Annotated in this window: 52 protein-coding genes and 1 tRNA gene; 37 read left to right on the top strand and 16 right to left on the bottom strand. The window is 58.2% G+C overall.

Features of this window, described 5'->3' with window-relative positions; genetic code table 11:
• Positions 1-600: 600 nt before the first annotated feature.
• The 4 genes from RBB47_RS15495 to RBB47_RS15510 all read right to left on the bottom strand — a co-directional run bounded on the left by RBB47_RS15495 (position 601) and on the right by RBB47_RS15510 (position 5,293).
• A complete protein-coding gene (locus RBB47_RS15495) occupies positions 601-1,332 on the bottom strand; it encodes a response regulator transcription factor (RefSeq protein ID WP_305986740.1) in 732 nt (243 codons plus the stop codon).
• Positions 1,333-1,355: 23 nt separating this feature from the next.
• The gene (locus tag RBB47_RS15500) at positions 1,356-3,308 is read right to left on the bottom strand and encodes a PAS-domain containing protein (protein WP_305986741.1); all 1,953 of its coding nucleotides are present in this window, start codon (positions 3,306-3,308) and stop codon (positions 1,356-1,358) included.
• A gap of 79 nt (positions 3,309-3,387) precedes the next feature.
• A complete protein-coding gene (locus RBB47_RS15505) occupies positions 3,388-4,110 on the bottom strand; it encodes an EF-hand domain-containing protein (RefSeq protein WP_305986742.1) in 723 nt (240 codons plus the stop codon).
• A 154-nt stretch (positions 4,111-4,264) separates the two neighbouring features.
• The gene (locus RBB47_RS15510; RefSeq protein WP_305986743.1) at positions 4,265-5,293 is read right to left on the bottom strand and encodes a hypothetical protein; all 1,029 of its coding nucleotides are present in this window, start codon (positions 5,291-5,293) and stop codon (positions 4,265-4,267) included.
• A 171-nt stretch (positions 5,294-5,464) separates the two neighbouring features.
• On the opposite strand from RBB47_RS15510, the gene RBB47_RS15515 reads away from it, so the two are divergent.
• From RBB47_RS15515 to RBB47_RS15605, 19 genes are all read left to right on the top strand, one after another.
• A complete protein-coding gene (locus RBB47_RS15515; RefSeq protein ID WP_305986744.1) occupies positions 5,465-5,842 on the top strand; it encodes an iron chaperone in 378 nt (125 codons plus the stop codon).
• Between the two features lie 198 nt (positions 5,843-6,040).
• The gene (locus tag RBB47_RS15520) at positions 6,041-6,424 is read left to right on the top strand and encodes an antibiotic biosynthesis monooxygenase (RefSeq protein WP_305986745.1); all 384 of its coding nucleotides are present in this window, start codon (positions 6,041-6,043) and stop codon (positions 6,422-6,424) included.
• A gap of 302 nt (positions 6,425-6,726) precedes the next feature.
• Positions 6,727-7,518 carry a transporter substrate-binding domain-containing protein gene (locus RBB47_RS15525; protein ID WP_305986746.1) on the top strand — a complete coding sequence of 264 codons (792 nt, stop codon included), beginning with the start codon at positions 6,727-6,729 and terminating at the stop codon, positions 7,516-7,518.
• A 14-nt stretch (positions 7,519-7,532) separates the two neighbouring features.
• Positions 7,533-8,207 carry an amino acid ABC transporter permease gene (locus RBB47_RS15530; protein WP_305986747.1) on the top strand — a complete coding sequence of 225 codons (675 nt, stop codon included), beginning with the start codon at positions 7,533-7,535 and terminating at the stop codon, positions 8,205-8,207.
• Complete coding sequence (locus RBB47_RS15535) at positions 8,204-8,869, top strand: amino acid ABC transporter permease (RefSeq protein ID WP_305986748.1); 666 nt, start codon at positions 8,204-8,206, stop codon at positions 8,867-8,869. Before RBB47_RS15530 ends, RBB47_RS15535 begins: the two co-directional genes overlap by 4 nt.
• Positions 8,870-8,871: 2 nt before the next feature.
• The gene (locus RBB47_RS15540; protein ID WP_305986749.1) at positions 8,872-9,645 is read left to right on the top strand and encodes an amino acid ABC transporter ATP-binding protein; all 774 of its coding nucleotides are present in this window, start codon (positions 8,872-8,874) and stop codon (positions 9,643-9,645) included.
• A 16-nt stretch (positions 9,646-9,661) separates the two neighbouring features.
• On the top strand, positions 9,662-10,570 hold the full coding sequence (locus tag RBB47_RS15545) for an aminotransferase class IV (protein ID WP_305986750.1): 909 nt from the start codon (positions 9,662-9,664) through the stop codon (positions 10,568-10,570).
• A 69-nt stretch (positions 10,571-10,639) separates the two neighbouring features.
• Entirely contained in the window at positions 10,640-11,320 is a 681-nt protein-coding gene (locus RBB47_RS15550; RefSeq protein ID WP_305986751.1) for a GntR family transcriptional regulator, read from the top strand.
• A gap of 173 nt (positions 11,321-11,493) precedes the next feature.
• Entirely contained in the window at positions 11,494-12,522 is a 1,029-nt protein-coding gene (locus RBB47_RS15555; RefSeq protein WP_305986752.1) for a LacI family DNA-binding transcriptional regulator, read from the top strand.
• 369 nt (positions 12,523-12,891) lie between these two features.
• Positions 12,892-14,877 carry an AMP-binding protein gene (locus RBB47_RS15560; protein ID WP_305986753.1) on the top strand — a complete coding sequence of 662 codons (1,986 nt, stop codon included), beginning with the start codon at positions 12,892-12,894 and terminating at the stop codon, positions 14,875-14,877.
• Between the two features lie 17 nt (positions 14,878-14,894).
• Complete coding sequence (locus RBB47_RS15565) at positions 14,895-15,701, top strand: ABC transporter ATP-binding protein (protein WP_371932800.1); 807 nt, start codon at positions 14,895-14,897, stop codon at positions 15,699-15,701.
• A gap of 11 nt (positions 15,702-15,712) precedes the next feature.
• Entirely contained in the window at positions 15,713-16,666 is a 954-nt protein-coding gene (locus tag RBB47_RS15570) for a branched-chain amino acid ABC transporter permease (protein WP_305986755.1), read from the top strand.
• 20 nt (positions 16,667-16,686) lie between these two features.
• The gene (locus RBB47_RS15575; protein WP_305986756.1) at positions 16,687-17,763 is read left to right on the top strand and encodes a branched-chain amino acid ABC transporter permease; all 1,077 of its coding nucleotides are present in this window, start codon (positions 16,687-16,689) and stop codon (positions 17,761-17,763) included.
• A 71-nt stretch (positions 17,764-17,834) separates the two neighbouring features.
• Complete coding sequence (locus RBB47_RS15580) at positions 17,835-19,148, top strand: ABC transporter substrate-binding protein (RefSeq protein ID WP_305986758.1); 1,314 nt, start codon at positions 17,835-17,837, stop codon at positions 19,146-19,148.
• A 70-nt stretch (positions 19,149-19,218) separates the two neighbouring features.
• On the top strand, positions 19,219-20,064 hold the full coding sequence (locus RBB47_RS15585) for an ABC transporter ATP-binding protein (RefSeq protein ID WP_305986759.1): 846 nt from the start codon (positions 19,219-19,221) through the stop codon (positions 20,062-20,064).
• Positions 20,065-20,104: 40 nt separating this feature from the next.
• On the top strand, positions 20,105-21,343 hold the full coding sequence (locus RBB47_RS15590) for a phenylacetate--CoA ligase family protein (protein WP_305986760.1): 1,239 nt from the start codon (positions 20,105-20,107) through the stop codon (positions 21,341-21,343).
• A 268-nt stretch (positions 21,344-21,611) separates the two neighbouring features.
• Entirely contained in the window at positions 21,612-22,691 is a 1,080-nt protein-coding gene (hemH, locus tag RBB47_RS15595) for a ferrochelatase (protein WP_305986761.1), read from the top strand.
• Positions 22,692-22,972: 281 nt separating this feature from the next.
• The gene (locus tag RBB47_RS15600) at positions 22,973-23,953 is read left to right on the top strand and encodes an SPFH domain-containing protein (protein WP_371932801.1); all 981 of its coding nucleotides are present in this window, start codon (positions 22,973-22,975) and stop codon (positions 23,951-23,953) included.
• The gene (locus RBB47_RS15605) at positions 23,950-24,393 is read left to right on the top strand and encodes an NfeD family protein (RefSeq protein WP_305986763.1); all 444 of its coding nucleotides are present in this window, start codon (positions 23,950-23,952) and stop codon (positions 24,391-24,393) included. The genes RBB47_RS15600 and RBB47_RS15605 overlap by 4 nt, the downstream gene beginning before the upstream one ends.
• A gap of 179 nt (positions 24,394-24,572) precedes the next feature.
• On the opposite strand, the gene RBB47_RS15610 is transcribed toward RBB47_RS15605, so the two are convergent.
• From RBB47_RS15610 to RBB47_RS15620, 3 genes are all read right to left on the bottom strand, one after another.
• Entirely contained in the window at positions 24,573-25,427 is an 855-nt protein-coding gene (locus RBB47_RS15610; protein WP_305986764.1) for a flagellar motor protein MotB, read from the bottom strand.
• Positions 25,428-25,454: 27 nt separating this feature from the next.
• On the bottom strand, positions 25,455-26,222 hold the full coding sequence (locus RBB47_RS15615; RefSeq protein ID WP_305986765.1) for a motility protein A: 768 nt from the start codon (positions 26,220-26,222) through the stop codon (positions 25,455-25,457).
• Between the two features lie 169 nt (positions 26,223-26,391).
• Positions 26,392-27,405: an SIS domain-containing protein gene (locus RBB47_RS15620; protein WP_305986766.1), complete on the bottom strand. Its 1,014-nt coding sequence runs from the start codon at positions 27,403-27,405 to the stop codon at positions 26,392-26,394.
• 352 nt (positions 27,406-27,757) lie between these two features.
• Here RBB47_RS15620 and RBB47_RS15625 point away from each other — a divergent pair, with 352 nt between their 5' ends.
• The 3 genes from RBB47_RS15625 (at position 27,758) to RBB47_RS15635 (ending at position 31,800) form a co-directional block, all read left to right on the top strand.
• Positions 27,758-29,224, top strand: coding sequence for an outer membrane beta-barrel protein (locus RBB47_RS15625; RefSeq protein ID WP_305986767.1), 1,467 nt, complete (start codon positions 27,758-27,760; stop codon positions 29,222-29,224).
• Between the two features lie 191 nt (positions 29,225-29,415).
• A complete protein-coding gene (locus RBB47_RS15630) occupies positions 29,416-30,573 on the top strand; it encodes a lytic murein transglycosylase (RefSeq protein WP_371932802.1) in 1,158 nt (385 codons plus the stop codon).
• A gap of 33 nt (positions 30,574-30,606) precedes the next feature.
• On the top strand, positions 30,607-31,800 hold the full coding sequence (locus tag RBB47_RS15635) for a DUF459 domain-containing protein (protein ID WP_305986769.1): 1,194 nt from the start codon (positions 30,607-30,609) through the stop codon (positions 31,798-31,800).
• Positions 31,801-31,898: 98 nt separating this feature from the next.
• On the opposite strand, the gene RBB47_RS15640 is transcribed toward RBB47_RS15635, so the two are convergent.
• Together RBB47_RS15640 and gltB are read right to left on the bottom strand one after the other, a co-directional pair.
• Positions 31,899-33,329 carry a glutamate synthase subunit beta gene (locus tag RBB47_RS15640; protein WP_305986770.1) on the bottom strand — a complete coding sequence of 477 codons (1,431 nt, stop codon included), beginning with the start codon at positions 33,327-33,329 and terminating at the stop codon, positions 31,899-31,901.
• Positions 33,330-33,416: 87 nt separating this feature from the next.
• Entirely contained in the window at positions 33,417-38,147 is a 4,731-nt protein-coding gene (gene gltB / locus RBB47_RS15645; protein WP_305986771.1) for a glutamate synthase large subunit, read from the bottom strand.
• 605 nt (positions 38,148-38,752) lie between these two features.
• Here gltB and RBB47_RS15650 point away from each other — a divergent pair.
• The 5 genes from RBB47_RS15650 (at position 38,753) to RBB47_RS15670 (ending at position 42,561) form a co-directional block, all read left to right on the top strand.
• Positions 38,753-39,052 carry a DUF2282 domain-containing protein gene (locus RBB47_RS15650; protein WP_305986772.1) on the top strand — a complete coding sequence of 100 codons (300 nt, stop codon included), beginning with the start codon at positions 38,753-38,755 and terminating at the stop codon, positions 39,050-39,052.
• A gap of 96 nt (positions 39,053-39,148) precedes the next feature.
• Positions 39,149-40,039 carry a DUF692 domain-containing protein gene (locus tag RBB47_RS15655; RefSeq protein WP_305986773.1) on the top strand — a complete coding sequence of 297 codons (891 nt, stop codon included), beginning with the start codon at positions 39,149-39,151 and terminating at the stop codon, positions 40,037-40,039.
• A 1-nt stretch (position 40,040) separates the two neighbouring features.
• Positions 40,041-40,823 carry a DUF2063 domain-containing protein gene (locus RBB47_RS15660; RefSeq protein ID WP_305986774.1) on the top strand — a complete coding sequence of 261 codons (783 nt, stop codon included), beginning with the start codon at positions 40,041-40,043 and terminating at the stop codon, positions 40,821-40,823.
• Between the two features lie 49 nt (positions 40,824-40,872).
• Entirely contained in the window at positions 40,873-41,457 is a 585-nt protein-coding gene (locus RBB47_RS15665; protein ID WP_305986775.1) for a DoxX family protein, read from the top strand.
• Positions 41,458-41,502: 45 nt separating this feature from the next.
• Entirely contained in the window at positions 41,503-42,561 is a 1,059-nt protein-coding gene (locus RBB47_RS15670; protein ID WP_305986776.1) for a low specificity L-threonine aldolase, read from the top strand.
• An 80-nt stretch (positions 42,562-42,641) separates the two neighbouring features.
• Here RBB47_RS15670 and RBB47_RS15675 read toward each other — a convergent pair whose 3' ends face one another.
• Positions 42,642-43,088 carry an Hsp20 family protein gene (locus RBB47_RS15675; protein ID WP_305986777.1) on the bottom strand — a complete coding sequence of 149 codons (447 nt, stop codon included), beginning with the start codon at positions 43,086-43,088 and terminating at the stop codon, positions 42,642-42,644.
• 262 nt (positions 43,089-43,350) lie between these two features.
• Here RBB47_RS15675 and RBB47_RS15680 point away from each other — a divergent pair, with 262 nt between their 5' ends.
• Both RBB47_RS15680 and RBB47_RS15685 read left to right on the top strand, forming a co-directional pair.
• Positions 43,351-43,782, top strand: coding sequence for a hypothetical protein (locus RBB47_RS15680; protein ID WP_305986779.1), 432 nt, complete (start codon positions 43,351-43,353; stop codon positions 43,780-43,782).
• Positions 43,783-43,877: 95 nt separating this feature from the next.
• Entirely contained in the window at positions 43,878-44,951 is a 1,074-nt protein-coding gene (locus tag RBB47_RS15685; protein WP_305986780.1) for an alpha/beta fold hydrolase, read from the top strand.
• 41 nt (positions 44,952-44,992) lie between these two features.
• Here RBB47_RS15685 and hisN read toward each other — a convergent pair whose 3' ends face one another.
• Together hisN and RBB47_RS15695 are read right to left on the bottom strand one after the other, a co-directional pair.
• On the bottom strand, positions 44,993-45,793 hold the full coding sequence (hisN, locus tag RBB47_RS15690; RefSeq protein WP_305986782.1) for a histidinol-phosphatase: 801 nt from the start codon (positions 45,791-45,793) through the stop codon (positions 44,993-44,995).
• 271 nt (positions 45,794-46,064) lie between these two features.
• Positions 46,065-46,910 (bottom strand): N-formylglutamate amidohydrolase, encoded by an 846-nt coding sequence (locus RBB47_RS15695; RefSeq protein WP_305986973.1) that lies wholly within the window; start codon positions 46,908-46,910, stop codon positions 46,065-46,067.
• A gap of 301 nt (positions 46,911-47,211) precedes the next feature.
• Between RBB47_RS15695 and cpdR the strand changes: the two genes are divergently transcribed.
• The 5 genes from cpdR to RBB47_RS15720 all read left to right on the top strand — a co-directional run bounded on the left by cpdR (position 47,212) and on the right by RBB47_RS15720 (position 49,938).
• Positions 47,212-47,571, top strand: a complete 360-nt coding sequence (gene cpdR, locus RBB47_RS15700; protein WP_305986783.1) for a cell cycle two-component system response regulator CpdR — start codon at positions 47,212-47,214, stop codon at positions 47,569-47,571.
• A 135-nt stretch (positions 47,572-47,706) separates the two neighbouring features.
• Positions 47,707-47,781, top strand: a tRNA-Val gene (locus tag RBB47_RS15705).
• A gap of 151 nt (positions 47,782-47,932) precedes the next feature.
• The gene (gene ykgO / locus RBB47_RS15710) at positions 47,933-48,058 is read left to right on the top strand and encodes a type B 50S ribosomal protein L36 (RefSeq protein ID WP_006932207.1); all 126 of its coding nucleotides are present in this window, start codon (positions 47,933-47,935) and stop codon (positions 48,056-48,058) included.
• A gap of 161 nt (positions 48,059-48,219) precedes the next feature.
• Positions 48,220-48,882 (top strand): tetratricopeptide repeat protein, encoded by a 663-nt coding sequence (locus RBB47_RS15715; RefSeq protein ID WP_305986786.1) that lies wholly within the window; start codon positions 48,220-48,222, stop codon positions 48,880-48,882.
• A gap of 51 nt (positions 48,883-48,933) precedes the next feature.
• Positions 48,934-49,938 carry an alpha/beta fold hydrolase gene (locus RBB47_RS15720; protein ID WP_305986787.1) on the top strand — a complete coding sequence of 335 codons (1,005 nt, stop codon included), beginning with the start codon at positions 48,934-48,936 and terminating at the stop codon, positions 49,936-49,938.
• 41 nt (positions 49,939-49,979) lie between these two features.
• On the opposite strand, the gene pyk is transcribed toward RBB47_RS15720, so the two are convergent.
• Together pyk and RBB47_RS15730 are read right to left on the bottom strand one after the other, a co-directional pair.
• Positions 49,980-51,416: a pyruvate kinase gene (pyk, locus tag RBB47_RS15725; protein ID WP_305986789.1), complete on the bottom strand. Its 1,437-nt coding sequence runs from the start codon at positions 51,414-51,416 to the stop codon at positions 49,980-49,982.
• Positions 51,413-51,844, bottom strand: coding sequence for a DUF1036 domain-containing protein (locus tag RBB47_RS15730; protein ID WP_305986790.1), 432 nt, complete (start codon positions 51,842-51,844; stop codon positions 51,413-51,415). The genes pyk and RBB47_RS15730 overlap by 4 nt, the downstream gene beginning before the upstream one ends.
• A 483-nt stretch (positions 51,845-52,327) precedes the next feature.
• On the opposite strand from RBB47_RS15730, the gene RBB47_RS15735 reads away from it, so the two are divergent.
• The 3 genes from RBB47_RS15735 to RBB47_RS15745 all read left to right on the top strand — a co-directional run bounded on the left by RBB47_RS15735 (position 52,328) and on the right by RBB47_RS15745 (position 53,877).
• Positions 52,328-53,137: an N-formylglutamate amidohydrolase gene (locus tag RBB47_RS15735; RefSeq protein WP_305986791.1), complete on the top strand. Its 810-nt coding sequence runs from the start codon at positions 52,328-52,330 to the stop codon at positions 53,135-53,137.
• 35 nt (positions 53,138-53,172) lie between these two features.
• The gene (locus RBB47_RS15740; RefSeq protein ID WP_305986793.1) at positions 53,173-53,469 is read left to right on the top strand and encodes a DUF1244 domain-containing protein; all 297 of its coding nucleotides are present in this window, start codon (positions 53,173-53,175) and stop codon (positions 53,467-53,469) included.
• 141 nt (positions 53,470-53,610) lie between these two features.
• Positions 53,611-53,877 (top strand): DUF2312 domain-containing protein, encoded by a 267-nt coding sequence (locus RBB47_RS15745; RefSeq protein ID WP_305986794.1) that lies wholly within the window; start codon positions 53,611-53,613, stop codon positions 53,875-53,877.
• A gap of 79 nt (positions 53,878-53,956) precedes the next feature.
• Here the strand turns inward: RBB47_RS15745 and RBB47_RS15750 are convergent, their stop codons facing one another.
• A complete protein-coding gene (locus RBB47_RS15750; protein ID WP_305986796.1) occupies positions 53,957-55,750 on the bottom strand; it encodes a DUF882 domain-containing protein in 1,794 nt (597 codons plus the stop codon).
• Between the two features lie 235 nt (positions 55,751-55,985).
• A complete protein-coding gene (locus tag RBB47_RS15755; RefSeq protein ID WP_305986798.1) occupies positions 55,986-57,527 on the bottom strand; it encodes a sigma-54 dependent transcriptional regulator in 1,542 nt (513 codons plus the stop codon).
• Between the last annotated feature and the right edge of the window lie 144 nt (positions 57,528-57,671).

Consider the following 57,671-nt stretch of genomic DNA (forward strand, 5'->3'; position numbering starts at 1 on the left):
GGTTGGAATTATTGTCGCAAGACGCGCTCTGGAAGTGAGTGGGCCCCGGGTCTCACGGTGTTCGCCCGGGGTGACAAGAGTTAGTCATTGCCATTGCAAAGCTTCAGGTCAGTTTCAACACCGTTCAAATGCCCTCTCCCTTACGGGAAAAGCGTCGCCAAGTGTCGGTGTCACCCCGGCCAAACGCAGCGCCGAGCCGGGGCTAACTCTCAGATCATCTTGCTTCAATTCTGACGATTTGAGGTTGGAATTATTGTCGCAAGACGCGCTCTGGAAGTGAGTGGGCCCCGGGTCTCACGGTGTTCGCCCGGGGTGACAAAAGTAATTCTTTGCCTGCAAAGCTTCAGGTCTGTTTCAACACCGTTCAAATGCGCTCTCCCTTGCGGGAAAAGCGTCGTCAAGTGTCGGTGTCACCCCGGCCAAGCGCAGCGCCGAGCCGGGGCCTACTCTCAGATTATCTTGCTTCAATTCTCCAGAATTAGCGCATGAAGTATTTTCGCAACGCACGTTCTGGAAGTGAGTAGGCCCCGGGTCTCACATTGTTCGCCCGGGGTGACAAAAATACGCTAATCAACGGCGGCAGGACGCTCCGCCGAAACCTCAACTCCACTTCACATCGCAGGTGAGCATGTAGCCCGAGCCGTAGATGGTCCGGATGTGCGCAGGGCCGTCCTTGCGGTTCAGCTTCTTCCGGATCCTTGAAATGCGGACATCGATCGAACGGTCGAGGCTCTCATCGCGGCCGCCATGTTCCAGGAGATAGTCCCGCGTCAGCACCCTTTTCGGAGCGCGTAACAATGCCTCGAGAAGCGTGGCCTCGCCGGTCGACAGAAAGGTCTCCTCTCCTTCCGGCGAGATCAGGCCGTGGGAAGACGGCTGATAGGTCCAGCCCTCGAACCGGGCGGTCTCGATCATGCTTTTGGACGGTGCCTGATCGGTTGCACGGCGCAGGATCGATCTTATGCGCGCGACGACTTCACGCGGGTCGAACGGTTTGACCACGTAGTCGTCGGCGCCCAACTCCAACCCCAAGACCCGGTCCGTTGAATGGCCGCGCGCGGACAGGACGATGATCGGGACGGAAGATTTCCGGCGGATTTCGTTGATCAAGGCCATGCCTTCCATGTCGGGCAGGCCCAGATCGACAATACAGGCGTCCGGGGTTTGATTGGCGAGCGCTGCAAGCACGGATTTGGCCGTTGAAAACACCTCTCCCTGCATGTCGAACTGGGACATGGCGTCCTGCAGAAGCTGACCGATCTCCGGCTCGTCATCGACGATGAAAACCGTCAGTTTTGCCGCTTGTGCGGAGCGTGTCTGCAAATCACTCACTCGCGTCTTGTGGGGCCGACCCCTCAGGAGAGAATTTTCCGGATCGTGTCAGCCAGTTGATCATCTGCGAAGGGTTTCGCCAAGACCGGAAACTCGCATTCCCTGTCCTGGCCGGCAAGACCGGACCAATCCGCATAGCCGGACATGAGCGCGATACCAAGATCGCGCCGTTCACGCCTGATTTCCCTTGCAAGCGCAAGGCCGTTGGTTTGCCCCGGCATGATGATGTCACTGAGGACAGCCTTGAGTTCGGGCAAGTCAAGCGCCAGGCTTCGCGCGTCTTCCGCGCTTTCCGCGCGCAAGACAGCATAGCCGAGGTTTTGCAACTGGTCGGTCACCGCATTCGCAACATCCGGATCATCTTCCACCAGCAGCAATAGTTCCCCTTGACCGCGCTTTACATCTTCGTCGCACTGCCCGGACGTATCCTCAAAACCCGACAAGGCAATCTTGTGATAGGGGAGATAGAGCGTCAGGCTGGTTCCCTTGCCGTTTGCGCTGTCGACAGTGATCGCGCCGCCGGACTGATGAATGAAACCATAGACCATGGACAGGCCGAGGCCGCTGCCAGTACCGAATGTTTTCGTGGTGAAGAACGGTTCGAATATCTTCAGCCGGGTCTCTTCGTCCATGCCGGTGCCCGTGTCGGCGACCGAGATGCGGGCATAATGTCCCGGCGGTACGCCGAGTTCGTCGGCTTCGCGTTGCTCAAGACTTGTTTCGCTCAGGGAAATCCGTAAAGTGCCGCCTTCCGGCATGGCATCGCGTGCATTGAAAGCCAGATTGATCAGCGCCGTTTCCATCTGGGTCGGGTCGATCCGCGCACCGATGCTGCGATCGGCAACATCCGTTTCTAGAACGATCGAAGACGGCAGTGATCCTTCCAGAAGGCCACCGGCATTGGCAACAAGCTTTGCCAGCGAAACTGTTTGAGGGTCGATCGCTTTGCCCCGGCTGAACGCCAGAAGGCGCTGGATCAGATCCGTCCCGCGCTTTGTTGCGTCCAGCATGGGCGTCAGTTTCCGGTCCAGTTCGCCTTTGTCGAGCGGGCTCTCCATGCGGCTGACGCTCAAAAGGTTGCCCATGAGGATTGCGAGCAGATTGTTGAAGTCGTGGGCAAGGCCGCCGGTCAGTTTGCCGACTGCGTCCATGCGCTGGGATTGCACGAGCGTTGCCTCGGCCTGCTTCTGATCGGTCGCGTCCAACGACAGCACGAAGATACCGAGCGTGCGGCCATCGGCGGTCATGTCGGGGATCAGCGTGGAACGCATATAGGCGCGCGTCCCGTCCGGCCGGTCACGCTGGTATTCATAGCTGACCGCGTTGCCCTTGAAGGCGTGATTGATGTGCGGTTCCAGCTCGGCAAAGAGGTCGGCACCGACGACATCCGCGGCAGAACGGCCGGCAATGGACGCGACGGACTGTCCGAACCAGTCCGCATAGCGCCTGTTGGCAAAGCGGAACACCGGACCAGGCGACAGATAGGCGATCAGGGCCGGGATGTTGTCGGTGACAAGACGCAGCCAGTCTTCACTCTGCTGCAGGGCGCGCGTGCGCTCTTCGACGGTGCGCTCAAGCTTTTCCTGCCGGCGCCGTTCTTCCGTGACATCGGAATAAATGGTGACAAAACCGCCCTGGGGCAGCGGTGTGCCGGAAACGGCGATGATCTGCCCGTTGGGGCGGACCCGCTCGAAAAAGTGCGGCTCGAACAGCTTGGCCCGTTCAATCCGGCGGGCGATCTTGCCTTCGATGTCGCCAGGGCCGTATTCGCCGCGTTCCGCATTCACCCGGATGAACGCTTCCAGATGAGACCCGCGCCGGATGATGTCCTCGGGCATGTCGAGCATGTCGGACAGGCCCCGGTTCCACGCGACCAGTTTGAGGTCGCTGTCGAACACGGTGAAGCCCTGATTGATGTGGTCGAGCGCGGCCTGCATCAGATCAAGCTGCGCTTTCAGGTGTTTGGTCTCCTCCATGGAGGGGAGATTAGACCAAAACACCTAGAGACTGAACCAGGGACACATAGTTCAAAAAGGGAGGGGGATGGCGGCGGCGCTAGTGGTCGACGAACTCACGCAAACTAACGAGCTCATCTCCGTCTCGATCGAGATAAGCGACGATCTCCGGTGCTTTGGCGGCACCTTGCATATCTATGGCTGCGCGACATTCAGCACTGATGTTGACCTCGTCCTTACGGTAGGCCTCCGCCAATTCGGAGACCGTTACGTATCCGTTGGAATCAACGTCCGCCCCGACAAAGTCTGCAGCCCGTTTGCGTTCCACCGCGGCAATGACCTCCTGAAGCGTTAGCCGGCCGTCCGCATTCCCATCTGCAAACTCGATCTCGCCGTCCGCAAGAATTTCCGGTGAAAATGTCCACTTACGGGCCAGCTCCGTCCCGTCGCAAACGTCCGGCAAATCCACTTGCGCCGCGCGCTTTGTCATGACGGCTATCATTTCCTGCCGGTCAACGAAGCCGTCGCCGTTTGCGTCTTTTGCCTGGAAATTGCCTTTAAAATCCACTCGTGCCTCAGCATCCACAAGGGACATGGCCGCAGCAAGTGCTGCAATGGCGGCAACCGGGGCAATCATAAGCGTGACTTTCTTCCACATAGAGACCTCTTTTGGTTTCGAACGCTGCATCGCGTAGTCGGCAATCATCCGGCGCAATGCTGCGCTCATGCTTTCGCCACGCTCAGCTGAACGGCTCGCGAAGGCTGTCTTTTCCCTGTGGCTCAAGCGAACTTCCAGGGTCTCGGACTTCTTTTCTTTGTGCATGTTGTCGAACTGATTGGTGATGCAATGCCCGGCCAGTTGGCCTCGAGTGGCACGAAACAACTATCATTTTTAGATCCGGACGCGAGGAAATTCGTGTCCGGACATTGATTTCATTCGATAATTCCGATGAGGAAAAGGGTCGAAACTGCGCGACTCAACCTTTTTTCAAATGCTCTTCGACAATGACGGCGCAGTTCCAGCCGAGCGCGTTGCCCCAGAAGCCGATCTGTTCTTCGCAATAATCGAGAATGAAGGCCTTTCGGAAGGTCTTGAAAAAGCGGTCGCCGAGACCCCAGTAAAAATCGAGTTCGTTGAATTCCACGTCCTTGACCTTGTAGTCCTCAATGTTGAACTTCCCTTTGTCGCAGAATGAGCCATCCGCGATCTTCTGATCGAAATGACGCATACAGTCGGTCTGCAGCTCCGGCGTTTCTTCACGCAGGCATGACTGGTAATAGGCCTGAAGATTGCGCCGGTGACGCAGCCGGCACTCCGTGTAGTCGTGTTCCCGGTAATTGTAGATCCGCCTGTGCATCGAAGCGAAGACGCTGTGCACGGAATGGTTTGAGGATTTTGTCAGGAAAAAAGTCGGGCAGAAGCGGCCTTCCTTCAGGAACTTTTCGCGGGCCTTTTCGGCCTTGCCGGGCTTTGCCGTCAGATAGGGGTTGAAGCCTTCAAGGCCGAGAAAAAGATCGAAATGCGGGCCGATCGCCTGTGCACGTTCATCCGTTGCTTCTCGCGGATAGCGCGCCTCACACTTGGTCGTGTCCAGAATTTTCCGCGCCATTGCGTCATGGTGGTTGTTCCAGTCCGACAAGGCGGCGCTGTAGAGCGAATAATTCTCGGTAAAGGCGGAGACGCTGTCATCGGCGATATACTTGATGATTTTCTGTGTCTGCCGCCGTCTTTCGCGAAGTCTCGTGTCGTAGACGGCGCGCGCTGCGAAAAAGGCTTCGTCGCCCGCCTGGGGACTGGCGATGAACGCTGCGTGCTCGGCATTGTAATTCTGGATGTTCTTCTTCACGATCAGATCGCCGAAGACTGCTCCGATCAGGATCGTGATCACGGATGTGATGATCAGGTTCTTGTAGGGAATGCCGGACGCCTTTGGGGACTTGCTTGGCTGCTTTTTTCTGCGCCCCGACCGGGAGATCCTGTTGCGCATGGTCCTTGCGCCGGTCATCTGGCGAACTCCTGGCAATCCATGATTTATGTGAGGGTAGAGACCCTTCGGACTATTACCATCGCGTTGAAACCTGCGGACTAGGTGCTAGAAGTTGCAGGCGGGTTGAAACTGAGGTGAAGGCGAGCGAAGTCCGGAAATGAGCTAAAGTTGGTACCAGGGAGACTTGGCATGCAGTATGAAGCGGCATCACCGGAAGAGTATCTGGCGCAACTTGAAACAGACTGGCGCCGCGACAGCCTCATGCAGATCCGGGAGATCATTCTGTCCGCTGCGCCGGATATGGAAGAGTGCATCCATTACAAGATGCTCGGGTATACGCTCGACGGCTCCTATGTCTTTCATCTCAATGCGCAGCGAAATTACGTCAGCCTCTACGTCGGCGATGCATCACGGATCGATCCGAAGAGCGAGCTTCTGAAGGGACTGAGCGTCGGCAAGGGATGCATTCGTTTTTCCAAGACCAAGTCCGTTGCCGAAAGCAGGATCGGCGACTTCATCGGGCGCGCCGTTGAGCTGGCACGGCAAGGTGTCGACATCGACTGCTAGGACCAACCACAAAAATTGCGGGAAATGTTGAACGGCTTTATTGCTTCAGCAAGACCGGTCCGACGTTCGCGAACGGTTTCAGGTCGCTGTCAGACAGGCGTGGCTTCGTTGGTTCAACTACTCTCCCGGCCAGGATATGGGTGGCACGACCGTGCCCTGACCCTCCGCAGGACCCCAGAAGACAGCGAGGAACGCGTCATGATCATCTGCATTTTTGGCGTGACATACCGCGAAGACTATGACCGGGAGCTGCACAAGCAACTCAATGCGGACATGGTGGAGGCCGTCTGTTCGATGCCGGGTTTCATCTCGCTCAAATTCTACACGGCAGATGACGGCGAGCAGATCGGCATCATTCGCTTCAAAACGCGCAAAGACCTTAAGACCTGGCGCAACGACATTGCGCATCGCGGAGCCTGGGGACACGCGCCGAAGCTCTACCACGAGTTCTGGGTCCAGAACTGCGAAACATTTGACGACTATGCGTGGGTCGACGGTGAGCACCTCGACCGCGATCAATCCGACCGATTCCAGATGAGCCGGGAGGAGGTTCTCGCAGCGATGGAAACGGACCGTTCCTGAAACTGGTCGCACCAACATTGAAAATGGCGCTGTCTTTCCTGGCGGTGCAACGACTCTGACTGACTGACGGCTCATTCTGGCAAGCCGGTCTGGCAATGGTTGATGGGGCGATCGTTGATGGGATGGCTGCCGACAGTCAGACAGGATGGAAAAGTGCACGATGGTAAATTGTTGACAATCGACAATAAGAGCGTTTTGATAAAGATGACATGAGCGCTGCCAACACCGCGCCGCCAGAAGAGAAGGGGAACCAAGAGATGAAATTCAGCCGTCGTACCGTTTTGTCTTTAACCGGGGCCACAGTGGCTTCTTCGCTAATCGCAGGTGGAATCCCGGCCCTAGCGGCAGGTTCGCTGGAAGATATCAAGGAACGGGGAAAGTTGCGGGTAGGTGTCACCCAGGCGCCACCCTGGTATTCCAAGGACCCGGCGACCGGGGAATGGGCGTCCGGTGTCGGCGTATCCGCAGGCAAGGCCATGGCGGAGGCGCTTGGCGTCGAGTTCGAACCCGTTGAAGTCACCTGGGGAACTGCGGTCGCGGCGCTCCAAAGCAACAAGATCGACGTGATGTTCGTGCTGGACGCAACGGATGAGCGGAAGAAGGCTGCGAGCTTTCCCGATAATCCGCTGCTCTATTACTCGCTCGCCGTGCTTGCCAAGGACGACCTTCCCGTGACGTCCTGGGAAGACCTCAACAAGCCCGAGATCAAAATTGCCGTGCCCCAGGCGACCAGCATGGACAAATTCCTGACCGAAAATGTCGGTTCGGCCGACATTCAGCGCTTTCCGGGCAACACGGAAGCGATCGCGGCATTCCAGTCAGGGCGCGTTGATGCCGTCTGCCTGTTCCATCCGCCGTTGATTGCCGCCCGCCAGAAACTTGGCCGCGGGCAGATCGTGGTGCCGACACCGGTCAAGTCGAACCCGACCAGTGCAGCTGTGCGCAAGGACGACACGGAATTCGTCGCCTTTGTCAACGAGCAACTCACGGACTACTACCAGTCCGGCAAGATTCAGACATGGTACGAGGAGTTCCTGACAGGGTTCGGCCTTGATCCGAAATCTGCTCCGCCGATCATCAAAGAACTTCTCTAAGGTTCGGATCGGACATGTACGAGTGGGACTTCTCACCGGTTCTTGCGGAAGGCGGCTTTTTGCTGGTCGGCTTTCGCAACACCCTCATTCTCACCGGCACAGCCCTGTCCGGAGGCCTGGTGGTGGGGCTGCTGCTGGCATTCGCCAGGCTGTCGGAAAAGCGCTGGCTGAATGTTCCGGCCGGCGTCGTGATCGAGGTCTTTCGAACGACGCCGCCACTCGTGCAGTTGTTCTGGTTCTATTTCGGCCTGCCGATTGTTCTCAATGTCGAAATGACGCCGTTTCTTGCCGCGTCGCTGACCTTCATGATCCAGAGCGGTGCGTTCTTTGCCGAAATCTTCCGCGCCGGCATTGTCTCCATCGAACGGGGGCAATGGGAAGCCGCGCACGCCATCGGCATGACCTACAATCAATGCATGCGCCGCATAGTGCTGCCGCAGGCGGTCAAGCGCATGTTTCCGTCAATGATGGAACGATCGATCGAACTCATGAAGACAACGACGCTCGTTGCGACGGTCTCCTATGCCGACCTGTTGTTCCAGGCCAATGAACTTGCCCAGAAAACCTTCCGGCCGCTGGAAGTCTTCACCGTGGTCGCGCTGATCTACTTCGTGTCGATTTCCTTCATCAGTTTCATCGCCTCGCGCATGGAGCGCCGCTTCGCCAAAAGCGGTGAGTTCACGCCATGAACTACATCTGGAATTTCGAGGACGTATTCAACAACTGGTATGCGCTTGCCATCGGCGCAGCCGGAACAGTCCGCCTTTTCGTCGTCTGCCTTGTGCTGGGGATGGGGCTCGGCCTGATCATTGCGCTTGGCAAGAGGTCGCGAAACCGGCCGATCCGCTGGCTGTCGACAGCCTTCGTGGAGTTTTTCAGAAACACGCCCGTGCTCGTGCAGATCCTCTGGTTCTATTACGCGTTGCCGATCATCGTGCCGATAGAAATCGATCCGTTCCTGGCAGCCATCCTGGGCATTTCGCTGAACTCGGCGGCCTATTCAGCAGAGATCTTTCGCGGCGGCATCCAGTCGATCGAACCGGGCCAATGGGAGGCCGCGCGGGCGATCGGCATGAACAGCGTTCAGACCCTTTACCGCGTGATCCTGCCCCAGGCCATCCGTCGCATCGTTCCAGCGCTTACCAACCGGGGTGTCGAAATCTTCAAGATGACCACGCTGGCCTCAGTGGTTGCCTATGTGGAGCTGCTGCAACAGGGCAAGCTGATCGCGTCTTTGAGCTTCAATCCTCTCGAGGTTTACACCGTCATCGCGGCGATCTTCCTCATCATTCTTTACCCGATCGTGCGTCTGACCTACGCGCTCGAGCGGCATCTTGCACGGAGTGACTGAACGTGACTGATCCTGTTCTCAGACTGTCCGGCTTCGGGAAACACTTCGGATCCTTGCAGGTGTTCTCCGAGGTTGATCTCGACGTCATGCCGGGCGACCGCATCGCCATTTTGGGGGCGTCGGGCTCCGGCAAGAGCACGCTGCTGCGCTGTATCAACGTGCTGGAAACGCCCAATGAAGGTCGGATGGAGCTGGATGGCGATCTTGTCGGGCAACAAGGGCGAAATGGAGAGCTAAAGTTTTCAGAACGCGAATTGTGCAAGCTCCGCCAGCGCGTCGGCATGGTGTTCCAGCAATTCAATCTGTTTCCGCACATGACTGTTGCCGGAAACGTCGCCGAAGGATTGAAAACGGTTCTGGGCGTCCCCTCTGGAAGGGCACACGAACGCGCCGTGCGCGAACTTAAACGTGTCGGTCTCGCCGACAAGGCCGATACTTATCCATCGCGCCTGTCGGGTGGTCAAAAGCAACGTGTCGCAATCGCGCGCGCTCTCGCCATGGACCCTGAAATCCTTCTGTTCGATGAACCGACGTCGGCGCTCGACCCTGCCCTGGTCGGCGAGGTGCTGGGCGTGATCGAGCAGTTGGCCGCCGAGGGCCGCACGATGCTTCTCGTCACCCACGAAATCGGCTTTGCGTACCATTTCGCCACGCGGATCCTCTACCTGGCCGAAGGCGGAATTTATGAAAGCGGCACGCCGGACGAAGTGCTGAAAAATCCGAAGCGGCCCCTGACCCAGCAGTTTCTCGCCGAGCACCGGCGATTTCAGTTTTAGCGGAGACCAGTGACCAATGAACAACGCAGCAAGTGCACAAGGTTACGTTGCCGATCCGCGGAATGAGAATGTGCTGGTTTACGTCGATGGCCAGCTCGTGCCTCGCAGCAAAGCCGTCGTCTCTGTCTTCGACAGCGGGTTCGTCCTGGGCGACGGTGTTTGGGAGGGGCTGCGCGTCATCGGTGGGAAAATCCTGCAGCTCGATGCTCATCTGACCAGAATGTTCGAAGGCGCAAACTCCATCGCGCTCGATATCGGCCGCAGCCGCGAAGATCTCAAACAGGCTATTCGCGAGACACTGGACGCAAACGCCATGGAGGACGGCGTTCATATCCGGCTCATGGTTTCGCGCGGCATGAAAAGCACACCGAACCAGGACCCGCGCTTTGTCGTTGGCAAGGCGACCGTGGTTATTGTCGCCGAATACAAAACACCGCGGCCGGAAGCCAAGTCGAAAGGCCTTTCCCTGTTCACGTCGACCTTCAGAACCAGCGGTCCCGATGTGTTTGATCTCAGATTGAACTCGCACAGCCGGCTGAACCTGATTCAGGCGCTGATCCAGGCAATCAATGCAGGTGCCGATGAAGCGCTGATGCTTGATCCGCGCGGCTTCGTTGCCAGCTGCAATTCGACAAACTTCTTTATCGTCAGGGACCGTGAACTCTGGACGTCGACCGGGTCTTTCTCCTTCAAGGGATTGACGCAAAAGGCGGTGATCGATAGTTGGCGGCATCGTGGCGGAACGGTTCACGAAAAGGACTTCACCCTGGCGGAGGCCTATGCCGCTGATGAGGCCTTCATCACAGGAACGCTCGGTGGCGTGACGCCGGTGGTCCGCATCGACGGACGCATCATCGGCAACGGCATGCCGGGAGCTGCAACGGCAGAAGCCGAAGAAACGTACAAGCAATGGGTTTTGCGGTAATCCTATGAAGAAGCTGTCTCACAGAGGCAAACTGAACCTCATCGAAATTGTGCAAACGACGAAAACGAAATGCAATTGATGTCGCAAAACCGGGTCAAGCCCATCAAACGCGAGACCTTCAGCAACCAGATCGCCGGCAATCTGCGCCGTGCGATCATTAGCGGCGAAATCGAATCTGGCAGCCAGATCACGGAAGCAGACCTTGCGGCTCGATTCGGGGTAAGCCGGGGGCCGCTGCGTGAAGCCATGGGACAGATCGCGGCAGAAGGCTTGATCGAGACAATACCCTACACGGGAACGCGGGTTCTTCAGCTTTCTCCCGAGGACGTCAGGGAAATCTATTCGCTCAGGACGGCTCTTGAGACATTGGCCTTTCGCGAGGTCTGGGAGCGACGCGATGAGACCTTCGCCCGCGAGCTGGAGGCGCGTCACAAGGCGCTGCTGTCAACGCTGGAGCTTGACGACCATGTTGCATCAAGTGAGGCAGAGGTGCGGTTCCATTCTCTGGTCTATGAAACGAGCGATCACAAGCTTCTTCTGGAAAGCTGGCATCGCATCGCGGGGCGGATGCAGCTTTACCTTGCCGAACACCAGCGTGCACATGGCCGGAAAGCACCGATTGAGGACGCGCATGAACGCTATCTTCAGCTCGCGCTTGGCGACAGTCTCGACCTTATGCTGAAGGAAATCGAGGCGCACATGAAGCGCGGCATTGAGCAGATGGAGCAGTATCTGGGCGTTGCAGACTGACCGATCGTCTCTGAAAATTCACTTTCTTTCGCTGTGCGTCCTGCCTGTTCCAGGATGAATGATTGACGTAGCGACACGTTTTATGATGATCCGGTTGCGGCATGATTGTATTTTCGTCGTAATCTAGAAGAATGAATAGCGAAATCAGTTCGTTATCGGTTAAACTTCGGGGAATGACCGAGTCGGAAGCCAAAAAACCAAATCCAACCGTTCAGGACGTTGCGCGTGCGGCGAAGGTTTCAACGGCGACCGTCAGCCGTGCCCTGTCGACGCCTGAACAGGTCTCGAAGAAAATGCGCGACAAGGTCGCAAAGGCTGTCGAAGAGACCGGTTACGTTCTCAATCATGCTGCCCGGAACTTGCGCCGACGAGATACGGGAACCATCGTGGCGCTGGTGCCCGATATCGGCAATTCGCATTTTTCCAACGTTTTGCAGGGCATCGAGACAGTGTGCGCTCAAAAGAACCTGAAGGTTCTGATCGCCGATACACGGAAACCGACCATGTCTCGGGCGAAATTGAACGAATACTTCAGCAAGAACAATTGCGACGGCATCGTGATCCTCGATGGGCATCTGTCGATATCCGAAATGCAGGCCGCAAATCCAGCGTTGCCGTCGATCGTCCTGGCGGGCGAGTGGAGCAGCGACCCTGCGGTTCCGATGGCCTATGTCGACAACAAGCTTGGTGGCGAACTCGCGATATCCCACTTCCTTCAGCTTGGTCATCGCACCATCGGCCACATCACCGGACAGCTTTCGCACAAGTCAGGCAGGGACCGGCTCGAGGGGTTCAAAACAACATTGTCGAGGGCGGGATCTGATCCAGATAAGGCCTGGATCTTCGAGGGTGACTACACATTGACTGCCGGAAAGAAGGCAGCTGAGGCATGGCTCAAGTTGGCTGACCGGCCAACGGCGGTTTTCTGTGGCTCCGACAGGACGGCTTTCGGTTTCATTTCAGCCTTGAACGAGGCAGGCGTGCGCGTTCCGCAGGATGTGTCGGTTGTCGGGTTCGACGATATCGATATTGCCGGCCACTTCGTGCCCCCATTGACTACCATTCATCAGCCGCGACGCGCCGTCGGCGAGCAAGCGGCAAGATTGCTGCTCGAACAGATCGAGGGCGGGAAACCGGACCCAGGAAATGTTCAGCTTGAACCCTGGCTGGTGGAGCGGAAAAGCACGGCTGAAATCGAGTGAAATCCGGTCCGGCGCAGCTGGAATAGGTCGTTCGAGTGGGTTCCCTACTCCGACTGGTTTTCGATCTCTTCGCACCCGCAGTGTAATTGCAACAATTCGAAATGATTGACACATATTGCTGCAAATCGGCCGGTCTAGCTTCACTCTCAGCGGTCCGGGACACGATCCGGTGCGGCTTTCGACAAATTACCTGTTGAAGGTTGCAGCTCCAGATAGTTTCATATCCGCTGAAAGAATGACCCCGGAATCGGGGCGCCTTCCAGATCGGTGCCGTTCCCAAAGCAAACGCACCGGTTGAACGATAAAGGGAGCATCTGTTTCACGTTCCGCCGAACCTGAGAAAGATACTCCAAGGGGAAGAAACGAATAATGGTAGGGTCGGCCAGCGCTTCGCCGCGCGGGGAGGACACCTTTCCGAAGATCCTCTTGCACAATGCAAAGGCTTTCGGAACCCGGACAGCGTTCCGGGAAAAGGACTACGGGATCTGGCAGAGCTGGACCTGGTCCGAGGTGTTGGAAGAAATCCGCGCTTTTTCAATTGGACTGAAATCCCTCGGGCTTGAAACCGGTGACAAGGTCGCAATTGTGGGCGCAAACCGCCCGCGGCTCTACTGGTCAATGGTGGCGGCGCAGGCTGCCGGCGCCGTGCCGGTTCCCGTTTATTCCGACTCCGTTGCGGAGGAAATGGCCTACGTTCTCGGTCACGCGGAGGTCAAGTTTGCCGTAGTCGAAGACCAGGAGCAGGTCGACAAGCTGTTGTCGATGTCAGATGAAGTTCCGTCGCTCCGCGACATCATCTACGATGAAGAGCGGGGTCTGCGCGACTACGATCACACCCATCTTCATGCCTATGCGTCGGTTCAGGACAAGGGCCGGGAGCTGCTGAAGCAGGACAGCTCGCTTGCCGGCAATTGGGAACAGGGATTTTCCGGCGGCAAGGGCGAAGACATCGCCGTGATGCTCTACACGTCCGGCACCACCGGCCGTCCCAAGGGCGTGATGCTGTCCTTCGACAACCTGGTGATTTCCGCGCGCAATGCCAACGTGTTCGACCACCTCGACGAAACCGAAGAGGTGCTTGCCTATCTGCCGATGGCCTGGATCGGTGACCACGTGTTTTCGCTCGCCCAGGCATTTACGGCCGGATACTGCGTCAACTGCCCGGAAGGCATGGATACGATTGACGTCGACCGTCGGGAGATCGCGCCGACCTATTTCTTCGCTCCGCCGCGCGTCTTTGAAAACCTGCTGACGCAAATCATGGTGCGCATGGAAGACGCGGGCAGAACCAAGCGGGCCATGTTCGACTATTTCATGGGCGTCGCGAACAAAGTCGGGGAAAGGATTCTCAACGGCGAGGAGGTCGGTCTGAAGGACAAGATGCTCTACAGCCTCGGCGAGATTCTGGTCTACGGTCCGCTCAAGAACCGCATGGGTCTGACTCGCATGAAGGTCGGCTATACGGCGGGTGAGGCGATCGGTCCGGAGATCTTCCAGTTCTACCGCTCGCTCGGGCTCAATCTCAAACAGCTTTACGGACAGACCGAAGCCAGCGTCTACATCACGCTGCAGCCGGACGGGGAAATCTTCGGCGATACGGTCGGCAAACCGGCGCCAGATGTTGAGCTCAAAATTGCCGACAACGGTGAGGTCATGTACCGCTCGCCGGGGGTCTTTGTCGGCTATTTCAAGAACGACGAAGCCACCGAAAAGACAAAGACGACAGATGGCTGGGTGCATACCGGTGATGCCGGTATCATTGCTGAAAACGGTCACCTGAAGATCATCGACCGGGCCAAGGATGTCGGCAAGCTCACCGACGGCGCGCTGTTCGCGCCGAAATACATCGAGAACAAGCTGAAGTTCTTCCCCAACATCAAGGAAGCAGTCGCGTTCGGGCATGAACGCGACGTGGTTGCGGTGTTCCTGAATATCGATTTGACGGCGGTCGGGTCCTGGGCAGAACGCAACAACGTCAACTATGCCTCCTACCAGGAACTGGCTGCTCATCCGGACGTTTATTCGATGGTCGAAAGTCACGTCGATCAGGTCAACAAGGATCTGTCGCAGGAGCCGATGATGGCTGGTGCCCAGATCAAGCGCTTCCTGATCCTGCACAAGGAACTGGACGCCGATGACGGTGAGCTGACGCGGACGCAGAAGGTCAGGCGGACCTTTATCGCCGAGCGTTACGATCCCCTGATCGAAGCGCTTTACGACGGGTCGACCTCCAAGCACGTGCGCACCGAAGTCACGTTCGAAGATGGCCGCAAGGGTGCGATCGAAGCGACTGTCGAAATTCGCGACATGACCACACATGATGCTGGTAAAGGGCTTCAGGAGGCCGCCGAATGAACGCCCTTGCAACAGATATGGCGACAGAGCCCGACGCTGCTGCGGAGACCGCCAGCCGCGAAGAACTGCTGAGGGTCGACAACGTGTCGCTTTCCTTTGGCGGGGTGAAGGCGATCACCGACATCTCCTTCGATATCCTGAAGGGCGAGATCCGGGCGATCATCGGGCCGAACGGCGCCGGCAAGACGTCGATGCTGAACGTCATCAACGGCTTTTACCACCCGCAACAGGGAACGATCACCTGGCAGGGCAAGGAACGACGCAAGATCAAGCCGCACGAAGCCGTTTCGCAGGGCATCGCTCGAACATTCCAGAACGTCGCGCTTTTCAAGGGCATGTCCACGCTGGACAACATTATGGCCGGCCGCGCGACCGCGATGAAAGCGAACATTTTCTTTCAGATGTTCTGGTACGGACCCGCCATGCGCGAGGAAATCGAGCACCGCAAGAAGGTCGAGGACATCATTGACTTCCTGGAAATCCAGGCCATTCGCAGAACGCCGGTCGGCAAGCTGCCATACGGTCTTCAAAAGCGGGTCGAACTTGCGCGCGCGCTCGCCATGGAACCCGACCTGCTGCTGCTCGATGAACCGATGGCCGGCATGAACCTCGAAGAAAAAGAAGACATGAGCCGGTTCATCCTCGACGTGAACCAGGAATTCGGCACAACGATCGCGCTGATCGAACATGACATGGGAGTGGTCATGGACTTGTCCGACCGGGTGGTCGTGCTCGACTACGGCAAGAAGATTGCTGACGGCACACCTGAAGAAGTTCAGGGAAATCAAGATGTTATTGACGCATATCTTGGCGTTGCGCATTAAGGGGAACGAAGATGCTCTATGATGTATTGATTGACCCGTTCGTTCAGATGGTCGCGGTCCCCGACTTTTTCCTGCAGGTGATCTGGGAAGGGTTCGTGTCGGGCGTGCTATACGCACTCATCGCGCTCGGTTTCGTCCTGATTTACAAGTCCTCGCGCATCTTCAACTTCGCGCAAGGGATCATGGTGGTGTTTTCTGCCCTCACTCTGGTGGGGCTTCACTCCATGGGCATCCCCGCGATCGCGGCGGTCCCGTTGACACTGCTTGTGATGTATCTGCTTGCCATGAGCGTCGAGAGGGTCGTTCTGCGTCCTCTCGTCAATCAGCCGGATATTATCCTGTTCATGGCAACGATTGGGATCACGCTCTTTCTCATCGGCTTCGGTGAGCTTGTCTTCGGCGGCGAAAACAAGGTGATGATCACTGAGCAGCTTGGTATTCCAACAGGCGCATTCGAACTGGAGCCGTTCGGCGGCTTCGTTCTGATCGAGCAGAAGGACGTCACTGCGGTCACAATGGCCATTCTCCTTGTTGTCGGGCTGCTGCTGTTCCTTGACAGGACCAAAATGGGCCGCGCAATCCGCGCGCTTGGGGACGATCATCAGGCAGCTCTGTCCGTCGGTATCTCCCTGTCAACCATCTGGGTTCTTGTCTGGTTCATCGCTGGCGTGATTGCCCTGGTGACCGGGATCGTCTGGGGCGCGCGTGCCGGCGTTTCCTTTGCGCTAGAGGTGATCGCCTACAAGGCCTTGCCGGTGCTGATGCTCGGAGGGCTGGAATCGGTTTCCGGCGCCATCGTCGGCGGTATCGCGATCGGCATTCTTGAAAAGATCTTCGAAATCTACTGGGGCCAGCCGTTCCTTGGTGGCAACACCGAAACCTGGTTCCCCTTCATCTTCGCGCTCCTTGTCCTGCTGTTTCGGCCGCAAGGCCTGTTCGGCGAACGCATTATCGAGCGGATCTAAGGCGCGAGAGGTATACGCAGATGATATTCCGGACCGCGGGTCAATATAAAACCTCCTACGAAGCGGACCAGGCTCTGTTTCCCGTCAAACAGGACTTCTATCTGGTCCTCGGTATTCTCTTGCTCGGTTATGTGGTCTTTCCGCTGACGGCCAGTGAATTCACCTTCAAGGCGCTTTTGGTTCCAGTGCTGATTTACGCCCTGGCGGCGCTCGGCCTGAACATTCTCACCGGATACTGCGGACAGCTGTCGCTGGGAACAGGGGCCTTCATGGGTGTGGGGGCTTATGCGACCTACAAGCTGATGACCATCGTTCCGGAGATGAATATCTTCGCGGCGATCTTCCTGTCCGGCTTCTTCTCGGCCGCGGTAGGCGTTGCGTTCGGGCTGCCGTCGCTCCGTATCAAGGGCTTCTACCTTGCCATTGCAACATTGGCGGCACAGTTCTTTCTGGTGTGGCTCTTCGAAAAATGGGCGTGGCTTTACAACTACAATGCGTCCGGCGCCATCGAAGTGGCGACATCGTCGGTGTTCGGCATCACCGTGACCGGGCCAACCGCGCTCCCGATCGTGCAGTATTATTGCGTCCTGATCGTCGTTACGCTCGTGACCTGGGTGGCGATCAACCTGACCCGTGGGCGTTACGGCCGGATGTGGAAGGCGACGCGCGACATGGACATTGCGGCTGAACTGGTCGGCATCAAGCTTATGACCGCCAAGCTGACCGCGTTCGCCGTATCATCCTACATTGTCGGGGTCGCCGGAGGTCTCCTGGTCTTCTTCTGGAAGGGGGCTGCGGAACCAAACCTTTTCGACATTCCCCTGTCGTTTCAGATCCTGTTCATCGCGATTATCGGAGGCCTCGGCTCCATTCTCGGCAACTTTCTGGGTGCGATCCTGATTGTTGCCTTGCCTGTGATCCTGAACCTGATCCCGAGCACACTCGGAATTCCGGTGGATTCGGCAACGCTCGAGCATCTTAATGTGATGATTGTCGGTGCCCTGATTATTGCGTTTCTGATCCTGGAGCCACACGGGCTGGCACGGTTTTATGCCATCATCCGGGAAAAGTTCATCTTGTGGCCGTTCCCTTACTGAAGAACGGTCAGCCAGCGGGCTGGTGCGTGGGAGGCGCGGCGGCCAAAGCAAAACAGAAAGTGGAGGAAAATATGGGTTTCAATTGGAAATCGGCCGGATGCGCGGGGATCGTTTCCCTCAGCGTCGCGTTCGGTGCCACAGTTGCCAGTGCTGCTGAGATTTACGTTCCGAACCTGTCGTACCGGACAGGACCGTTTGCGGCGACCGGTATTCCGCTGATGAACGGACAGCGGGATTATGTCGCGATGCTCAATGCACGTGACGGCGGTGTTGGTGGAGCCAAGCTTGTCTTCGACGAATGTGAAACAGGCTACAACACCAACAAGGGTGTTGAGTGCTACGAAAAAACCAAATCGAAAGCTGTCGTCACCCAGCCGTGGTCAACCGGCATAACCTTGCAGGTCCTGCCGCGCACCAATGTGGACAAAATTCCGATCCTTGCGCCGGGATATGGCTTCTCGCCGATGTCGGATGGCGAAGTGTTTGCCTGGGCTTTCAATCCGCCGTCCTCTTATTGGGACGGGGCTTCGATGATCCTCAACTACATCTCCGACGGAGATCTGGCGAACCTGAAAGGCAAGAAGGTTGCCCTGCTGCATCTGGATCACCCCTACGGCAAGGAACCCATTCCGCTGATCGAAAAACTGGCGGAAGAGAACGGTTTTGAATTCCTGCCGATCCCGGTCGGGCTGAAAGAGATGCAAAACCAGTCCGCTCAGTGGCTTCAGATCCGGCGCGAACGCCCGGACTATGTCGTCATGTGGGGTTGGGGCGCGATGAATGCGGGTGCCATCACCGAAGCCGTCAAGACGCGTTATCCCATGGACCAGTTCGTCGGTATCTGGTGGTCCGGTTATGACGGTGACCTCAAACTTGTCGGTGAAAAAGGCAAGGGCTACAAGACGATTTCGTGGAACGTTCCCGGATCCTATCCGGTGCTCGACGAGATCAAGCAGCATGTCGTGGATCCGGGCGATTCCCTGATTGAGAACCCCGAGGACATGGACTCGATCTTCTATCAGCGCGGTGTCGTCATCTCGATGATCCTGGTTGAAGGGATCAAGGCTGCGCAGAAACACTTCGGGACAGCCGAGATCGACGCTGCACAGCTGCGGTGGGGTCTTGAGAACCTCAACATCACCGACGAAGTGCTGGCAGAACTCGGCATGGCCGGGATGACCGTGCCTTTTGCAACCAGCTGTGACAACCACACCGGACACGGTGGCGGATGGATGCTTGAGTGGGATGGTGCCGCGTTTGTTCCGGTTTCCGAGAAACTGTCTCCGGACCGCGCCGCGATCGAACCGCTTGAGGCTGCGAAAGCTGCTGAATATGCAGAGTCCAACGCCCCGTGGCCGGGTCGCTCGGAAGTGCCTTGCGAGTAAGGTCCACTAACAACCGGATCGGGGCCAATCGGCCCCGGTCCTGGGACGCAATTTCTGGGAGCCCCCGTCCATGAACGTTCACGCCGCGAAAACAGAAGCGAACGACAGCGCTGCGGAAACGATCCTTTCGGTCAACAATATCGAGGTCATCTACGATCACGTGATCCTGGTGCTCAAAGGTGTTTCTCTGACTGTTCCAAAGGGGGGGATTGTCGCTCTTCTAGGTGCCAATGGTGCCGGCAAGACCACCACGCTCAAGGCCGTCTCAAACCTTTTGAGCGCGGAGCGCGGTGAAGTCACGAAAGGGTCAATCCATTTCGACGGAGACGAGGTGCAGGCACTGTCTCCAAACGAGCTGGTCCGGCGCGGCTGCATTCAGGTCATGGAAGGCCGCCACTGTTTCGGGCACCTGTCCATTGAGGAGAATCTCCTCACCGGTGCCTATACCCGCCGGGACGGGCACGCGGCCGTAAGGGCCGACCTTGAGATGGTCTACACGTATTTTCCAAGGCTGCGTGAACGGCGCCAAAGCCAGGCGGGCTATACATCCGGCGGCGAACAGCAAATGTGCGCGATCGGTCGCGCCCTCATGAGCCGCCCGAAAATGATTCTGCTCGATGAGCCCAGCATGGGTCTGGCACCGCAGCTGGTGGAAGAGATTTTCGAAATTGTCCGGCAGCTCAACGACAAGGAGGGTGTCTCCTTTTTGCTGGCGGAGCAAAACACCAACGTGGCGCTGAAATACGCCACCTACGGCTACATTCTTGAATCGGGGCGTATTGTTCTCGACGGCGATGCCAAGGCGCTTCGTGAAAACGAGGACGTGAAGGAATTCTACCTGGGCGTTGGCGGCGAGGGGCGCCGTTCGTTCAGGAATGTCAAACACTACAAGCGAAGGAAACGCTGGCTGGCCTGACGGGTCCATCACCTGACGGCCTTAACAAGCGGAGACGACCATGAGCGATCAACAGTTTGATGCGCGCGAGCGGCAGGACCCCGCTCAGCGCGAACGGGATCTCTTTGCCCGGTTGCCGGATCTGCTGGCACATGCTGCCGGAAAGGCGGCCGGTTGGGCCGAGCAGTTGGACGGCTGCGATCTTGCCGGTGTGACCGACAGGGGTTCGCTTGCACAGATGCCGATACTGCGCAAGGCAGCGCTCATGGAACGGCAGCGGGCAAATCCGCCGTTTGGCGGCTATCTCGCCGGAGAGCTTTCCGAAGCGGCGCGTGTCTTCATGTCTCCCGGTCCGATCTGGGAACCGCAGGCGCCGGGGCTTGACCCGTGGAACGGTGCGCGCAGCCTGTTCGCCGCCGGCTTCCGCAAGGGCGATGTGGTCCTGAACGCGTTTTCCTATCACCTGACGCCGGGCGGGTTCATTCTTGACCAGGGAGCGGTCGCACTCGGATGTACCGTCTTTCCGGCGGGTGTCGGCAACACCGACATGCAGGTGGAGGCGATCGATGTCTTGAAACCTGTCGGCTTCGTGGGAACGCCCGACTACCTGAAGGTCCTCCTCGACCGGGGCCGGGAACAAGGCCGCAATGTCTCCTCCATCAAAAAGGCACTTGTTTCCGGCGGGGCGCTGTTTCCCTCTCTCAGACAGGAATACGAGGATCAGGGCATTCAGGTCGGCCAGTGCTATGCGACGGCCGATCTTGGCGTGATCGCCTATGAAACCGAAACCAGGGACGGGATGGTCGTCAATGAGGACTACATCGTCGAGATTGTTCGGCCGGGGACTGGTGAACCGGTCGCGGACGGGGAGGTGGGTGAGCTCGTCGTCACCAACTTCAATGCACTTTATCCTTTGATCCGGTTCGGGACGGGCGATCTGTCCAAGATCATTCCTGGTCAGTCTCCTTGCGGGAGAACCAACATGCGTCTTGCCGGCTGGATGGGCCGGGCGGACCAGCGCACCAAGATCAAGGGTATGTTCGTCGACCCTGCCCAAATCGCACAGATCGTCGCAGCACATCCTGAAGTCGCCAAGGCGCGCCTCGCCGTTAGCCGCGCCGGAGAAACGGACGCAATGACCCTTTCGGTGGAAACGAATGCACGCGAAGACGGCCTGTCGGAGCGTGTCGCATCGACCTTGCGCGATATCACGCGCCTTAAGGGAGACGTCGAACTTGTGCCGCCGGGAGCCCTGCCGAATGACGGCAAGGTCATTGCCGATGAGCGGGAATACGGGTAGGCGCTTTGCCTATAAGGTTGCACCAGCAAACTCGCTTCAGCGCGTTGCCCCCGGGTCTCTCGCTGTTCGCCCCGTGGTGACGTTTTTTGTGCTGCCGGGCCTTGAACATACGCAAGTTCGCCGGCGTAACACAGAAACTTACCGCAACAATCTCACCTAATGATCCGGCGCTTTCCACCAGCGTATGAAATATGCCGCATTGGCCTTATTCCCGGCATGGCTTATGTATGGCATCAGGAGATCAGCCGCTGAGGGACAGTCTGCGCTTATGAACGTACATCCGACCACATCACTTTCTGCCGATCAGGCGACGGAGTTCACCAAGGTGCGTTTGCCGGACGGGCACCCGTCGGTGAAGAGCGGCAAGGTCGGTGTATTGCTGGTCAACCTCGGCACGCCGGACGCCACAGACTACTGGCCCATGCGCCGTTATCTGCGCGAATTCCTCTCCGACAAGCGCGTGATTGAGTGGCCACGGGCCATCTGGTACCCGATCCTCTACGGCATCGTTTTGATGACGCGCCCCGGGAAATCCGGCAAGGCGTACGACGAGATCTGGAACCACGAAAAGAACGAGTCGCCCCTGAGAACCATCACGCGGAGCCAGTCGGACAAGCTGACGGATATCCTGGGCGATAGCGACGGACGTCTGAAAGTCGACTGGGCGATGCGATACGGTCAGCCGTCGATTCCCGGCAAGCTGAAAGCGCTCAAGGACGAAGGATGCGACCGGATCCTGGTGTTTCCGCTGTATCCGCAATATTCGGCGACGACGACAGCAACGGTGAATGATGTCGTCTGCAAGACGCTGCTGGAATTGCGGTGGCAGCCGGCTATCCGCACGGTGCCGCCCTATCACGACGATCCGGTTTATGTCTCCGCCCTGGCAAATTCCGTCAAGCGGCACCTGGACAGCCTCGACTTTGAACCTGATGTCGTCCTGACCTCCTATCACGGCATTCCGCAATCCTACTTCAAGCGCGGCGATCCCTATCACTGTCATTGCATGAAAACCACGCGGCTTATGCGCGACGTGCTCGGATGGGATGAGGACAAATTGCGGGTTACGTTCCAGTCACGCTTTGGCCCGGAGGAATGGCTGCAGCCCTATACCGACAAGACCGTCGAACAGCTCGCCAAGGATGGCGTGAAGAACATTGCCGTCATGAACCCCGGTTTTGTCGCTGATTGCCTTGAAACACTTGAGGAAATTGCGGGTGAGGCGGGAGAGATCTTCGAAGAGAACGGTGGCGGACATTTTACCCACATTCCGTGCCTCAACGACACCGATCTCGGTATGGATGTCCTGGAGCATATTGTCCGGCGCGAGCTTGGCGGCTGGATCTGACCGCGCTGAAGCTGTTGAAAAAGCTTAAAACCGGCCGCCGCCCTTCCTACATTTCATGAGATTGTTTTGGAACGCGCCTAGATCCCGTGTATGGCTCTGGGCGCGCTGGGGACGTTGTCATGCTGTTTGACTTGCAAGTCGTTCATGAAACTCTAACGTTGTTTCAGAGCTGACTGTATTCGACAGGAAATCCGCTGGCACGACTCACTGAATCAGAGCATAGTGCCTTTTCTATTCTAGATCCCTTTTTGCTGATGCGGGAGATTTTCATGCCGATCGATATCGATGGTGCCAGTATTGTCCTGATCGTTCTTGCCGTTCTTGTCATCCTGGTGTTTTTCGCCGGGGTCAAGACCGTTCCTCAAGGCTACAACTACACGATCGAGCGGTTCGGCAAGTACCGCAAGACACTGTCGCCGGGGCTGAATTTCATCATCCCGTTTATCGATACGGTGGGCCACAAGCTAAACATGATGGAGCAGGTTCTCGATGTTCCCTCGCAGGAGGTGATCACGCGGGACAATGCGACCGTGACCGCCGACGGCGTGACCTTCTACCAGGTGCTTGACGCCGCGCGTGCCGCCTACGAAGTGCTGGGGCTGCAGAACGCGATCCTGAACCTGACGATGACCAATATCCGCTCGGTCATGGGATCGATGGATCTCGACAGCCTCCTGTCCAACCGTGACGAAATCAACGCGAAGGTGTTGCGCGTCGTCGATGCCGCGGCTGAGCCTTGGGGCGTCAAGATTACGCGTATCGAGATCAAGGACATCAATCCGCCGCGCGATCTGGTGGATGCCATGGCGCGCCAGATGAAAGCGGAGCGCGACAAGCGTGCGTCCATTCTTGAAGCCGAAGGCAAGCGTCAGTCGGAAATCCTGCAGGCGGAAGGCGAAAAACAGTCGCTCATCCTTGAGGCGGAAGGCCGGCGCGAATCCGCATTCCGGGATGCAGAAGCCCGCGAGAGGGAGGCCGAAGCAGAAGCCAAGGCAACCCAGATGGTCAGCGCGGCGATCGCTTCAGGTGATGTGCAGGCGATCAACTACTTCGTTGCCAACAAATATGTCGAGGCCTTCCAGGCGCTCGCGACATCGCGCAACCAGAAGACGCTCATCCTGCCGATGGAGGCAACGTCCCTGCTCGGTTCCTTGTCCGGGATTGGCGAGATCGCCAAGGAAGCTTTCAGCGATGAGGCGAAAGAAAACCGCACGTCATCGCGGATTCCGAACACCGGTTCGCCTGATGGAGGCCAGCAGTGAACCTCATCGAAACGCTCGGGCCCTGGAGCTGGTTTATCTTGGGATTGCTTCTGCTGGGATTGGAAATCGTCGCGCCGGGAAGCATTTTCCTCTGGTTCGGCGTTTCGGCTCTTGTTGTCGGTGTCATCGCCGTAGCCTTCGATCCGAGCTGGCAGGTTCTCGTCTCCATTTTCCTGGTTCTGTCTGTGGTCAGTCTGCTGATCGGGCGGCGTATGATGCGCAAGCTGTCCTCCGAGCAGGGTGACCCCGGGCTGAACCAGCGCGGCAGTCGCTATATCGGCCGGGAATTCACGCTGGAAAAGCCCTTAAGCGAAGGCGCGGGCAACCTCTCCATCGATGACACGATCTGGCGGATAACCGGTCCCGACCTGCCCGCCGGCACCAAGGTCAAGGTGGACTCCATCGACGGGGCTCGCCTGGTTGTTTCCCAGGTGGAGTAAGGGCGAAAACTCACCTCTCCCAATCGGGAGAGGGAATCAGCGGTAATGTCGGCAAACGAGACTCGAAACAGCATGGTCGCTACAAGACGGACCTGCCGATCCTCCTCAGAACGAGGTCGGATTTTTGGAAACCCATAGTGTACAGATCATGTGCGACAATGGCTCAACGAAACCCATGTTCACGGCTTGTGGCCGGGAGGGATTGGTGGTTCTTCGGCTTTCAGGAGAATGCCGATCCGCCGGTTTGCGGCCAGATAAGGGTCGTTCGGAAAGAGAGGTTCGGTGTCGGCCTTGCCGACAACCGCAAAGAACTGATCATCCGGCACGCCGTATTCAGCAAGGATCTGCCTGGCGATGTTGGCGCGCTCACTCGACAGGTCCCAGCCTGTGTAGCTCGGGTCGGTCGTGGGGCGGCCTGCGGTCGTATGGCCGGTGATTTCAACGCGGTTGGGCATTTGCGCCAGGACGGGCGCCATTTTCGCAATCAGCCGGCGGGTGGTCTCATAGGGGTATTTTGAACCTTCCCGGAACATCGACCGGCCGTCCTGGTCGACCAGCATGATGTTCAGGCCTTCTTCGGTCTCCTCCAGAATAATGTTGCTGGAGACTTCCGTGATTTCGGGCATTTCCTGCCAGGCCTGGCGGAGGGAGGCCGCTGCCGTTGCAAATTGCCTCGGCTTTTCGATTTCGGCTTCCATGGTGTCGTGCGTGTTGGCTTCCGGCCCCTGTTTGCGCCGTTTCTCGTGACGCTCCTGGGAAAAGTCGGAATCGTTCTCCTGCTCGACCTGGCTGATATCCTTCATGTAGTCGCGGATCGGAATGCCTTCGACTTCGATGATGCCGGTCTTGCGTGACGTATCCTTGACCCCGAAGGCTTCGCGCATCGAGCCCGCCACGACCTGGAGTTTTTCCTTGTCCTGAATGGAAAAGGAAATGATCAGAACGAAGAAACAGACGAGCAGGGACATCAGATCGGCGAATGTCACCAGCCAGTCTGGAGCGCCGCCGCCTGATTTTGCTTTCCTTTTCGCCATCGTCTTCTGTCCGCCCTTTCAACGCCGCTATGCGGCGTCAGCCAGTTCCGCGCGTGCTTTTTCAGGCAGGTACGCGATCAGCATTTCCTTGATCAGCGCCGGGCTCTTCGATTCTCTGATCTGGCAGACACCGTCGATAATCAGGGTCTGGTTCAGTTCATCAACGTCGAATTTCGCATCGAGCTTGTCGACGATCGGGAGACAAATGATGTTGGAGACAAGCGCTCCGTAAAGTGTCGTCAGAAGCGCGACTGCCATGGAGGGGCCGATGGCGGCCGGGTCGTCCATGTTGGCGAGCATCTGCACCAGACCCACGAGGGTGCCGATCATGCCGAAGGCCGGCGCGGAATCACCCAGTGCCTTGAAGACACGGCGTCCTTCGGACAGCCTTGTCAGCTGCAGGTCGCGCTCGCGCTCCATAGCCTCCTTGATGAATTCAAGCTCGTAGCCGTCCGCAACATACTGAACGCCCTTGGCAAGAACAGGGTCGGAGACGTCAACATTCTCAAGCCCGAGAGGTCCGGACTTGCGGACGATCTCGCCGAGATTCGTCATTTCGGTAATCAGATCGCGCGGGCTGCCGCTTTTGCCTGCCAGGGCGACCTTGAACCCTGTTATCAGCGCGGAAATGATGTCCGACAGCTGAAATCGGATCAACGTGGCGGCGAAGCCGCCGCCGATCACGATCAGAATCGACGGCAAGTCGACGAATTGCGTGAAACTGCCACCAAGAAAAATAGCAGTCACAACAATGCCAAACGCACCAACAATACCGATTAGGGTCGCCAGATCCATTCTGTTCACACACCAAGGTCTGTGGCATCAAGCCAGTGATACTTGGGTGCAGTCTAAGGGCGTTATGGCTAATCAATTCCTAATGCCGGGCGCCAAGTGACGCTGAAATTAAACTTTTTTCGAGCCGTGACGAAAATTTGATCGGTGAACGCTCACGGCTGTAAACCGGTCAGGCGGCGCCAATGCGCAAGAGATCGTGAAGATGGACAATACCAATTGGGCGACCGTCCTCGATCACGAAAACAGACGTGATCGACAGGCTGTTCACCAACTCCAGGATGGATCCGGACAGTGCATCGGGCGGCACGGACTTGGGCGAGCATGTCATGATATCGCCGGCGGTCTTCTCCAGGAGATTGCTGGAGACATGGCGGCGCAGGTCACCGTCCGTGATGATGCCGATCAGCTGGTTCAGTTCGTCGGTCACACCGAGCACGCCGAACCCGCGCTGGGTCATCAAGACGATGCCCTCGCTCATGGAGGTGGCAACCGATACGAGCGGCAAGCGCTCGCCTGAATGCATGATGTCCTTGGCGGTCCTGAGGCTTGCACCCAGCCGCCCGCCCGGATGAAGCACGCGGTAGTCCTGGGCCGTGAAGCCCCGGCCTTCAAGAAGGGCGACGGCAAGAGCATCACCGATGGCGAGCTGAATAAGAGCGGAAGTTGTCGGCGCAAGGCCGTGCGGACAGGCTTCGGCCACGCTCGGCAGTTTCAGAACGATGTCGGCGGCCCGGCCAAGTGAGCTGTCGCCGCGCGAGGTAATCGCAATCAGCGGCACCTTGAAGCGGCGCGTGTAGTTGACGATGCTTGCAAGCTCCTGGGTCTCTCCCGACCAGGACAGGGCAAGGACGACATCGTCCTGGGTAATCATGCCGAGATCGCCGTGGCTTGCTTCGCTGGCATGGACGAAGAAGGACGGCGTCCCGGTCGAGGCCAGGCTGGCGGCGATCTTGGTGCCGATATGACCGCTCTTGCCGATCCCGGTCACAACAACGCGGCCTTTGCTCTTTTGAATAATCTCGAATGTTTGCCTGAAAGGAGCCGCGAGCCCGTTCTTCAACGCGGCCCTGACGGCGCTCAATCCTGCGATCTCAGTCTCAAGGGTCCGTTCCGCGGAAACTAGGCTCTGCGTGAGGGCATCCGCATTGTTTTCGAACTGGGAATCAAGTGTGGGATTGGCCATCGGTTCTTTCTTTTTTCGAGACCGCACAGGACTAAGACACCCGGTCTTAAGGATCAAGAAGCTGCGACTGCTTTAATGGATTAGATTTCGCCCGAATGCCTGTCTGTTCCCAAAATGCGCCCAAACTATGGAAAAAGCGGAGCTTTCCACGACGTGATAGAGGCGCATATGCACGTGGGTGGTGGACGAATCGCGGCTGAAAACCGATCCCTTTGACCGCCATTGGCACCTTTCGCCGGGCAAGCGTCAGAACCTGCACCCCAGAATTGTCATTTTGCAAAAAAGAAACGAAGGATTAACCAACATTCGTCAGTTTGAACGGGACCTTGAATTCTAGCGGTTCCGAACCTGAATGCGCCGTATCCTGCATTTGATTGTCAGTCTTGCCGTCCTGCAGGCGGTGCCGTCGCTTGCGCAGACGACGCTTTCCGACCTGCGCGGCTCCAGTGATGCGGATGGTGCGCTCGGATCGGAGCCGGCTGCCGATACGGCTGTGGAAAGCGAAGACACCAACCCGACGCAGGCAAATGTCTATGCGCTGCGCCGAACGCTCAACGCTTCGGAAGCGGAAACAGGCTCGAGTGGCCTTGGCACCAACGGGCAGGTTGGACCGATACGCCCATTCTCTGACCGGATTGCCGCGGTCGACCGGGCCGTTCCCCTGGCGGGCAGTCTGATCGACGACAGTGTGTTCGGCGGCGACACGACCTTTGACGAACCCCAGGGCATTCGCCTCGGATCGTTTACCTTTACGCCCCAGATCACCTTTTCTGCCGGCTATACGGACAACACCGCCCAGTCCGCAGATGGGACGTCGGGCAGCCTTTATCGCATCTCGCCCGATCTCTCATTGGTCTCGAACTGGTCGCGTCATCAGTTCGATGCCTCCTTGCGTGGGACTTATACGGGCTACCCGGAAAACTCGGACGACAACGACGGCAACATTTCAGCTGCTGCCAATCTGCGGCTCGACGTCAGCGAAGCCACGCAAGTGGACACTGGTGTTTCGTACACATACTCCCGCGAGGAAGACGGCAGCGCCGAATCAACGTCTTCGGGCGTGGACCATATCCAGAACCTCACGGCGGATCTGGGGGCGACCCGAAGCGTCGGACTGATTGCAGCAACCGCTGCGCTCGGTGCTGACCGCAGCGTCTATACGTCCGATGACGATATCGATAGCGGGCGCGACAACACCGTTTACTCCGCGACCTTGCGGTTTGATGCCAACACGGGCAGCGTCCTGACACCGTTCGTCGAAGGGTCACTTTTGCTCCGGCGCTTTGACGAGAGCTGTAGCGACGATATCTGTGAGAAGCGGGACGCCAACGGCTACCAGCTTCGAGGCGGTCTGACCATTGCCTCGGGTCCGAAAGTGACGGGTAATGTCGGCATTGGCTGGCGGATCGAGGACATTGAAGACGACCGGCTGGACAGCCTTTCCGGTCTCGTCCTGGACGGCTCCCTTGTCTGGTCGCCCTCGCGTCTGACGACTGTCACTGCAGGGCTCGGAACAAACTTCCAGGCAACGGATATTGACACGGCGAGCGGGTCGATCATTTATTCTGGAGATCTGCGGGTTGCGCATGCTTTCAGCGACAGGCTGGTTGGTGAAACAGGCGTAGGCTACAGTTACCGAACCTACGAAGGCGTATCGATTGAAGAACAGACCCTGACAGGATTTGGCGGAGTGACCTTTGCGCTGACGAACAGTGTGGCTTTGACGGCCGACTATACGCATCGGCGCTTCGACAGTTCTCAAGAGGGCAGCGATTACACGGAAAATGCGATTGAAGCCGGACTTCGGTTCCGGCATTAACGGCACGGTAACCAATAGCAGATCATTCATGGGGCGGGGGCAGAAGCGAACACGGACTCGGGCGTAAGGAGGCCCTGATGCGGAGCTTTGTGCGGCGAACTGCAAGCGTGATGGTAGATTTGCCTCGAGAGACTTTCTTGAAATCCCGGCTTTGGCGTCTCGCCACAGGCCTGGTGCTGGCATCCGGTTTGATGGTGTCGGCCACGTCCGCCTATGCGGATCCGGGCTTCGACCGGTTCGTCCGTGATTTCTGGCCGAAGGCCAAGGCGGCCGGCATTTCCTCCCAGACCTACAATTCCGTTTTTACCGGCATGGAGCCCGATGACGACACATTGCGCCTCATGAGCAAACAGTCGGAATTCGTGAAGCCGATCTGGGAGTATCTTGATAGCGCGGTTTCCGATACGCGGGTCGAAAAAGGCCGTGAACTGCTGACCGAATATGCCACCGTTCTTAGCCAGATCGAGACCCGTTACGGGGTCGACCGCGAAGCGGTGCTGGCAATCTGGGGCATGGAGACCAACTATGGCGGCTTTATGGGCCGGCACAATGTCATCCAGGCACTGGCGACGCTCGCCTATGCGGCGCCTCGGCGCAAGAAGTTCTGGAACAAGGAACTTGTGACCGCACTCGCCATCGTGCAGGCCGGACATGTGCGTTTTCAGGACATGGAAGGGTCATGGGCCGGTGCCATGGGCCACACCCAGTTCATGCCGTCCAGCTGGCAAGCCTACGCCTCTGATTACAATGGCGACGGCCGCCGTGACATCTGGACCTCGGTCCCCGATGCGCTTGCCTCGACCGCCAACTATCTGAAAAAGCACGGTTGGCAGACGGGCAAAACCTGGGGCTACGAAGTCCAGCTGCCCGCCGGTTTCAACTATCAGCTGGCCGACGGCGAAAAGACGCTAACGCTCGGAGAATGGTCCAAATACGGCATTCGGCGTGCCAATGGAAAGGGCTTCCCGCGTCCCGCAGACAAGGGTGTTCTCGTATTGCCGGCAGGTGCCAACGGGCCCGCGTTCCTGATGCTGCGCAATTTCTACGTCATCAAGCGCTACAACAACGCCACCGCCTATGCGCTCGCGGTCGGACACCTTGCGGACCGGCTGATCGGCGGTGGTCCGCTTGCAGGCGACTGGTCCCGTGATCATCTGCCGCTCAAGCGCTCCGAGAGGGTGGCACTGCAGAACTACCTGAACCAGCTCGGATTTTCCGTTGGTGCTGCCGACGGCAAGATCGGCCCGGCAACGCGACGCGGTATTCGTGCCTATCAGCAGTCCCGGGGTCTCATTCCAGATGGATATGCCTCTGCAGTTTTGCTGGCGCACCTGAAGCTGGGCGGCTAAACTCCAGCCGAACAAACCGGCCAGGGGTCAAAAATGCCGAAAAAGGCTGCAAGGACAGGATTTAAGACGGGAGCGAAGCTGATCCTGGCGCTCGTTCTCGTTTTTTCCTTCAGCCTTGTCTTTGAGACACTTCCGCCGGCTTCCGCACAGCAGGCCGCAAATGGCGAAATTGTTGTTGCCCAAAACGGAGTTTTGCGGGGCTTTAACCCGTTTTCACCACTCCAGCGGCTTTTTGGCGGAAAGCAACGGCAGCGTACACAGAAGCCGCCGCCGCGACAGACCCAAAAGCGGCGCGCGCCCGCACGTGCCTCCGGAACGCCTCCCAAATTTCAGGAAGTCGCCAAAGACCCCAATGCCGGGATCATTCTGGTCGTTGGCGACCGCATGGCGCGCGGCGTCGCCGACGGGCTTGAGTTCATCTTCGCGGAGAAGCCGCAGATCCGGGTCGAAAAGATTACGGAAGACAAAGCGGGCTTTGCCGGAAACAATCCACCGGATTTCGCAACTCAGGTTCTCGCAAAGATCCGCGGCGACGATGTGAAGGCCGTTGTGGTCATGATCGGGCGTCGTGATCTGGGCAGAGACTTTCCCGGCGAAGTGCCGGTTGAATTCATGACGCAGGAATGGACCGACGCCTACAGGGACAAGGTTGAAGCGCTTGTGCGCGTCGTGCGCCAGGAGAAGAAACCCATTGTCTGGGTGGGCCTGCCTCCAACAAATGCCGAGAGCGTCAATGCGGACTTCACCCAGCTGAATACGATTTTTCAGAGCACTTCGGAAGACAGACGCGTCCGGTATGTCGATATCTGGGACATCTTTTTGACCGAAGACGGCAGCTATTCGTCCTTCGGTCCTTCCGTTGACGGCAAGAACACGAGACTGAGAACCAACGACAGGATCGGCTTTACCTGGCCCGGCTACCAGAAAGTGGCGTTCTTTGTCGACCGCGAACTGCTGCGGCTTCTGGGTGGCTATGGCGGGCTTGCGTTTGAGGGAATTGAGGACGATCCGAACTTCATCGTCCTGACGGGACGGACGACATCTCCGGAAGCCCTGCTTTTGGGCGGAGAAGAAGACGACGGGGAAATCGACCCGGACAGCACCGCCTACCGGTTCTTCGTCAAGGGCGATCCATTACCGCCAATGCCAGGGCGGGTCGACGACCCGCGTATCGCCGTTGAGGGAACGTCCGCGCTCGAAGAAGGCGAAGTTCCAAGCGGTTCCTAGGCCCGGAAGACTTCAGAAAAACGATGCCCGGCACGCGGTAAGTCACGTGCCGGGCAAATTTATTCCTGGCTACTCGGCCAGGTTAATGAGACAGGACTCTAGCGCGGGAGGTTGGAAGAACCGGTGAGGAACTCGTCGACTGCCCGTGCCGCCTGGCGGCCCTCACGGATCGCCCAGACCACCAGTGACTGGCCCTTGCGGACGTCACCTGCTGCAAAGACCTTGTCCATGCTGGTCTTGTAGTCGTCCGTGTTTGCCTTGACGTTGGTCCGGCCATCCAGCTCCAGCTTGTCACCTGCCTCGGCAATATAGGTGTCGAGCAGCGGCCCTGAAAACCCGATGGCGGCAAGGACGAGGTCGGCGCGCAGAATGAATTCCGTTCCCTCGATCGGGTGGCGCTTTTCATCGACGCGTGCGCATTTCACACCGGTGACCACGCCGTCTTCAGCGACGAGCGACAGCGTTGCGGCTGAAAATTCGCGCTCGGCACCTTCCGCCTGGGAGGACGAAGTGCGGAATTTCGTTGGCCAGTAAGGCCAGACAGTCATCTTGTCTTCTTTGAGCGGCGGGATCGGTCGAATGTCCAACTGGGTTACGGAGAGCGCACCCTGGCGGAAGGCCGTGCCGACACAGTCAGACGCGGTATCGCCGCCGCCGATCACGACCACATGCTTTCCGCCGGCCCAGATTGGCAGTTCGTCGCCCTCCGGTTCGCCGCCAACGCGGCGGTTCTGCTGGACAAGATATTTCATCGCCCAGTGACAGCCTTCCAGCTCCATGCCGGTGACGCCCGGGTCGCGCGGACGTTCGGCGCCTGCGCACAGGATGACCGCGTCATGGCGTTCAGCAAGTTCTTCCAGCGCGGTGTCGACGCCGACATTGACGCCGTAATGGAACGTGACGCCTTCCGCCTCCATCTGCTCGACCCTTTGGTCGATATAGTGCTTTTCCATCTTGAAGTCGGGAATGCCGTAACGCAGCAGGCCGCCGGCCTTGGGTTCACGTTCATAGACATGCACGGTGTGTCCGGCCCGCGCGAGCTGCTGTGCCGCCGCCATGCCGGCAGGCCCTGACCCGATGATCGCGACCGCCTTTCCGGTCTTGCGGGAGGATGGTTCCGGCACGATCCATCCGTTTTCCCAACCCTTGTCTGCAAGTGCCTGCTCGACGGTCTTGATGTTGACCGGGATGTCTTCAAGATTGAGCGTGCAGGCTTCCTCGCACGGGGCCGGGCAGATACGTCCGGTGAATTCCGGAAAATTGTTGGTCGAGTGCAGGTTGCGCAAGGCTACGTCCCAATCGCCTTGGTACACCAGATCGTTCCAGTCCGGGATCTGGTTGTTGACCGGGCAACCGTTCGGCCCGTGGCAGAACGGGATGCCGCAATCCATGCAGCGCGCGGCCTGGTTGACGACTTCCTGGTCGTTCAGCGGAATGGTGAACTCGCGGAAATGACGGATGCGGTCAGAAGCCGGCTGGTACTTCTGCTCCTGACGATCGATTTCCAAAAATCCGGTTACCTTGCCCAAGGCGACCTCCTCAACTTTCAAGTCTTTTCATTCCGGCTGCCATCGGCCGCTCAAAGCGGCTGAGAACCGTGCTGCTGTGTCCCGTAATTATTCGGCCGCGACCATGCCGAGGCGCTGTTCTTCCATTTCCCGAAGCGCTCGGCGGTACTCGACCGGCATCACCTTGACGAATTTCGGCCTGTAGGTCGCCCAGTCTTCAAGGATCGCCATGGCCTTGGTCGAGCCGGTCAGCTCCGCATGTTTGCTGAGCAGCTGACGCAGGCGCTCGTCGTCGTGACGCGTCATGTCAGAAGAGAGGTCGACACGGCCCTTGTGTTCAATGTCACCGCCATGGTGATGGAGTTTTTCCAGAAGATCGTCTTCTTCCGTGACGGGTTCCAGATCGACCATGGCAAGATTGCACCGGGTTCCGAAGGAGCCGTCCTCGTCAAGAACGTAGGCAATGCCGCCTGACATGCCGGCTGCAAAGTTGCGCCCGGTTTTTCCGATCACAACAACGACGCCGCCGGTCATGTATTCGCAGCCGTGGTCGCCAACGCCTTCCACAACCGCGACGGCGCCGGAGTTGCGAACCGCAAAGCGTTCGCCCGCGACACCGCGGAAGTAACATTCACCCTCGGTCGCGCCGTATAGCACGGTATTGCCGACGATGATGGAGTCTTCGGCGACGATGCGCGTGTTTTCCGGCGGGCGGACGATCAGCTTGCCGCCGGCAAGGCCCTTGCCGACATAGTCGTTGGCATCGCCGGCCAGATCGATCGTGACGCCGCGCGCGACGAAGGCACCGAATGCCTGGCCTGCTGTGCCCTTCAGATTGATCTTCAGCGTATCGGGTTTCTTCAGGCCCTTGTTGCCGTACCGCTTGGCGATTTCACCTGACAGCATCGCGCCGACGGATCGGTCGACCGAGCAGATGGTCTCGTCAATGATGGTCGGTTCCTTGCTGTCCAGGGCCGGTTTGGCGGCCGCGATCAGGCGCCGGTCGAGAATGTCGACGATCGGGTGATCCTGTGTCTGGGTCCAGCGGGTTTCTTCAGGCTCCGCTTCCGGCTGGAAGAAGATGCGCGTGAAATCAAGCCCCTTGGCTTTCCAGTGTTCAATGGCAGCGTTCTTGTCGAGGAAGTCGGAGCGGCCGATCAGGTCGTCCAACTTCTCGATGCCGAGCCCGGCCATGATCTCCCGGACTTCCTCTGCGACATAGAAGAAGTAGTTGATCACGTGTTCCGGTGTGCCCTTGAAACGCTTGCGCAGGACGGGGTCCTGGGTCGCGATGCCGACCGGGCACGTGTTGAGATGACACTTGCGCATCATCAGACAACCGGCTGCGATCAGCGGTGCCGTCGAGAAACCGAACTCGTCCGCGCCAAGCAGGGCACCGACGATCACGTCGCGCCCGGTGCGCAGGCCGCCGTCGACCTGCAGGGCAACGCGCGAGCGCAGGCCGTTCAGGACCAGCGTCTGCTGGGTTTCTGCAAGACCGATTTCCCAGGGGCTGCCGGCGTGCTTGATGGACGTGAGCGGGGATGCACCCGTGCCGCCGTCATAGCCGGAAATCGTGATGTGGTCCGCGCGGGCCTTGGCAACACCGGCGGCAACGGTGCCGACGCCGACTTCCGAGACCAGCTTGACTGAGATGTCTGCTTCCGGATTGACGTTCTTCAGATCGTAAATGAGCTGCGCCAGATCCTCGATGGAGTAAATATCGTGGTGCGGCGGCGGTGAGATCAGGCCGACACCGGGGGTGGAATGGCGCACCTTTGCGATCACCGCATCGACCTTGTGACCCGGAAGCTGGCCACCCTCGCCGGGCTTGGCACCCTGGGCAACCTTAATCTGGATCATGTCGGAATTGACGAGATACTCCGTCGTCACGCCGAAGCGGCCAGAAGCCACCTGCTTGATTGCTGAACGTCGCGGGTTCATCGACCCGTCGGGCAGCGGATTAAAGCGCTCCGGCTCCTCGCCACCTTCACCGGTATTCGACTTGCCGCCGATCTGGTTCATGGCGATCGCAAGGGTGGTGTGCGCCTCGCGGGAAATGGATCCGAACGACATGGCGCCGGTGACGAACCGCTTGACGATGCTATCCGCCGATTCAACCTGGTCGAGATCGATGGCAGTACGGCCGATTTCGTCCGCGCCCTTGATACGGAACAGGCCGCGGATCGCGTAGCGCCCGCTCTTTTCGTTCACCTCCTCGGCGAAGGCACGGTACATGTCCGGCAGCTTCGCGCGCACCGCATGCTGAAGCTGGGCGATGGAATCCGGCGTCCACATGTGGTTCTCGCCGCGCGTCCGGTAGGCGTATTCTCCGCCGACTTCCAGCGACCGGCGCAGGATTGCAACGTCACCGAAGGCTTCCGAGTGCCTGAGGACAGTTTCCTCGGCGACTTCCGAAAGACCGATGCCTTCGATCATGGTTGCCGTGCCGAAGAAATACTTCTCGACGAAATCCGAACCGAGACCGACAGCGTCGAAAATCTGGGCGCCGCAATAGGACTGATAGGTGGAGATGCCCATTTTGGACATGACCTTCAGGATGCCCTTGTCGATCGACTTGATGTAGCGCTCGACGACCTCGTACTGGTCCACTTCCTCCGGAAAGTCCATTTCCATGTGCATGGAAAGCAGCGTCTCGAAGGCCAGATAGGGGTTGATCGCTTCTGCGCCGAAACCGGCAAGGACGCAGAAGTGGTGAACTTCGCGCGCTTCGCCCGTTTCCACGACAAGGCCGACGGAGGTGCGCAGGCCCTTGCGGATCAGGTGATGGTGGACAGCGGCCGTTGCCAGAAGCGCCGGGATCGCAATCCGCGAGCGGCTGATCAGACGGTCGGACAGGATGATGATGTTGTAGCCATCGCGAACAGCCTTTTCCGCCCGCTGGCAAAGCTCGTCCAGAGCGCCTTCCATTCCGTTGGCGCCTTTCTCGGCGCTGTAGGTGATGTCGAGCGTCTTGGCGGAAAACTGGTTGTCGGCGATGTCGCCGATCGCGCGGATCTTCTCAAGATCTTCGTTCGTCAGGATCGGCTGACGTACCTCCAGGCGCTTGGAGGTGGATAGGCCCTTCAGATCGAAGATGTTCGGACGCGGACCGATGAAAGACACCAGGCTCATCACCAATTCCTCGCGGATCGGGTCGATCGGCGGGTTGGTGACCTGGGCAAAGTTCTGCTTGAAATAGGTGTAGAGCGGCTTCGACTTGTCGGAGAGTGCGGAGATCGGCGTATCGGTTCCCATGGAGCCGATGGCCTCCTGGCCGACGGTCGCCATCGGCGTCATCAGAAGCTTGATGTCTTCCTGGGTGTAGCCGAAGGCCTGCTGACGATCGAGCAGGCTCTCGCCGGCAACCGGTGCGCGCTGGCGCACGCCGGGCAGGTCTTCCAGAACGATCTGGGTGCGATGCAGCCAGTCTTTGTACGGGTTTGCGGTCGACAGCTCGCGCTTGATCTCATCGTCGGAAACGATGCGGCCTTCCTCAAGGTCGATGAGCAGCATCTTGCCGGGCTGCAAGCGCCATTTCTGGATGATGCTGCTTTCTTCCACTGGCAGCACACCGACTTCAGAAGACATGATGACAAAGTCGTCGTCAGTGACGATGTAGCGCGCAGGGCGCAGGCCGTTGCGGTCCAGGGTTGCGCCGATCTGGCGGCCGTCGGTAAAGGCAACGGCAGCGGGTCCGTCCCACGGTTCCATCAGCGCTGCATGATATTCATAAAAGGCGCGGCGGTTGTCGTCCATCAGCGGATTGCCGGCCCAAGCTTCCGGGATCAGCATCATCGCCGCATGGGCAAGCGAGTAGCCGCCCATGGTGAGAAACTCCAGCGCATTGTCGAAACAGGCGGTGTCCGATTGACCTTCGTAAGAAATCGGCCACAGCTTCGAAATGTCGTCCCCGAGAAGGGCGGAGGACACGGATGCCTGTCTTGCCGCCATCCAGTTGACGTTGCCGCGCAGCGTGTTGATCTCGCCATTATGCGCGACCATGCGGTAGGGGTGTGACAGGTCCCAGGACGGGAAAGTGTTGGTCGAGAAGCGCTGGTGAACCAGCGCGAGCGCTGACGTGAACCGCTCGTCCTTCAGGTCGGCATAATAAGCGCCGAGCTGGTAGGCGAGGAACATGCCCTTGTAGACAATCGTGCGGCTGGACAGCGAGACGATATAGAAACCCTTTGTGACCGCATCGGTCTCGGCGCGCACCGTGTTGGAGATCACCTTGCGCAAGACATAAAGCCGGCGCTCGAACGCGTCCTGGTCCTCGCTGCTGGTCCGTTTGATGAAGACCTGGCGGGACACGGGTTCGGTCGCTGCGATATCGGGCGCCTTGGACAGCGAGGAATTGTCGACCGGAACGTCGCGCCAGCCAATCAGCTCTTCACCTTCGGCCTTGATGACGCGCTCAACGATTTCTTCACATTTGGCGCGCAGCTCGCCGTCCTGCGGCATGAATATAAAGCCGACACCGTAGTGACCGAATTCCGGAAGCGGTGAGCCCGTCTTTTCCATTTCTTCGGCAAAGAAGCGGTGCGGGATCTGAACCAGCATGCCGGCGCCGTCACCCATGAGCGGATCTGCGCCAACGGCGCCCCGGTGCGTCAGGTTTTCCAGCACCTGCAGCCCGTCCGCAATGATCTTGTGAGACTTCTCGCCCTTCAGGTGGGTAATAAAACCGACACCACAGGCATCGTGTTCGCGCGACGGATTGTAGAGCCCTTGGTCGGCGGCCGTGCCCAGTCGTTCGGCAAGTGTTGCGGCGGTGGCCTTCGTGTCCACGCTGCCTGCTTGCATGGCTGTGCTGGTCGTCAGCTCTTTTCTCGTCATGTGCGCCCTCACTGTTAACCCCAGTGGTGCCGTTGCTTGAAGCGTCCGGTTTCGTTCGGGTCGCATTCCATCAAGAATGCGGCTCGGCGAACCCTGGCATCCACGCCCCGGCTCTGTCGTTGTATTACCGCGCCGGTCTACCAAATCAAACCGTCGCATTGCCGCAGCGAACCTGCCGCTGCCGAAACCTGTCGTTTCGTATTGTCGCGAATCCTCCCTGGATCCGTCGACCAGTCAGCTTGGCCGCTGCTTCTTTTATGGTATCCGGCATGTGCCACCGGCGCCGTGATAATTGGGACAGCATACCTGTCCTATTCTAGGCGCGCGGAACATGACAGATTTCACCGCCATGGGCAAGTGTGTTTCTGTGCGGCGGCAGTATAATTGTTTCACTCAAAAAGTGCCAATTGTCTCGAAAGGTCATTTCTGGTCCGATTTGCGTAAGAAAATTTCGTTTGTGAAAAACAATCAATGTCTGCTCGCAAAACGGTCACAGGCGTTTGATTTCCTATTTATCAGCAATATGCTCATTTACGTCCTGCGCCTACGCTGCACCGGAGGAGCGTTGGCCCCGAAAAGACTTGGTTCGACCAGAGGAGTTCGAAATGAAACATAAGGCTATGTCTGCGGCCATCGTTGCCGGCGCTGTTGCAACCGCTGTTGCAGGTCTTTCCGCCACTGTGCCTGCCCACGCGCAGGCGAAGGAAAAGTGCTACGGTATTTCCCTGAAAGGCCAGAACGATTGTAAGGCCGGTGCGGGTACGACCTGTGCAGGCACGTCTACTGTCGATTATCAGGGCAACGCCTGGACGCTCGTTCCGAAAGGCACCTGCGTTTCCATGGAACTGCCGGGCGACCGCAAGGGCTCACTGACCGAACTCGACCGCGACCTGCCGGAAGCCTAAGATCCGGTTTTGCCCGCTTTACGGGCACCAAACGTTTTCAGGCAGGCGGTCATCATGCCGCCTGCCTGAAAGCCTCTTTTCCAGCTGGAGCGTGACATGCCCTCCCATTCAACCGAACCGACACGAATTGACGCTGCCGTACCGGCGCGTGCCGGCGCGGGGCTGAAGGCGGACCACGTTCAAGATGTCCTGGATACAGGTGCGGATATCGGCTTTTTCGAAGTTCATGCCGAAAACTACATGGGTGCGGGCGGTGTGCCGCATCGCCAACTTGAAGCAATCCGGGAGCGGTATCCGTTGTCGCTCCACGGCGTCGGCCTTTCCATAGGCGGCGAACAGCCGCTCGACAAGAGCCACCTTCAAAGACTTGCTGACCTCAACAGGCGATATGAGCCGGGCCTCTTTTCCGAGCACCTCGCCTGGTCCACGCATGACACCACGTATTTCAACGACCTTCTTCCCGTGCCTTACGACAAGGCGACCCTCGACCGCGTGTGCGATCACATCGACGAGGTCCAAGAGAAGGTCGGACGCAAGATGCTCCTGGAGAATCCGTCGACCTACGTTGCTTTCGAACAAAGCACGATGAGCGAACTCGACTTCCTCAAGGAAATCACCCGCCGCACGGGGTGCGGACTGCTGCTCGACGTCAACAACGTTCATGTGTCGAGCACCAATCATGCCCGCTCGGCGATCGAGTATCTTCAGGACTTTCCCATGGACCGGGTCGGTGAAATCCATCTCGGAGGCCACGCACCGGACGTTGACGATGCGGGCCGGCCACTGTTGATCGATGCCCATGATCGCGAGGTGGATGACGCAGTCTGGGCGCTCTACGAAACCGTTGTCGAGCGCAACGGACCAGTGCCGACCCTGATCGAATGGGACAACGATGTGCCGGCATGGCCGGTCCTGCTTGCCGAGGCGCAAGCTGCAGACCGTATTCTCAGCCAGGAATCCGGCGCGGGTTTCAAGCGTGCGGTCTGAGATGAACGTGCCCGAGTTTCCTACAAGAGTTGGTTCCGGCGAATTTGGTCAGGCGATCTGGGATCCGGAAGCCGAGACACCGTCCGGATTGACCGGCCCGGATGGTCTTACCGCTCCGAAACGTTTCAGCGTCTACCGCAACAACGTCATCGTCAGCCTCAGCGAGGCGCTGGAGCAGACTTTTCCGGCGATCCGAAATCTGTTGGGCGAAGACTACTTCAAGGCCCTTGCGAGAGCCTTCGTTGTTCGCCATCCGCCGACATCACCCGTGTTGTTGTGGTACGGGGCGGAGTTTGCAGGCTTTATAGAAGCGTTTCCCCCGCTCGAGGCTTATCCGTATCTCGCGGACGTGGCGCGGGTCGAATGGGCCTGGTTGCAATCCTACCACGCTGCTGATGCCGCACCCATGGACCCTGCCGCGCTCGGTTCTGTCGATCCGGAGGCTCTTGGAACAGTCCGGTTCGAGAAGCATCCCGCGACAGACATGGTTGTCTCCCGTTGGCCGGTCTGGGACCTGATGCGTGTGAACAGGTTCGAGCCCGATGCCGAAATCGACGTTGATCTTGAAGCTTCGCAGTCCGTGCTGATCACGCGGCCGGACTACGACGTCAATCTTTTGTTGCTGCGCCCGGGAGGAGACGTGTTCTTGAACGCGCTTCTAAGCGGTGCAATGCTCGGTGAAGCTGCTGCATCTGCGCAAGCTCAGGTCGAGGAATTTTCATTGTCCGATTGTCTGTCGGATTGTCTTTCAAACGGTGCATTTAAGGATCTCGTCACGGCTTGAACTTATAAAAGCCTGGGGTCTTCGATTGGAAAGGGAAAGGGGGACTTAAATGGGTGCTCTCATCGGCTTCTTCGTGAGATTGTACACTGCCGTTTTCGGTGGACTTGAGCGGATTACCAATGGCTGGTTTCTCGGACTTGCGGCACGCCTGATCTTTGCGGCCGTTCTGCTGCAGTTCTTCCTCAATTCCGCTATGACGAAGATCGGCGGAAGCATCATGAACATCTTCACGCCGACGGCCGGTGCCTACGCCCAGATGTTTCCCCAGCTTATGGAACAGGTGAGCTACGACACCAGCCAGATCGAGTATTTCCCCTACGGCCTGATTGTGTTGCTGGGTACATGGGGTGAGTTCATTCTGCCTGTTCTTGTCGTGGTCGGCCTTTTTACCCGGGCTGCCAGCGTTGGCATGATTATCTTCATTGGCGTCATGACTTATGTCGACATTACCGGGCATGGCCTTGATGCGAAGTCCATTGGCGCCTTCTTCGACGGTGATCCTTACGGGATTGTCTCCGACGATCGCCTGCTCTGGGTTTTCCTGCTGCTGGTGCCGGTGCTCAAGGGACCAGGTGTGATTTCGCTGGATTGGCTGCTCGGTCGCTATTACCGCAAGCAGGAAATGTATTACTGAGAGATTCAGGTTGCCGGGTGAGATGCCAACTGGTTAAACCGGCACATGATTTTCGCAAGCGATAACTGGGCGGGTGCGGCTCCGGCGGTGATGTCGGCACTGACCCGCCATAACACCGGGTTTACGCCGGCTTACGGTAAAGACCCGCTCACCGAAAGCGTCGAACGCAGCTTCAACGACATATTCGAGCGGGACGTCGCCGTCTTTTTTGTGGCGACGGGAACAGCTGCAAACGCGCTTGCCCTTGCAGCTTATGCCAGGCCGGGCGGCGCCGTTTTCTGCCATCGCGGCAGCCATATCAATGTTGACGAATGCAACTGTCCGGAGTTCATGACCAGCGGCAACAAGCTCGTCGGCATTCCAGGAGCCTCGGGCAAACTGACGGCTGCATCGCTGCAGGATGCCATGTCGGCCTTTCCAGATGGTGTGGTGATGCATGGGCAAGTCGCATCCGTTTCGATCAGCCAGGCGACAGAGTGCGGAACGGTCTATTCCATCGGTGAAATCGAAGCGATTGCAGAGATCGCACATTCGCGGTCCGTCCCGCTTCACATGGACGGCGCAAGGTTTACCAATGCGCTTGTTACGCTCGGCTGCACACCAGCGGAGATGACGTGGAAGGCCGGTGTCGACGTTTTGTCATTCGGAGGCACCAAGAACGGCTGCTGGTGCGCAGAAGCCGTGGTCTTTTTCGATCCGGAGAAAGCCAGGGATTTTGAATATTTTCGCAAGAGAGCCGGGCATCTTTTCTCCAAAAGCCGTTTCGTGGCGGCCCAGTTCGATGGCTTTTTTGAGAACGACAGCTGGCTCGCGACGGCGGCGCATGCCAACACCATGGCCAACAGGCTGTCGGATGGCATAGCGTCAATAGGCGGACGTACGGCATGGCCGGTCGAAGCCAATGAGCTCTTTCCGATCCTAAAACGCACCCAGTTCGACGATCTCAAGGCTGCGGGCGCCCATATCTACGAATGGCCTGCCGACGACGTGTCGGACAATGTCGCGCCAACTGGCGACGAAGTCTGTTTTCGAATGGTGACGAGCTACGCAACGACCGACCAGGACGTTGACGCGTTTTTGGAAGCGCTTGCCAGGACGGGATGACGGGCGCAAGTCGCAAATGCAAAGGGCGCCCGGTTTCCCGAGCGCCCCATTTGGCGATTAATCGACTTCAGATCAGTTGATTAATGAGCTTTGGATTCGATCTGCTTGGACGCGCCGGATGCGATTTCGATCTTGCGCGGTTTCATGGCTTCGGGAATTTCCCGGACCAGATCAACATGCAGCAGGCCGTTTTCCAGGCTGGCACCGTCAACGCGGACGTGCTCGGCGATCTGGAAGCGGCGCTCGAATGTGCGCGATGCGATGCCGCGGTAAAGAATTTCCTTGTCGGTGTCTTCGTCCGCTTTTTCACCCTTGATCGTCAGCACATGTTCCTTGGCCTCGACCGACAATTCGGCGTCGGTGAAGCCGGCAACGGCCATCGTGATGCGATAGGCGTTTTCGCCGGTGCGTTCGATGTTGTAGGGCGGGTAAGTCGGGGTGTCGTTGCCGGCGGTATCCAGCATCGAGAAGAGACGGTCAAAACCGACGGTTGACCGGTATAGGGGAGAGAAGTCCAAGTGACGCATTAAAGTGTCCTCCTTTGAGCAACAGATACTTCACTGATTTTGATGTTTGTCCTGTCCCCCGTATTGGCGGGACGGGAACGGCTTGCAGACCCGATTGGCGCCTGCACGGTTGAGGTGGGAATTGCGGAATTTAATTTCAAGAGCAATCAGCTCCTGAGATGAACACCAGATGAACGGAGCCTTCCGTTTGGGTTCAAGCGGTGTGGTGCATCTTCTGATCAACGTCAGCGCAGCGTTGGCGGTCAGATCAGGAGACATTGTTATGTTTGTTAAGACTTCAGCACTTTCCGCGTCGATCGCAGGAGCCATCATGCTGGCTTCCGTCGGTTTTAGTTCTTCCGCGTCCGCTGCTCCGATTGCAGCAGCTAAGCAGCTTCAGGCACCGCAGGATGCACCAATTGTTCAGGTCCATCACAAGAAAAAGGGCTACGGCAAGCACAAGGGCAATGGCAAAGGCTGGAAGGGTGGCCATGGCGGCGGTTACTACACCCTGGGTCCGCGTCAGATTCGCCGTAGCCTGCGTCATCGTGGTTTCTACAAGATCAGGATCATCGACCGTCGCGGCCCTGTCTACGTCGTCAAGGCCATTGGTTGGCGCGGTATGCCGGTCCGGCTGGTTGTCGATGCAAGGACCGCTCACATTGTGCGTAGCCGCCCGATCGGACATGGCGTCTACTTCCAGTACCGCTGGTAAGCCACAAAACCAGCACATCTTTCGGGGCTGGCTCTTCAAAGAGCCGGCCCGAAGTTTGTTGTCGGCAAGGTCGAAGCCCGTTATCACATAAGACCATGAGTCTTATCGATCATCCCGAAAACCCGATACCGGATGGAACCCAGACCGGCTTTGTGACGACGTCCGACGGTATCAAGATCCGGTACGCGCATTGGCCTGCAGGTGGAAAGCAACGGCGCGGCACCGTGACGTTGCTGCAGGGGCGCGCCGAGTTCATCGAAAAATACTTTGAAGTGGTTGAAGACCTGCGCGGTCGCGGCTTCGCCGTTGTGGCCTTCGACTGGCGCGGGCAGGGCGGCTCACAGCGCATCACTCGCAACCCGAGACGCGGCCATATCTCGAATTTCAAGAAGTTTCGGATCGACCTGCGGACAGTGCTGAAGGAAGTTTCGCTGTCAACCTACCCGGGCCCGCATTTTGCGCTCGCGCATTCAACGGGCGGTCTGGTTCTGTTGTCGGATACGGAGCGTCTTCGGACGATGCTGGACAGAGCTGTCATTACGAGTGCTCTGCTCGGATTGCCATCGGGGTCGCATGCCCTTGGTCTCGGCGATGTCAGACGCCGTTTCCTTCGCAAGATCACCTTCGGCCTCCTTGGGCAGGCGCCTCTGCGGGCAAGTGCGCCCAAAACGTCTGTGTTTATCGAAAAGGTCGCGTTTCCGCTTGCGCGTGTTTTGTCGCTAATCGGCTTCGGCCGGCTGTTTGTCCCGGGCGGAAACGCAAAACTGTTCGTGCCTTTCGAGAAAAACCGGCAGACCTCAGATCGTGAGCGATTCGAACGGTTCAACAAGGTGCTTGAAAAGGCGCCCGAAATTGGAGTGGGATCGGCAACGATTGGCTGGCTGAACGCGGCTGCGCGCACAATGATGCCCTTGCGCAGACGGGATGCCGGACCGGGCATAAAGCTGCCCTGCCTCATCCTCGCTGCCGGTGAGGACAGAATTGTCTCAACGCCGGTAATCGAGGATTTCGTGGCGCGGACCAGATCCGCTGCTTACGTGGAGATACCGGGCGCGGCCCACGAAATCATGTTTGAGCGTGATGTTTTCCGGGACCAGTTCTGGGCCGCGTTCGACGCCTTTGTTCCGGGAATGGAAGTCGAGCAGGAGCTGGAAACAGACCGATTGTGACTGCCACGCGATCCGGTTTCTTCGCTGAACGATCCTTTGGCTCAGGCCGGTCTCGAGAGCTCCTTGAGGAGAATTTCATGAAGGCGCGGGTCACCGGAAGCGACGATCTGCCCGCCGTCCGAAGGAGAACCACCGGTCCACGTCGTGACGACACCGCCAGCACCCTCGATGATCGGCACAAGTGCAACGATGTCATAGGCTTGCAGGCCGGTTTCGATGACCGCGTCGCCGTGACCGGACGCAACCATGCAATAGGCATAACAATCGGTGCCGTATCTTGCGAGCTGCACGGAGGCTTCGACCCTGTCGTAAGCTTCTCTTTCAGCTTCGGTGAAAATGGCCGGTGTGGTGGTGAATATGGTGGCGTCCTGGAGCCGGGTGCAGGCGCGCGTCTTCAGTGATCTGTCACCCAGCGGTCCCTTGTACCAGGCGTGCTCCTTGTCGCCGGCAAAGCGTTCACCGATATAGGGTTGCACCATCATGCCGAGGCTCGCCGTGCCGCCGGTTCTCAGCCCTATAAGCGTTCCCCAGGTGGGCAACCCGGTGATAAAGGCTCGCGTGCCGTCGATCGGGTCGAGAACCCAGACATTTTCGGCGTCCAGGTTTTCCGGGCCGTGTTCTTCACCGAGTATGCCGTGTTCGGGATAGCTGCTGTTGATCAGCGCTCGCATTGCCGTCTCACCGTTCTTGTCGGCAATGGTCACAGGGTCAAATCCGGTGTCCCTTTTGTTGTCGACCGTAAACCCCTGCCGGAAATGCGGCATGATGGCCTCCGTGGCTGCATCCGCCAGTCTGTCCAGAAAGGGGGCAAGCTCATTCGGGCTGGAAACAGGCCTGATCATCACGGTTTTCCTTTGTGGAAGGGAGGTGCGTCACGCTGAAAACACCCGGTGTGCCGCTTGTATAACCTGTTCTGCCGAAAATTGAATCTGCAAAACCGCATAAATTGCCCATAGTTTGTACAGGAATGAAACCTATTCAGGCTTGACCTTTGTGCGGTGCGGTGCGATTTTATTGCAGTGCGATATCTTTTATCGCATCGCCCTCCTTGGGCGTTTCCTCCCTAGACTCGGGCCGCCTCTTTTGAGTGCGGCCTCTTTTTTTGGGCTGATGCTATTCGGCGGCGATCGGGTCGGCAGGAAGGGCTGCGTCAGGCATTGAAATCAGTTCTGTGGCGAACTCTCTGAGATTGTGAAACAGATCTTCAAAGCCGGCCGAAGGCTCCTGCGTGGTTTCGTTCATGTAGAGACCACGGTTGATTTCGACCTGAAGAGCGTGCAGTCCGCTTGCCGGGCGTCCGTAATGTTCGGTTATGAAACCGCCTGCATAGGGTTTGTTGCGGCTGACGCTGTACCCCATCTTACGCAGGATGGAACAGGCATATTCGGTAACTTCGCTGTTGCAACTGGTGCCGTAGCGGTCGCCAAGAACGAAGTCCGGCCGCGTGTCGGTGGTCTGACACTTCACGCTGGACGGCATCGAATGGCAATCGATCAGGATGGCGTAGCCGAACGTGACGTGGGTTTGGGCCAAAAGGCGTCTCAGCGTCGAATGATAGGGCTTGTAGATCTCCTCGATCCGGTTCAAAGCTTCTTCGACGGGCAGCCTGTGCCGGTAAATCTCATGGTTTTCACTGACAATGCGAGCGACTGTTCCCAGCCCGCCTGCGACCCGTATAGAGCGGACATTTGCGTAAGACGGCAGCCTGCCATCGAACATCTTCGGGTCCAGTTCATAAGGTTCCCGGTTCACATCAAGATAGGCGCGGGGAAAATGCGCCCGCAAGAGCGGCGCTCCCAGTGGGACGACGTGCGTGAACAAATCATCGACATAGGCGTCTTCTGAGCGCCTGATCGAGGACTCGTTCAAGCGCGAAGATTCAAGGAAGCCGCGGGAGTATTGCCGCCCGGAATGCGGCGAGTTGAAGACAAACGGCACCCGCTGGTCGGCGGGGCACAGGACCTCAAATGCCGGAAGGCCGTTAAAATCGGCTTCGAACGGGGTCTTGTTTGAGGGCGTCGTTTCGTCCGTCAAATTATGTGTCCTGCTTGTCGCACCTTTTGGGTCAGGCCTCTCCAACTGCTAACGGAAACCTTTTACCTATGGTGCCAAGGAATCAACACGCAGTCCACAGTCAGTGAGCGAAAAGCTTTGCAGAACCAATTCTCCCTACCATTCTGTGGAATTCGAGCTATAACCGGCAAAAGGTAAGTCCTGACCCTGGCCTGCCAGACAGATTAATAAGGAATGGTCGAACAAAATGTCGCGTATCCTGCTAGCTGAAGATGATAACGATATGCGCCGCTTCTTGGCAAAAGCGCTGGAAAACGCCGGGTACGATGTCGTCTCGTTCGATAACGGCAGAAGCGCTTACGAGCGTTTGCGCGAAGAGCCGTTCTCTCTCCTTCTGACAGATATCGTCATGCCAGAGATGGATGGCATCGAATTGGCGCGGCGGGCCACCGAGCTCGACCCCGACCTCAAGGTCATGTTCATCACCGGTTTTGCCGCCGTGGCGCTCAACCCGGAATCCGACGCACCCAAGGACGCCAAGGTTCTGTCAAAACCCTTTCATCTCAAGGATCTTGTTCAGGAAGTGGAGCGCATGCTGGCGGCCTGAAGACTGCGCTGTCGAAAGGGTCTTTCGGAGCACGGAAATTTTGTCTGCTGGTTGAAAAGGGGGGTTGCACTGGCAGGCGATCCCCGTTATATCGCACTCCACCACGGCGCAGCGGCGCCGGACACCGAGAAATTCGGGCGTGTAGCTCAGCGGGAGAGCACTTCGTTGACATCGAAGGGGTCACAGGTTCAATCCCTGTCACGCCCACCATTGTTGCGCTGATTGATGGTTCCATGACGCGCGGGTTGATCTGAAGACAGGCGCAGTGTTTGCAGCTGCTTTGTGACCGGCCCAGATGAATGTGAGCGCCTCAGGCGCTCATTTGGTTTAAAGTAACGGGGCCCTTACGGGGGACAGTGACATGAAGATCAAGAACTCGCTTAAAGCGCTCATGACCCGCCACCGGGACAACCGTATGGTTCGCCGGAAAGGCCGCGTCTACATCATCAACAAGAAAAACCCGCGTTTCAAGGCACGCCAGGGCTAAGCTTGTTGTTGTCCGGGCGCACGTGGCAGCCCGGAAACACGTTGTGTGCAAGGTGGTTAACCGGGACATCCCGGCCGCCGAGAGCCTCCAGCTGAAAGCGCGCACAAAGAAGTGTTGAAATCCCGGATTGACCGCCGCATTCAACGACCCATAATCGTTGGATGCGGATTTTTTTGTTTGCCCTTTTGCTGTCGGTAATTCCCTCTCTGTCCGGTGCCCAGACGGTTCCGGATCTGGGGCCTGAAGTCGAACCGCCATCGGCGGAGGATTTCAGCCCGCTGCCGGATGCGCTGCCTGAGGATGGCGGCCAGGTTGTCGTGGAAGAAACAGACCCTGAGGAAGAACAGTCCCGCCTTGATCAGTTGTTCGCGGATCTTGCCGATGTGGAAGAGCCGACTTCGGCCGAGCGGCTTGCCCGTGAAATCCAGATGCTCTGGATGGACTCCGGAAGCGACACGGTTGATATCCTGATGTCGCGCGCGGGCAAGGCCATCCAGGCAGATGACCATGGACTGGCGCTCGACCTTCTTGACGTCGTCGTGGTTCTGAAGCCCTCGTTTGCCGAAGGCTGGAACCGCCGGGCGACCGTGCACTACATGCGCGAGGATTTTGGCAAGTCGCTTGTCGACATCGAACGCACGCTCGCCTTGGAGCCGCGCCATTGGGGAGCGCTTTCCGGACTTGCAATCATCCAGCGCCGACTGGGCTTCGATACCGAAGCGCTGGAGACCTTTAGACGGGCGCTAGAGATCCATCCAGGCCTTGAAAACGCACTGGAGGCAATCGAGGACCTCGAAAAGGAAGCGGAAGGGGCTCCAGCCTGAGTTGACAATTCCTTGTCTTGATTGTCCGTCGCTGGATGCTATTTCCGCACCATGATCACGATTGTTCTTCTTCTTGCGGCGCTCTTGCTTGTTTGCGCCGTCTACACGTTTTTTCAGGTCAGGCGGATAGAGACCACCATCAAGCCGGACGGATCGTTTGCATCGGTCGACGGCGCGCGCTTGCATTATCATTTTTATCCGGCAGCAGTCGAAAGGCCGGATCAGCCGGTTCTGGTTTTCCTCCACGGCGCCAGCGGCAACGCGTATGATCCGCGACTGGCTTTTCTGGAGACGCTCAAGGGCAAGTGCCCCTTGCTCTTTGTGGATCGCCCTGGTCTCGGATTTTCGGACGCAGATACGGGATCTTATGAGCGGCCTGAAGATCAGGCAAAAGTCCTGGCCCGTCTTCTGGAAAAACTTGAGATCGGCAATGCTGTCGTTGTGGGCCATTCCTACGGCGGCGCTGTTGCGGCAGCGCTTGGCCTCGCAGCGCCTGACCGGGTGACGGGGCTTGCGTTTCTGTCACCTGTCAGTCACGTGTGGCCAGGTGGTGTCAACTGGTACTACAACGTTGCCGCCCTGCCGGGAATTGGCAGCCTTTTCTGTTGGACGCTGACCCTGCCGGTCGGTTACCGACTTGCGCCAAATGCCATGGCGAACGTGTTTTTTCCCGATCCGGCAATACCGGACTATCCGGAAAAGACTAAACTTCCGCTGCTTTTCCGCCCGCATACGTTCCGGGCGAATGCACGGCAAATCGCATCGCTGAAGCCGGCCATCATCGAACAGTCCGAGCGCTATGGAGATCTCTGCCAGCCGGCACTGATCGTCACAGGAACGGAGGATCAGGTGGTCTGGCCTTCCATCCATTGTGAAGGGTTGTTACGAGACCTGCCTGACGCGGAACTTGTGATGCTCGACAGGGTGGGGCACATGCCTCATCTGACCCACACTGACATCGTTGTGCGGGCGCTGGAAGATCTCATGGCGAGAGTGGAAAGCCGGAATGAGACGGAGCTCGTAGGCTCTTTGGCGAACGCTGCAGCGGCGAATTGATGAGCGGCGGTGTCCGCCGCTCAATTCAAACGATTAGATCGTCAAATGCCACCCTGGCCGTCGTTGCCGACAAAGGCAATCCGCAACATATTGGTGGATCCCGGTGTTCCGAAAGGCACACCCGCCGTGACGATGACCCGCTGGCCGGGTTTTGCAAAGCCTTCCGAAAAAGAGATGCTGCACGCACGATCGACCATGTCTTCCTCGTTTGCCGCGTCCTCACTGACAACGCAGTGAAGGCCCCAACCGAGTGACAGGCGGCGCGCCGTTGCCAGCACGGGTGAAAGGACAATCACCGGCGAGGAAGGGCGTTCGCGAGAGGCTCGAAGGCCGGTTGCTCCGGACGTGGTGTAGCAGACAACGGCAGCCAGGTTGAGGGTTTCGGCGATCTGCCGGGCAGCCGCTGAAATCGCATCGGCACCGGTCGCTTCCGGTTCGGCCCTTTGGGCGTCGATGATGGTGCGGTAGTTGTTGTCCTGCTCGACCTGGTGCGCGATCTTGTCCATCGTCGACACCGCTTCGATCGGAAACTCGCCGGCTGCCGATTCCGCCGACAGCATGACCGCGTCGGCGCCTTCGAAGACCGCCGTCGCGACGTCGGAGACTTCGGCACGGGTCGGCACGGGAGAAGTGATCATGGACTCCAGCATCTGCGTTGCGATGACGACAGGCTTGCCTGCGCGCCTGCAGGCACGGGTGATGCGTTTTTGCAGTCCGGGGACCTGTTCCAACGGCATTTCAACACCGAGGTCACCGCGTGCGACCATGATTGCGTCGGACAATTCGATGATTTCGTCGAGGCGGCCTATTGCCTGTGGCTTTTCGATTTTCGCCAGAACGCCTGCACGGCCACGGGTGATCTTGCGCACTTCCGAAATGTCGTCCGGGCGCTGAACGAAAGACAGCGCGACCCAGTCGACATTCTGCTCAAGCGCGGCGATCAGGTCCTTGTGGTCCTTTTCCGTCATCGCACTGGTCGCGATTTCCGAATCCGGAACGCTGACCCCCTTGCGGTCGGACAGCTTGCCGCCGACGATAACTTCGGTCACCGCCTTGGTATTGCTGGCTTCCACGACCTTCAGCTGGATCTTGCCGTCATCCAGCAACAACCGATGACCCGGCTCAAGCGCGTGAAGAATTTCCGGATGCGGCAGATGAACCCGATTGACGTCGCCGTCCGAAGTGTCTGCATCAAGAATGAAGGTTGCTCCGTTCTCCAGCATGACCGGACCATCGGAGAATGTGCCCACACGTAGCTTCGGGCCCTGCAGATCGGCCAGAATGCCGATCGGTCGTCCAACTTTTTCCTCAACAGAACGGATTCGCTCAACGAGCAACTTCAAACGATCATGGTCCGCATGGCTCATATTGATGCGGAACACGTCCGCACCAGAGCGATACAGGTTTTCTATGATGTCTTGTTCTGAGGAAGAGGGTCCGAGAGTTGCTAGAATTTTCACTCGCCGGTTTCGCCTCATCGCCCACCTGTCCCTTGTTGCACGGGCTCGGTCAGCTGGACCGTCCAGCTACTCTGCTCACCCGTGTCGATTTCAAAAAAGCCTGTCCGCTCAAAGCCACGAGCCACACAGTCCTCAATTCCGCGAATGGTGAATTCTTTCTCCCGGGTGCACATGAAGGCCCGGCCACCCCATTCGCCGAATTGGTCGTAATCAACTGCGTAGATGTAATAGTATCGTGACACCAGCGATCCCGGTACCAGCGTTTCACAAGAATTCGAGGCCAGGTTCCACCAGCCCTCTGTGACCCAGTCGGTCTTGTCCTTATATCCGATGGCAACACCGACCTGACTGTCGGTCTTGTTGCAGAGCCGGAGGTCGGCTCTTGCCTCGTCGCTGGTCGCGGAGAAAAACAGCACGGCCAGGAAAACGGCGACAACAGCCTTCATGGGCGTGCCAATGCGCGCCCGAGACCATCCTTGGTGCCGTTCCCCAACCTCAAACATATGCAGTCATTCACTTTGCTGCTTTACTGACATTCGCTTTTTGCGTCGACAACAGGGTCTTGTCAACGTCGTTAACAGGATTAACTGCGGGCAATCACCCGAACGCGCTTCCCGAAACCGTCCCGATTATTCTGCCCGCAAGAACGATAAAGACACCTATGTGGCCAGAAATGGGGCGGGAACATGGCGGTTTATCCGCTGATAGATGTTAGCCGTCAATAAAGCGTATACAAATGCGGTTTCGCGACGCAAAAGGGCCCTGAATTCACAGAGTTTTCCAAAGTTAGGCCTGGTCTAGGTCCATGTCTCGAATCGACGCCTGGCAGCGGCTGCGATTTGTGTATTCGGGCTTGGTTCTTTGATCGGTTTGCCGTAAACCTGAGCGTCTGCGCGTTCGGCGCCCAAGGTCCTTCCACGAAGCATGACATGACACAGACAGCTGCCATGGCCGGTGAAATTTTCCAGCCGACCGAATATGTGAACGGCGATTTCAATTCCGGGATACTGCTTTTGTGCGACCACGCGCGAAACACCGTGCCAGGAGAGTACGGCGACCTGGGCGTTGCTCCTGAACAGTTCGAACGTCACATCGGCTACGACATCGGAGCCCGCGCCGTAACGCTGGAACTGGCGCGCCGGCTGAATGCACCTGCTTGCCTGTCGACCTTTTCAAGACTGTTGATCGATCCGAACCGGGGTGAGGACGATCCGACGCTGATCATGCGGCTTTCGGACGGTGCGGTGGTGCCGGGTAATGCCGGGGTCGACGCAAGCGAGCGCGCCTATCGTATCGCGCACTTCCACAGGCCCTATCACGATCTCATCGACGAAACACTGGACGCGATGATCGCCAAGGCGCTGCCGCCGGTGATGGTCTCGATCCACAGTTTCACGCCCGTCTGGCGCGGCGCGCCGCGTCCCTGGCATGCGACGGTTCTTTGGGACAGTGACCCGCGTGCGGTCGAACCGATGCTCCGCGACTTGAGAGCAGACGGCGATCTGGTTGTCGGCGACAACGAGCCATATGACGGGGCTCTCAAAAACGACACAATGTATCGGCACGCAACGCGTCGCGGCCTCGCCCACATCCTGCTGGAGTTGCGACAGGATCTGATCGCCGGCGAAAACGGACAATTGGAGTGGGCCGGTCGGCTTGTGCCAATCCTGCAAGCCATTGCAGCGTTGCCCGACTGCCGCAAAATCAAGTATTTCAAGTCGCGATGCGACAAGACCTGATTGTTGGACAATGACTCACAGGGGAGTTCCTGACGATGGATGATCAAACGAAACTCGAACTGGAAGCTGCGGTCTTCAGACGCCTTGTCGACCATTTGCGCGGCCGCACCGATGTCCAGAATATCGACATGATGAACCTGGCAGGCTTTTGCCGAAACTGCCTGTCCAACTGGTATCAGGACGCGGCGCAGGAAAAAGGCATGGACCTTGAAAAGGCGGATGCGCGTGAAATCGTGTACGGCATGCCCTACCAGGAATGGAAAGACAAGTATCAGACGGAGGCCACTGCAGAACAGCAGGCTGCCTTTGAAAAGAACAAGCCAGAGCATTGAGCCGCGGCCGTAGCGGGGCAGGCGCTTGACGATGACCGCCGAGTCTGGCACGGCACGAATTCTGGTTTTGACCGGGTGGGCAGTGATCGCCCGGGTCGATGAGTGACCGCTCAAGAAAAAGAAGCAAGGAGACCGAAATACATGTCCGATCCGGGTGGAGTAGCAGCCGATCAGCTGCGCGCCTTCGTCGAACGCATCGAGCGCTTGGAAGAAGAAAAAAAGGTGATTGCGGACGACATCAAGGACGTCTACGCAGAAGCCAAGGGCAACGGCTATGACGTGAAAATCATGCGCAAGATCGTGTCGCTTCGCAAGAAACAGCCCCACGAGCGCGAAGAGGAAGAAGCGGTTCTTGACCTCTACATGCACGCGCTTGGGATGGCCGGTCCGGCAGCGCCGGAGAGCTAAGCTTTCCCGTTTTGTTAGGCAAAGAAAAAGAGCGGCCGTCGAGCCGCTCTTTTTTTACGGTAAACCCGGTGCGCAGAGGTCAGCGCGCGTATCTTACGGGCAGAACGATTACGGCGGGTCCGTCGAAACGATCGGTTCTCAACGCGCCGTAGGGGGTTGCTTCAAAGCTTGATGCGACGAACCGATTGCCCGGCATCATCACGTTTTTCAGCTGACGCTGATTGGGATGGCTAAGCAAAGCGAAGGTCTGATGCCGCGTTGTACCGGCACCGGACAGCAATGCAGGTGCCGACTTGTCCGGCAGGCTTGCAAAGCCGGCCATGGGATCGATGATCTGCTCGCGCGGAATGCGGCCAGACAACGAGGGTTGTGTCCGCGCCGGGGCCGCAGGCTCCGCCGCGCTGGCCCGTGCAACCGTTTCCTGCTGCGGTGAAGACACCGACGGGCGCAAAGACCGGTTCAGCGTCGGAGGTGTTGCGGTCGCAGATGCGTAGGCGAGCGTGGTTCCGGGGCGGGGTGCCGGCGACGGCGAGGGGACTGGCGTTCCGGTCGCGGCGGCGATTGCCGCAACAGGATCGTCCGCAGGCGGTGTCGCAGGACCTTCGTTGTCAATTCCGAGTTCTGCAGCCGCAACCTTCGCGGCTTCGCTCAGGCCATTGTTCGGTTTTTGCGACGGCGCGGCTGCGACCTGGAACCGAGAATCAATCGCCTCGCTGGCTATTGGCGTTTCCCCGCTTTCAAGTGCGAAGCGCTGCGCATCCAGCGTGTTCGGCGCCGGCGGGTTTCCGACCGGCTGCGGCGGTGTCGGTCCATCGATAGCTGGTTTCACAGCCGGTCCGGCACTTGCCACCAGAATCGGTTCTTCGGCTGCCGGTTCCGGCTTGGTCTCGATAAACTTGGGCGACGGGACAGGCGGATTTTTCAAGACCGGGGACACCTTGGAAGCTGTCTCAGCCTGGGCCGTTCTGGTGCGTACCGCACCGGCACGGTTTTCCTGGTCCTTGTCCTTGTTGTTGCCACCGCCAAACAGACCGGCAAACAGGTTGCCGCCGCCAGAGGACCGCTCGCCCCCTGTCGAAGCGCGGATTGGTTCATCCGCTTCCCGGACGCTTTGTCCCCTCGTTGAGGCGGTCCGCGGCCGGTTATCCGAATCCCGGTTGGAGGCGACGATCGTCGGCCGCGACGAACGGCTCTTGCCGGACTTGGATTCGGCAAGGGCAAGCTGGTAGCCCTTCAACGGCTTGCCGTCTGAAGGAATGTGCAGTGTTTTGCCGTTCGGAAAGACCTTCGCAAGCTGCTTGCGGCTCATCTTTGGCCAATGGCGCACGCGCCCGGTGTCCATGTGGACGAAGGGTGACCCTGAGCGGGGATAGTATCCGACACCACCGACCTGCTTGCGCAGTCCGGTTGCCCTCAGTTTCGCAAGATTGACACCGGGGATGTAAAAATCCATCGCCTTGCCGAGCGTGTGCTGACTGTTCCTCGCAACGCCCGAAGAACGCTTGCGCAGCATGTTGTTGGTCGCCGGTGAGCGATAGCTTGAGACCACGTAGATGTAGTCCTTGCCGCGCACTTCCCGATAGACTTCCCAGATGAGGTCCAGAAGCTCGGGGTCGATCTTGGTGATTTCATTGCGCCGCCAATCCCGAAGGAAGCGATTGGCTTCGCGCAGGCCTTCCGGCAGATAGCGTCCGTTTTTCTTGAACGTGATCGAAACACGCTCTTTGGTATGCGTGTTGTAAAGCTTGAGCGTGCGGGTCTGCGCTTGTGTCGCCGTGATGGCGAATGCGGACACGATGGCAAACGCGCCAACAAACTTTGCAGCACGCTTTAGCCAACCGACGGCGCTGAAATCAACTAACCGGTTACGCAATCTCTATCTCGCCGTTTACTGATGGCTTTCGCCCATCCCATGCTCCCCAGCAGGAGACTTATCCTAACCGCGGTAAGTTAAGAAGTTTTTACCCTATTTTCGCTTGCGTGGTAATCGTGGCAGATATGCAACGCCACGCGCTCAATCGATAAAAACCCTGCTCCCGGGCTGGATAAGGGCAGAATGCGTCAAAAAATCGTCCATTTCGACAACATCGCCAGATTTCTGACGTTATTCAGGCTGCGGCATTTTTGTCATTGTCGTCCAGGCCGTATTCTTTCAGCTTGCGATAAAGTGTGGAGCGGCCAATTCCCAGCCGTTTGGCGACCTCCGTCATCCGGCCGGAATAGTGATTGATCGCTGCTCGAATCAGTTCTTCTTCAATGTCGGCCAGCTTGCGTACGTGACCTTCCCGGTCGAGGTTGCGCATGAACCCAAACGGTGCCGCCAGCTCAAAGCCGCTCTGTGGTGCGACAGGTGACGGTGCCGGTTGCGGTTCAGAGGGTGCAGCGAGAGCGGATGTCTCGGGCGGTGTGTCAGGCTGCAAAGCCGGTGCGGCGGGCACGGCCACAGCCGGTTGCTCAACAGCTGCCGCGATCTGGGGAAAGTCGTTTACGGTAAGCTGGGCACCGTCGCACAGCACGACAGCGCGGAACACTGCGTTCTCAAGCTGGCGGATATTGCCCGGCCAATGATAGTCCTGCAGCATTGCCAAGGTGTCGGTCGCGACGCCTGCGACATGAGGCTTGCCCTCTTCCGCAGCGAAGCGGGCGAGGAAGTGCCTGGTGAGCGCCGGAACGTCTTCCCGACGGTCGCGCAATGGCGGAATCCAGATCGGAAAGACATTGAGACGGTAGTAGAGGTCTTCCCGGAAGACACCCTCCTTGACCTGGTCGATCAGACGCCGGTTCGTGGCTGAGATCAGGCGAAAATCCACTTTGACCGGGCGGCGAGCGCCGATGGGGTCGATTTCGTTTTCCTGGATTGCGCGCAGCAGCTTGACCTGAACGTCCTGTGGCAGTTCGCCGACTTCATCCAGGAACAGGGTGCCGCCATGGGCTTCCTGAAACTTGCCGACATGCTTGTCCACAGCGCCCGTGAAGGCTCCCTTTTCATGTCCGAACAGGATGGATTCCACCAGGTTTTCTGCGATGGCCCCGCAATTGACCGCGATCAGCGGCTTGGATCTGCGGTCGCTTGAGCCCTGGATGGCGCTTGCGATCATTTCCTTTCCGACACCGCTTTCGCCCTCGATCAGGATCGGGATGTTGGATGCCGCGGCCCTCTTGCCGAGACTGATCACGCGCTCCATGGCTGCGGAATGCGTGATGATGTCGGCAAAGGTCAGAGTGCCGGAGGCCTGTTTGCGGAACCTCGTAATCTCGTCTTCGAGGGCGGAGGTTTTCAGCAAATTGCGGATGGAGACGTTCAGCCGCTCGGGAGCCACGGGTTTGACGACAAAGTCCTGTGCGCCCGCGTTCATAACGCTGACGACGGTGTCGATGCCACCATGGGCCGTCTGCACGATCACGGGAGTTGCGTTCTTGTCGCCGCGAAGGCGCTCAAGCACACCGAGCCCGTCCAATTCCGGCATGACCATGTCGAGAATGATCAGATCGATCTCGCTCGATTCCGGGCCACTCATGATCTGTACCGCTTCCACGCCGTTTTCCGCGGTTTTCGAACGATAGCCGAACTTTTTGACGGCCTCCTCCAGAAGCCGGCGCTGGATCGGATCGTCGTCAACGATGAGAATTTTTCCGCTTGTCGCTTGCATGGGCTGGTTCAGATCACTTCAATTTGTCTCGTTTCGAGCCATTGTGGTCGCAATCGGGTAAACAAATCGTCCAGACTCTCGTAAAAAAATTACGCTTTCCGAATTGCGTGCCAACAGCCGCCCGTCCTACTAATCTGGACAAAG

Source organism: Roseibium sp. MMSF_3544, from assembly GCF_030732845.1.
Lineage (GTDB): Bacteria > Pseudomonadota > Alphaproteobacteria > Rhizobiales > Stappiaceae > Roseibium.

Bases quoted from the DNA above. Each gene is read 5' to 3' on its own strand.
- RBB47_RS15685 (WP_305986780.1), top strand. From the start codon at position 43,878: ATGAGTCTTATCGATCATCCCGAAAACCCGATACCGGATGGAACCCAG.
- RBB47_RS15550 (WP_305986751.1), top strand. From the start codon at position 10,640: ATGCAATTGATGTCGCAAAACCGGGTCAAGCCCATCAAACGCGAGACC.
- RBB47_RS15630 (WP_371932802.1), top strand. From the start codon at position 29,416: ATGGTGTCGGCCACGTCCGCCTATGCGGATCCGGGCTTCGACCGGTTC.
- RBB47_RS15675 (WP_305986777.1), bottom strand. From the start codon at position 43,088: ATGCGTCACTTGGACTTCTCTCCCCTATACCGGTCAACCGTCGGTTTT.
- hemH (WP_305986761.1), top strand. From the start codon at position 21,612: ATGAACGTACATCCGACCACATCACTTTCTGCCGATCAGGCGACGGAG.
- RBB47_RS15720 (WP_305986787.1), top strand. From the start codon at position 48,934: ATGATCACGATTGTTCTTCTTCTTGCGGCGCTCTTGCTTGTTTGCGCC.
- RBB47_RS15520 (WP_305986745.1), top strand. From the start codon at position 6,041: ATGATCATCTGCATTTTTGGCGTGACATACCGCGAAGACTATGACCGG.
- RBB47_RS15635 (WP_305986769.1), top strand. From the start codon at position 30,607: ATGCCGAAAAAGGCTGCAAGGACAGGATTTAAGACGGGAGCGAAGCTG.
- RBB47_RS15610 (WP_305986764.1), bottom strand. From the start codon at position 25,427: ATGGCGAAAAGGAAAGCAAAATCAGGCGGCGGCGCTCCAGACTGGCTG.
- hisN (WP_305986782.1), bottom strand. From the start codon at position 45,793: ATGATCAGGCCTGTTTCCAGCCCGAATGAGCTTGCCCCCTTTCTGGAC.
- RBB47_RS15745 (WP_305986794.1), top strand. From the start codon at position 53,611: ATGTCCGATCCGGGTGGAGTAGCAGCCGATCAGCTGCGCGCCTTCGTC.
- RBB47_RS15575 (WP_305986756.1), top strand. From the start codon at position 16,687: ATGATATTCCGGACCGCGGGTCAATATAAAACCTCCTACGAAGCGGAC.
- RBB47_RS15590 (WP_305986760.1), top strand. From the start codon at position 20,105: ATGAGCGATCAACAGTTTGATGCGCGCGAGCGGCAGGACCCCGCTCAG.
- RBB47_RS15555 (WP_305986752.1), top strand. From the start codon at position 11,494: ATGACCGAGTCGGAAGCCAAAAAACCAAATCCAACCGTTCAGGACGTT.
- RBB47_RS15670 (WP_305986776.1), top strand. From the start codon at position 41,503: ATGATTTTCGCAAGCGATAACTGGGCGGGTGCGGCTCCGGCGGTGATG.
- RBB47_RS15680 (WP_305986779.1), top strand. From the start codon at position 43,351: ATGTTTGTTAAGACTTCAGCACTTTCCGCGTCGATCGCAGGAGCCATC.
- RBB47_RS15665 (WP_305986775.1), top strand. From the start codon at position 40,873: ATGGGTGCTCTCATCGGCTTCTTCGTGAGATTGTACACTGCCGTTTTC.
- RBB47_RS15545 (WP_305986750.1), top strand. From the start codon at position 9,662: ATGAACAACGCAGCAAGTGCACAAGGTTACGTTGCCGATCCGCGGAAT.
- RBB47_RS15570 (WP_305986755.1), top strand. From the start codon at position 15,713: ATGCTCTATGATGTATTGATTGACCCGTTCGTTCAGATGGTCGCGGTC.
- RBB47_RS15650 (WP_305986772.1), top strand. From the start codon at position 38,753: ATGAAACATAAGGCTATGTCTGCGGCCATCGTTGCCGGCGCTGTTGCA.
- RBB47_RS15660 (WP_305986774.1), top strand. From the start codon at position 40,041: ATGAACGTGCCCGAGTTTCCTACAAGAGTTGGTTCCGGCGAATTTGGT.
- RBB47_RS15565 (WP_371932800.1), top strand. From the start codon at position 14,895: ATGGCGACAGAGCCCGACGCTGCTGCGGAGACCGCCAGCCGCGAAGAA.
- RBB47_RS15730 (WP_305986790.1), bottom strand. From the start codon at position 51,844: ATGAAGGCTGTTGTCGCCGTTTTCCTGGCCGTGCTGTTTTTCTCCGCG.
- RBB47_RS15585 (WP_305986759.1), top strand. From the start codon at position 19,219: ATGAACGTTCACGCCGCGAAAACAGAAGCGAACGACAGCGCTGCGGAA.
- RBB47_RS15560 (WP_305986753.1), top strand. From the start codon at position 12,892: ATGGTAGGGTCGGCCAGCGCTTCGCCGCGCGGGGAGGACACCTTTCCG.
- RBB47_RS15505 (WP_305986742.1), bottom strand. From the start codon at position 4,110: ATGCACAAAGAAAAGAAGTCCGAGACCCTGGAAGTTCGCTTGAGCCAC.
- gltB (WP_305986771.1), bottom strand. From the start codon at position 38,147: ATGACGAGAAAAGAGCTGACGACCAGCACAGCCATGCAAGCAGGCAGC.
- RBB47_RS15735 (WP_305986791.1), top strand. From the start codon at position 52,328: ATGACACAGACAGCTGCCATGGCCGGTGAAATTTTCCAGCCGACCGAA.
- RBB47_RS15715 (WP_305986786.1), top strand. From the start codon at position 48,220: ATGCGGATTTTTTTGTTTGCCCTTTTGCTGTCGGTAATTCCCTCTCTG.
- RBB47_RS15510 (WP_305986743.1), bottom strand. From the start codon at position 5,293: ATGACCGGCGCAAGGACCATGCGCAACAGGATCTCCCGGTCGGGGCGC.
- RBB47_RS15615 (WP_305986765.1), bottom strand. From the start codon at position 26,222: ATGGATCTGGCGACCCTAATCGGTATTGTTGGTGCGTTTGGCATTGTT.
- RBB47_RS15620 (WP_305986766.1), bottom strand. From the start codon at position 27,405: ATGGCCAATCCCACACTTGATTCCCAGTTCGAAAACAATGCGGATGCC.
- RBB47_RS15530 (WP_305986747.1), top strand. From the start codon at position 7,533: ATGTACGAGTGGGACTTCTCACCGGTTCTTGCGGAAGGCGGCTTTTTG.
- RBB47_RS15655 (WP_305986773.1), top strand. From the start codon at position 39,149: ATGCCCTCCCATTCAACCGAACCGACACGAATTGACGCTGCCGTACCG.
- RBB47_RS15755 (WP_305986798.1), bottom strand. From the start codon at position 57,527: ATGCAAGCGACAAGCGGAAAAATTCTCATCGTTGACGACGATCCGATC.
- RBB47_RS15535 (WP_305986748.1), top strand. From the start codon at position 8,204: ATGAACTACATCTGGAATTTCGAGGACGTATTCAACAACTGGTATGCG.
- RBB47_RS15500 (WP_305986741.1), bottom strand. From the start codon at position 3,308: ATGGAGGAGACCAAACACCTGAAAGCGCAGCTTGATCTGATGCAGGCC.
- RBB47_RS15625 (WP_305986767.1), top strand. From the start codon at position 27,758: ATGCGCCGTATCCTGCATTTGATTGTCAGTCTTGCCGTCCTGCAGGCG.
- RBB47_RS15515 (WP_305986744.1), top strand. From the start codon at position 5,465: ATGCAGTATGAAGCGGCATCACCGGAAGAGTATCTGGCGCAACTTGAA.
- ykgO (WP_006932207.1), top strand. From the start codon at position 47,933: ATGAAGATCAAGAACTCGCTTAAAGCGCTCATGACCCGCCACCGGGAC.
- cpdR (WP_305986783.1), top strand. From the start codon at position 47,212: ATGTCGCGTATCCTGCTAGCTGAAGATGATAACGATATGCGCCGCTTC.
- RBB47_RS15580 (WP_305986758.1), top strand. From the start codon at position 17,835: ATGGGTTTCAATTGGAAATCGGCCGGATGCGCGGGGATCGTTTCCCTC.
- RBB47_RS15740 (WP_305986793.1), top strand. From the start codon at position 53,173: ATGGATGATCAAACGAAACTCGAACTGGAAGCTGCGGTCTTCAGACGC.
- pyk (WP_305986789.1), bottom strand. From the start codon at position 51,416: ATGAGGCGAAACCGGCGAGTGAAAATTCTAGCAACTCTCGGACCCTCT.